Origin of the sequence: Streptomyces sp. RKAG290, assembly GCF_023701695.1 — a bacterium.
GTDB lineage: Bacteria > Actinomycetota > Actinomycetes > Streptomycetales > Streptomycetaceae > Streptomyces.
In genome coordinates, this window is sequence record NZ_JAJOZC010000001.1 from 573,676 (window position 1) to 631,346 (window position 57,671).

General features: G+C 71.7%; 27 protein-coding genes and 4 pseudogenes (2 of these 31 only partly in view). 11 read left to right on the forward strand and 20 right to left on the reverse strand.

Features of this window, described 5'->3' with window-relative positions; all coding sequences use genetic code 11:
• From LNW71_RS02480 to LNW71_RS02535, 11 genes and pseudogenes are all read right to left on the reverse strand, one after another.
• Positions 1-187: the start of an ABC transporter substrate-binding protein gene (locus LNW71_RS02480; RefSeq protein ID WP_250966709.1), read on the reverse strand. The gene continues 1,367 nt to the left of window position 1, outside the view; the window shows 187 of its 1,554 coding nt (coding positions 1-187); the start codon lies at positions 185-187; its stop codon lies beyond the left edge, outside the window.
• The gene (locus LNW71_RS02485; protein WP_250966710.1) at positions 184-1,026 is read right to left on the reverse strand and encodes an ABC transporter ATP-binding protein; all 843 of its coding nucleotides are present in this window, start codon (positions 1,024-1,026) and stop codon (positions 184-186) included. Before LNW71_RS02485 ends, LNW71_RS02480 begins: the two co-directional genes overlap by 4 nt.
• On the reverse strand, positions 1,013-1,858 hold the full coding sequence (locus LNW71_RS02490) for an ABC transporter ATP-binding protein (RefSeq protein WP_250966711.1): 846 nt from the start codon (positions 1,856-1,858) through the stop codon (positions 1,013-1,015). The genes LNW71_RS02485 and LNW71_RS02490 overlap by 14 nt, the downstream gene beginning before the upstream one ends.
• Positions 1,851-2,738, reverse strand: a complete 888-nt coding sequence (locus LNW71_RS02495; RefSeq protein ID WP_250966712.1) for an ABC transporter permease — start codon at positions 2,736-2,738, stop codon at positions 1,851-1,853. Before LNW71_RS02495 ends, LNW71_RS02490 begins: the two co-directional genes overlap by 8 nt.
• Positions 2,739-2,747: 9 nt before the next feature.
• A complete protein-coding gene (locus LNW71_RS02500; protein WP_250966713.1) occupies positions 2,748-3,848 on the reverse strand; it encodes an ABC transporter permease in 1,101 nt (366 codons plus the stop codon).
• The gene (locus LNW71_RS02505) at positions 3,848-4,846 is read right to left on the reverse strand and encodes an aldo/keto reductase (protein WP_250966714.1); all 999 of its coding nucleotides are present in this window, start codon (positions 4,844-4,846) and stop codon (positions 3,848-3,850) included. Before LNW71_RS02505 ends, LNW71_RS02500 begins: the two co-directional genes overlap by 1 nt.
• 93 nt (positions 4,847-4,939) lie before the next feature.
• Positions 4,940-8,152: pseudogene (locus tag LNW71_RS02510) on the reverse strand (type I polyketide synthase); the annotation flags it as partial.
• A 326-nt stretch (positions 8,153-8,478) separates the two neighbouring features.
• Positions 8,479-18,749 (reverse strand): annotated as a pseudogene (locus tag LNW71_RS02515) (type I polyketide synthase); the annotation flags it as partial.
• A gap of 133 nt (positions 18,750-18,882) precedes the next feature.
• Positions 18,883-19,917: a 3-oxoacyl-ACP synthase III family protein gene (locus LNW71_RS02525; protein WP_250966716.1), complete on the reverse strand. Its 1,035-nt coding sequence runs from the start codon at positions 19,915-19,917 to the stop codon at positions 18,883-18,885.
• Between the two features lie 3 nt (positions 19,918-19,920).
• The gene (locus tag LNW71_RS02530; RefSeq protein WP_250966717.1) at positions 19,921-20,463 is read right to left on the reverse strand and encodes a hypothetical protein; all 543 of its coding nucleotides are present in this window, start codon (positions 20,461-20,463) and stop codon (positions 19,921-19,923) included.
• A gap of 87 nt (positions 20,464-20,550) precedes the next feature.
• Positions 20,551-20,868, reverse strand: coding sequence for a helix-turn-helix domain-containing protein (locus LNW71_RS02535; protein ID WP_250966718.1), 318 nt, complete (start codon positions 20,866-20,868; stop codon positions 20,551-20,553).
• A 100-nt stretch (positions 20,869-20,968) separates the two neighbouring features.
• Between LNW71_RS02535 and LNW71_RS02540 the strand changes: the two genes are divergently transcribed.
• Positions 20,969-21,295, forward strand: a complete 327-nt coding sequence (locus LNW71_RS02540) for a putative quinol monooxygenase (protein ID WP_250966719.1) — start codon at positions 20,969-20,971, stop codon at positions 21,293-21,295.
• 10 nt (positions 21,296-21,305) lie between these two features.
• Here the strand turns inward: LNW71_RS02540 and LNW71_RS36765 are convergent.
• The 3 genes and pseudogenes from LNW71_RS36765 to LNW71_RS02605 form a co-directional block, all read right to left on the reverse strand.
• A pseudogene (locus LNW71_RS36765) lies at positions 21,306-40,275 on the reverse strand (SDR family NAD(P)-dependent oxidoreductase).
• 116 nt (positions 40,276-40,391) lie between these two features.
• Positions 40,392-40,724, reverse strand: a complete 333-nt coding sequence (locus LNW71_RS02600; RefSeq protein WP_250966723.1) for a helix-turn-helix transcriptional regulator — start codon at positions 40,722-40,724, stop codon at positions 40,392-40,394.
• A gap of 14 nt (positions 40,725-40,738) precedes the next feature.
• A complete protein-coding gene (locus tag LNW71_RS02605; RefSeq protein WP_250966724.1) occupies positions 40,739-42,136 on the reverse strand; it encodes an AAA family ATPase in 1,398 nt (465 codons plus the stop codon).
• 318 nt (positions 42,137-42,454) lie between these two features.
• Between LNW71_RS02605 and LNW71_RS02610 the strand changes: the two genes are divergently transcribed.
• Entirely contained in the window at positions 42,455-43,291 is an 837-nt protein-coding gene (locus LNW71_RS02610) for a 2-oxo acid dehydrogenase subunit E2 (protein ID WP_250966725.1), read from the forward strand.
• A complete protein-coding gene (locus tag LNW71_RS02615) occupies positions 43,288-44,364 on the forward strand; it encodes an alpha/beta hydrolase (RefSeq protein WP_250966726.1) in 1,077 nt (358 codons plus the stop codon). The genes LNW71_RS02610 and LNW71_RS02615 overlap by 4 nt, the downstream gene beginning before the upstream one ends.
• A 143-nt stretch (positions 44,365-44,507) precedes the next feature.
• Here the strand turns inward: LNW71_RS02615 and LNW71_RS36770 are convergent, their stop codons facing one another.
• Entirely contained in the window at positions 44,508-44,825 is a 318-nt protein-coding gene (locus LNW71_RS36770; RefSeq protein ID WP_374119325.1) for a DUF6059 family protein, read from the reverse strand.
• 177 nt (positions 44,826-45,002) lie between these two features.
• Here LNW71_RS36770 and LNW71_RS02620 point away from each other — a divergent pair, with 177 nt between their 5' ends.
• The 5 genes from LNW71_RS02620 to LNW71_RS02640 all read left to right on the forward strand — a co-directional run bounded on the left by LNW71_RS02620 (position 45,003) and on the right by LNW71_RS02640 (position 49,499).
• Positions 45,003-45,776 carry an AfsR/SARP family transcriptional regulator gene (locus tag LNW71_RS02620; RefSeq protein WP_250966727.1) on the forward strand — a complete coding sequence of 258 codons (774 nt, stop codon included), beginning with the start codon at positions 45,003-45,005 and terminating at the stop codon, positions 45,774-45,776.
• A gap of 52 nt (positions 45,777-45,828) precedes the next feature.
• On the forward strand, positions 45,829-46,632 hold the full coding sequence (locus tag LNW71_RS02625) for an alpha/beta fold hydrolase (protein ID WP_250966728.1): 804 nt from the start codon (positions 45,829-45,831) through the stop codon (positions 46,630-46,632).
• A 114-nt stretch (positions 46,633-46,746) separates the two neighbouring features.
• Positions 46,747-48,705 (forward strand): HAD-IIIC family phosphatase, encoded by a 1,959-nt coding sequence (locus LNW71_RS02630; protein ID WP_250966729.1) that lies wholly within the window; start codon positions 46,747-46,749, stop codon positions 48,703-48,705.
• A complete protein-coding gene (locus tag LNW71_RS02635) occupies positions 48,702-48,965 on the forward strand; it encodes a phosphopantetheine-binding protein (RefSeq protein WP_250966730.1) in 264 nt (87 codons plus the stop codon). The genes LNW71_RS02630 and LNW71_RS02635 overlap by 4 nt, the downstream gene beginning before the upstream one ends.
• Positions 48,966-49,013: 48 nt before the next feature.
• Positions 49,014-49,499 carry a flavin reductase family protein gene (locus LNW71_RS02640; protein WP_250966731.1) on the forward strand — a complete coding sequence of 162 codons (486 nt, stop codon included), beginning with the start codon at positions 49,014-49,016 and terminating at the stop codon, positions 49,497-49,499.
• A gap of 5 nt (positions 49,500-49,504) precedes the next feature.
• Here LNW71_RS02640 and LNW71_RS02645 read toward each other — a convergent pair whose 3' ends face one another.
• Positions 49,505-50,497 (reverse strand): LacI family DNA-binding transcriptional regulator, encoded by a 993-nt coding sequence (locus LNW71_RS02645; RefSeq protein WP_250966732.1) that lies wholly within the window; start codon positions 50,495-50,497, stop codon positions 49,505-49,507.
• 326 nt (positions 50,498-50,823) lie between these two features.
• On the opposite strand from LNW71_RS02645, the pseudogene LNW71_RS02650 reads away from it, so the two are divergent.
• The 3 genes and pseudogenes from LNW71_RS02650 to LNW71_RS02665 form a co-directional block, all read left to right on the forward strand.
• Positions 50,824-51,051, forward strand: a pseudogene (locus LNW71_RS02650) (discoidin domain-containing protein); the annotation flags it as partial.
• 396 nt (positions 51,052-51,447) lie between these two features.
• On the forward strand, positions 51,448-52,818 hold the full coding sequence (locus tag LNW71_RS02660; protein WP_250966733.1) for a DUF1996 domain-containing protein: 1,371 nt from the start codon (positions 51,448-51,450) through the stop codon (positions 52,816-52,818).
• A 26-nt stretch (positions 52,819-52,844) separates the two neighbouring features.
• Positions 52,845-53,489, forward strand: coding sequence for a DUF305 domain-containing protein (locus tag LNW71_RS02665; RefSeq protein ID WP_250966734.1), 645 nt, complete (start codon positions 52,845-52,847; stop codon positions 53,487-53,489).
• A gap of 122 nt (positions 53,490-53,611) precedes the next feature.
• On the opposite strand, the gene hydA is transcribed toward LNW71_RS02665, so the two are convergent.
• The 4 genes from hydA to LNW71_RS02685 form a co-directional block, all read right to left on the reverse strand.
• Positions 53,612-55,012: a dihydropyrimidinase gene (hydA, locus tag LNW71_RS02670; RefSeq protein WP_250966735.1), complete on the reverse strand. Its 1,401-nt coding sequence runs from the start codon at positions 55,010-55,012 to the stop codon at positions 53,612-53,614.
• A gap of 139 nt (positions 55,013-55,151) precedes the next feature.
• Positions 55,152-56,435 (reverse strand): aspartate aminotransferase family protein, encoded by a 1,284-nt coding sequence (locus tag LNW71_RS02675; RefSeq protein ID WP_250966736.1) that lies wholly within the window; start codon positions 56,433-56,435, stop codon positions 55,152-55,154.
• Positions 56,432-57,274, reverse strand: coding sequence for a nitrilase-related carbon-nitrogen hydrolase (locus LNW71_RS02680; RefSeq protein WP_250966737.1), 843 nt, complete (start codon positions 57,272-57,274; stop codon positions 56,432-56,434). Before LNW71_RS02680 ends, LNW71_RS02675 begins: the two co-directional genes overlap by 4 nt.
• A gap of 242 nt (positions 57,275-57,516) precedes the next feature.
• Positions 57,517-57,671: the end of a hypothetical protein gene (locus tag LNW71_RS02685; RefSeq protein WP_250966738.1), read on the reverse strand. Its footprint extends 1,150 nt past the window's final position; 155 of the gene's 1,305 nt are visible here — the last part of the coding sequence; the start codon falls outside the window, past its right edge; it ends in the stop codon at positions 57,517-57,519.

The following is a 57,671-nucleotide window of genomic DNA, read 5'->3' on the forward strand; positions in this document are numbered from 1 at the left end:
AGGTGACCGGGTCCCAGGTCGAGGGGTTGGGCATGGACCAGTTGAGCGTGGCGTTCGGCGCGTCCCCGGCCGAGGTCGTGCCGCTGCCGCTGCACGCGGTGAGCAACCCGGCCATGGCCAGTACCGCGGCCGCCGTCCTCCGGCGCCCACGGGCCGGCCAGGCCGGGGATGTGCTGTGTACGTTCACTTGTTTCCTCTCGCGATACGGACTCGAAGCGTGCGGGGGGCGGCGTCGAGAAGGAGCTGGGTATAGGGGTGTTGGGGGTCGGTGAGGAGACGGTCCGTGGGACCTTCCTCGACGAACCGGCCCTCGTGCAGCACGGCGATGCGGTCGGCGATGCCGGCCATGCTCGGCAGGTCGTGCGAGATCACGACGATGGCGAGGCCGAGCTCGTCGCGGAGCCGGCCGAGCAGTCGCAGCACCTGTCCGCGCCCGGCCGCGTCGAGTGCGCTGACGGGTTCGTCGCACAGCAGCAGCCGGGGGTTGCCCACGAGGGCGCGGGCGATGGCGACGCGCTGGCGCTGACCGCCCGAGAGCTGCCCGGGGCGGCGGTCGGCGAGCCCGGGGTCGAGGCCGACGAGCACGAGCGCCTCGGCAGCGCGGGCCCGGCGGGCGGCGGCGTCGCCCTCCCGGTTGACGGCGGGCCCCTCGGCGACGCTCTCCCCGGCGGTCAGGTCCGGGTCGAGCGAGCGCAACGGGTCCTGGAAGACCAGTCGGACCGCGCCGCTGCGGCGCAGCGCCCGGCGGGCCCGGCCGCGCAGCCGGGTGATGTCGCGGCCGTCGAGGCTGATGGTCCCGGCGGCCGGGCTCACCAGCCCGACGACGGCCCGTGCCAGGGTCGTCTTGCCCGAGCCGCTCTCGCCGATCACGCCGGTGATGCTGCCCGCGCCGACGGTGAGGTCGGCCCCGTTCAGGACGGGGTGCGGGTCACCCTGCGGGTCGCGGTGGCTCACGCGCAGGCGGTCGATGCGGAGAACGGGCTGCGCCGCACCGGCGCCCTCGGGCCGGGTGTCAGGGGCGGGCATACCGCTCCTCCTCCTCGAGAAGCCCCGCGGCGGTGAGCAGCGTGCGGCTGTAGGGATGGGTGGGGCGCGTGACGAGTTCGGCGGCCGGCGCCGCCTCGACGATCTCGCCGTGCCGGAAGACCGCGATGTCGTCGCAGAGTTCGGCGACGACCTCCAGGTCGTGCGAGACGAAGAGCAGGGCGAGGCCGAGCCGTTCGCGCAGTTCGCCGAGGAGACCGAGCACGTCGCGCTGGGTGCGGACGTCGAGAGCGGTGGTCGGCTCGTCGGCGACGAGCAGATCGGGGCCGCAGCTCACCGCGAGGGCGAGCATGACGCGTTGCTGCATCCCGCCGGAGAGCCGGCCGGGGATCTGCCGTGCCACCCGGGCGGGTTCGCGCAGGCCGACCTCGGACAGCAGTTCCAGTGCGCGGGTGCGGGCGGCACGTCTGCTGTGCCCGCCCCTGACCCGCAGCACCTCGGCGAGCTGGGTCCCGACCGTGCGCGACGGGGTGAGGAAGGAGCCGGGGTCCTGGAAGACGGCCCCGATCCGTACGGCCCGCAGGGGCAGCCACCCGGCGTGGTCGAGCCCGGTCACCTCCTGTCCGTCGAAGCGGATGGAGCCGGCCGAGACCCGGCAGCCGTCCGGCAGTACGCCGAGCACGGCCCGGCAGGTGAGGGTCTTCCCGCTGCCGGACTCCCCCACCAGACCGAGTGTGCGGCCCCGTCGCAGGGTGAAGTCGACGCCGTGCACGACCTCGGTGACGCCGCCGGCCCCGGGCACGGTGAGACGGAGTCCGGACACTTCGAGCAGGGCGCCGGCCGGCGCGGTGGGTGCGGGGGTGCGGTCAGCCACGGTCGGCCGCCTCCAGAAGTCCGGGCACGGGTTCCTGCTGTCCGGCTCCCCGGCGGAGCGTGTCGGCGAGGGCGTTGCACGACCACACGGTCAGCACGATCAGCAGTCCGGGCCACAGCGGCCCCCAGGAGTCCTGCCACAGCTGTTTGACGTTGTCGGCGAGCATCCCTCCCCAGGTGGGGTCGGGCGGCTGGACACCGAGCCCGAGGAACCCGAGGCTCGACGTGGCGAGCACCGCGTAGCCCGCGCTCAGTGCGGTGGTCACGCCGAGCGTGGGCAGCGTCTTGCGCCAGATGTGCCGGCGGATCAGCCAGGTCCGGGAGGCGCCCAGCAGTTCGGCGGCCTCGACGTACTGGGCGTGGGCGAAACCCAGCGCCTCGGCGCGCACGACGCGGAAGAGCCGTGGCGCGAACAGTGCGCCGATGGCGAGCGCCGTGGTGGCGGGTCCGTTCCCGAAGATGCCCGCGACGGCGATGGCGATGATCACGCCGGGCAGGGTCAGCAGTGCGTCGACCGTCCGAAGGGCGACGAAGGAGCCGCGCCGGCCGAGCAGTACCGACGCGATCCCGGGAACGGCTCCGCCCACGACCTCGATCGCGACCATGGCGAGAGCGCTGAGGATGGTGGCCCTGGTGCCGACGAGCAGCCGGCTGAAGATGTCCCGGCCCAGTTCGTCCGTGCCGAAGAAGTGGTCGGCGCCGGGTCCGGTCATGATCGCGCCGGGGTCCTGGGCGAGCGGGTCGTAGGGGGCGAGCAGCCCGCCGAAGGCCGTCAGGACCGCTATGACGAGCAGGATCGCGGCGGCGGTCCGCACTGCGGGCGTGGGCAGAGCCGTACGCAGTTTCGAGGTCATCGTGGGCGGCTCATCTCTTCCGGTCATCTCGTACGTTCATCTCTTGCGGGTCTCCGGTCGCAGCCACCCGAGGAGCGCGTCGACCAGCAGGTTGGCCAGGAGCACCACCCCGACGGTGACCAGCAGCACGCCCTGGACCACGGCGGTGTCGTGCGAGGCCGCTCCGCCGAGCGCGTACTGGCCGAGGCCGGGCAGTCCGAACACGGCCTCCACGACGACCGCGCCGCCCAGCAGCTCCGGCACTTCGAGGCCGATCAGGGACAGGGCGGGGCCGACGGCGGTCCGCAGCACGTGGGCGAAGAGGATGCGCCGCCCGGTCAGTCCCCGCAGGGTCGCGCCGACGACGAACTTCTCGGCGAGCGCGGCGGCCAGGGAGGTGCGCAGCTGGCGTGCGAGCGCGGCCGCCACCACCAGGCTCAGCGAGATGCCCGGCAGCAGGACGTGGCTCAGCCAGTTGCCCAGGCCGGTGGCCGTCGTCGCGTACCCGGTGGCAGGCAGCCATTTGAGGTGGACTGCGAACAGCAGGGCGAGCCAGATCCCGAGCAGGAAGACCGGCACGGTCACGGCGATCGAACTGAGGAGGGTCACGACCCGGTCGACGGCTCCGCCCGGCCGGGTACCGGCGGCGATCCCCGCCGGGAACCCGATCAGTACGGCTGCCACCAGCGCGACCAGCGCGACCGACAGGTCCACGGGAAGCCGCTGGGCGATGCTGTCGGCCACCGGGATGTCGGTGAGGTAGGAGCTGCCCAGGTCCCCGGTCAGGGCGTGGCCGAGCCAGGAGAGGTACTGCTCGGCGAACGGCCGGTCCAGGCCCCACAGTTCGTGCAGCCTGGCCACGTCCGCGGCCGTGGCGTTCTCGCCGAGCCTGGCCGCGGCCGGGTCGACGGGCGACAGGTGGCCGAGCGCGAAGATGATCAGCGAGCTGAGCAGGGCCACGGGCACCACCACGAAGAACAGCAGGCCGCACACCCGGCGTACCGCGCGCCAGGACCGCCGCCGGCCCGGCCGGGCGGCCCCCAGCGGGGGCGGCGGCGCGGCCGGGGGAGGTTCGCCGTGCGGCAGGCTCCCGGGGCGCTCGGGTGCGGCCGGTGCCGGCTTCGCGGTGGGGGCAGGAGCCGTGGTCGGGGTGTCCATCACCGGTCGGTGAACTGCAGGCTGAACTCCGTCAGCCTGGTGCCGGCGACCTCGTCGGCGGGGAACGCCTTCTCGATGGCGGCCAGTTCGTCGGCGTCGAGTTCGAGGACGGCGGCCGCGAGGTTCTCCTCCAGGTGGCCGGTGCGACGTGTGCCGGGGATCGGCACGACGTCGGGGCCGCGGTGCTGGACCCAGGCGAGGGCGAGCTGGCCGACGGTGACGGAGCGGGCCTCGGCGAGCGGGACGAGCCGGTCGACGAGGGCGAGGTTGTGGGGCAGGTTGCGGGCGTCGAGCCTGGGCTGGGCGGCGTGCCGGAAGTCGCTGGGAGCGAAGGCGGACACGTCCCGGTAGCGGCCGGTCAGGAAGCCGCGGCCGAGCGGGGCGTTGGGCACGATGCCGATGCCGAGCTCACGGGCGGTGGGCGCGATCTCCGCCTCGATGCCGCGGGACCAGAGCGACCACTCGGTCTGCAGGGCCGTGATCGGGTGGACGGCGTGCGCCCGCCGGATCGTGCCGGCGGCCGCCTCGGAGAGTCCGATGTGCCGCACCTTGCCGGCCGCGACCAGCTCGCCGAGCGCGCCGACGGTCTCCTCGATCGGAACGGCAGGGTCCACCCGTGCCTGGAAGTACAGGTCGATGTGGTCGAGGCCGAGCCGCTGCAGGGAGGCGTCGGCGGCCTCCTTCACGTACGCCGCGTCGCCGCGCACGGCCTGCCCGATGCCGTTGCCGGAGCGTACGACGCCGAACTTGGTCGCGATGACGGCCTGTTCGCGGCGGTGTCCGGCGACGGCCTTGCCGATCAGTTCCTCGCTCGCGCCGTGACCGTACACATCGGCCGTGTCGATGAGCGTGACTCCCAGTTCGAGCGCCCGGTGGATGGTGGCGATCGATTCGGCGTCGTCGGTGGGCCCGTAGAACTCGCTGATACCCAGTCCGCCGAGTCCCTGGGCGGCGACTTCCAGGGTGCCGAGCCGGCGTGTGGGCAGGCCGTCGCTCATGGGAGGTCCCTTCATGCTGTACGTCGGGGTGGTGAGGCCCGACGCGGAACAGCCGGCGTCCGGGCACTGCGTGGCCCAGCATGTCGGGACGGGCTAAACCGCCTCTGAAGCTGTCAACTCCCGCTCCGTCAGCGTGCGGTGCAGGTGGGCGGCGAGCGCGGCCGGGGTGGGGTGGTCGAAGACGACGACGGGCGGGAGTTCCAGGAGGGTGTCCTCGCAGAGGCGGTTGCGGAGGTCGAGCAGGGCGAACGACGTCAGTCCGATGTCCTGGAACTGGTCGTCGTCGGTGAGCGCGTCGGGTCCGGTGTGCCCGAGTACGTCGGCGGCGTGGCTGCGGATCCGGTCCCGCAGGAGCCGTTCGTGCTCCCCTTCGGCGGCAGCGGCGAGCTGCACGGCGAATCCGGTTTCGTACGAGTCCTGTTGACGGCTGTCGCCCGGTTCCGGCCCCGGGCTCCCGGGCACGCCGGCTTCCTCGGTGCCGGGGATGTGCCCGGACCGGGAGCCGGAGGCGGCGCCTGCCGCGGGCGTGGTGAGCCAGTGGCGTTCGTGCTGGAACGGATAGGTGGGCAGGTCCGTGGGGGCCGTCCCGGGCGTACCGGCCGGCCGCTTGACGGCGTGGCCGTGCAGTTCGAGGGTGGCCAGGGCCAGCACGAGGGCCTCGGTCCTGCTCAGGCCGGCGCGCTGGGTGGGCAGCTGTACCGCCTCGGGGTGCGCCTGGGCGATCAGCGCGGTGAGGGTGGTGTCCGGCCCGATCTCCAGGTAGGTGGTGGTGCCGAGCTCCGCGAGGGCCCGTATGCCGTCGTGGAACCGGACGGCGCCGCGGGCGTGGTCGGCCCAGTGGTCCGGTGCGGTGAACTCGTCGGGCCGCGCGCGGGCCCCGGTGAGGTTGGAGACGAGGGGGATCTCCGGGGCCCGCACGTCGAGGCGGGCGCCGGCTGCCCGCAGCGCGCCGGCCACGGGGTCCATGTGCGGGGAGTGGAAGGCGTGACTCACCCGCAGCCTGCGGGTGCGGTGGCCGAGCGTGGCGCAGCGCTCCTCGACCGACCGGACGGCCTCGGTGTCACCCGAGACGACGGTGGAGCGCGGCCCGTTGACGGCGGCGACGGACAGCCGGTCCCGATGGGCGCGCAGCAGTGGCAGTACGTGCCGTTCCGAGGCCTGGACGGCGAGCATGGCGCCCTGTCCCGAGGGGAGTTGCTCCATCAGCACGGCGCGGGTCGCGACGAGGGAGGCGGCGTCCGGCAGGGTCAGGGCGCCCGCGGCATGGGCGGCGGCGAGTTCGCCGATGGAGTGGCCGATGACCGCGTCGGGGCGCAGCCCGTGGGCGGCCAGGAACCGGAGCAGGGCGACCTGGAAGGCGAACAGTGCCGGCTGGGTGTATCCGGTGCGGTCCAGGAGAGCCGCTTCGGGCGTGGCTTCGGGTGCGAACATGACCTCTTTGAGGGGCCGTTCGAGGTGGCCGGCCAGGTGCGGTGCGAGCTGCTCGACGACGTCGTCGAGCGCCTCGGCGAAGACGGGGTACGCCTCGTACAGTTCCCGTCCCATGCCGGGGCGTTGCGATCCCTGGCCCGAGAAGGCGAAGGCGAGGGGGCCGGCCGGGCGCGGGGTCCCGAGCACCAGTCCGGGCCAGGTCCTCCCCCCGGCGAGTGCGGCCAGTCCGTCGCGCAGCGCGTCCGTCCCGGTCGCGACGACTGCGGCCCGGCGTTCGAAGCGGGTGCGGCCGTGGACCAGCCAGTGGGCGATGTCCTCGGGGCGGGCGGCGGGCGTGGCGTCGAGGTGGGCGAGCAGCGCCCGGGCGTGGTCGCGCAGGGCGGGGTCGGTGCGGGCCGTGATGATCCAGGGGTGCGGGACGGGTGGCTGGGGGTGCGGCTCCGGCTGCGGCGGCCGGCCGGCGCCGGGCTCCGGGGCCCCGGCGGGCGCCGGTGCTTCCTCGATGATGACGTGGGCGTTGGTGCCGCTGATGCCGAAGGACGAGACGGCGGCCCGGCGCGGCCTGCCCGGGCTGCGGGGCCAGTCGGCGGGTTCGGTGAGCAGCCGGACGTCTCCGGAGTCCCAGTCGATGTGGGGCGAGGGCCGGTCGGCGTGGAGTGTGGCGGGCAGCGTCTCGTGCCGGAGCGCCTCCACGGTCTTGATGATGCCGGCGACCCCGGCGGCGGCCTGGGTGTGTCCGATGTTCGACTTCAGCGAGCCGATGAGGAGCGGTCGCCCCTCGGGGCGGCCCTGGCCGTACGTGGCGAGCAGGGCGTGCGCCTCGATGGGGTCGCCGAGCGTGGTGCCGGTGCCGTGCGCCTCGACGGCGTCGACCTCGTCGGGGGTGAGGCGGGCGTGGTCGAGGGCGCGCCGGATGACGCGTTCCTGCGCGGTGCCGTTGGGCGCGGTGAGGCCGTTGCTCGCGCCGTCCTGGTTGACGGCGCTGCCGCGTACCAGGGCGAGGACGGGGTGCCCGTTGCGCCGGGCGTCGGAGAGGCGTTCCACCAGGAGCATCCCGGCGCCCTCGGCGAGACCGGTGCCGTCGGCCGACTCGGCGAACGCCTTGCAGCGTCCGTCGGGCGCGAGGCCGCGCTGCCGGCTGAACTCGACGAAGACCCGGGTGCCCGCCAGCACGCAGACCCCGCCGACCAGGGCGAGTTCGCACTCCCCCGCACGCAGCGCCTGACCTGCGAGGTGCAGGGCGACGAGCGACGAGGAGCAGGCGGTGTCCACCGTGACGGCCGGCCCTTCCAGCCCCAGCGTGTAGGCGATCCGGCCGGAGGCCACGCTCGCGGCGTTGCCGGTCATGAAGTAGCCGTCGAGTTCGCCGGGGACCTCGTGGGGGCGGGGGGCGTAGTCCTGCGCGACCAGACCCACGAAGACCCCGGTGTCGGAGGAACGCAGCGACACCGGGTCGATGCCGGCCCGCTCGATGGCTTCCCAGCCGGTCTCCAGGAGCAGCCGCTGCTGCGGGTCCATCGTGAGAGCTTCGCGCGGCCCGATCCCGAAGAAGCCGGGATCGAAGTCGCCGGGCGCGTCGAGGAAGCCGCCGTGCCTGGTGTAGGTGGTGCCGGGCGTGGCCGGGTTCTCGTCGTAGAGACTCACCAGGTCCCAGCCGCGGTCGTCGGGGAACGCCGAGATCGCGTCCCGGCGCTCGGTGACCAGTCGCCAGAGACCGGCCGGTGAGTCCACGCCGCCGGGGAGCCGGCAGGCGCTGCCCACGATGGCGAGGGGTTCGTGGTCGCGGTCCTCGGCCTCCTGCAGCCGCTGGCGAGTGCGGCGCAGGTCTGTGGTGGCCCGCTTGAGGTAGTCGCGGAGCCGGTCCTCGTTGGTGGTTGACATGACTGGCGCTCCCGTGGGGCTGCTGGAGTGGGTCAGCGGGGTTCCGGCGTTTCCATCTCGCTGTCGAGCGCGGCGAAGAGTTCCTCGTCGCTGGCGTGGCTGAGGTCGTCGCCGTCCTCCGGTGCACTGCCGTACCCGGTGTCGGCGAGGACGTCGGGGGTGTGCGCGGTGGCGCCTTCCTCGTCGAGCCGGCGCAGCGCGGCGCGCAGCCTGCTGCGGACGACGGCATGCGTCTGCGTCCCCTGTGCCAGGCCGGGAACGAGGGCCTCGAACCGTGCCAGTTCGGCGAGCACGGGCTCCGGGGTGTCCTGTTCGGGGACCAGCCGGGCGGTGAGGTGCCGGGCGAGTGCTCCGGGGCTGGGGTGGTCGAAGACCGTGGTCGCGGTGAGCCGCAGGCCGGTGGCCGTCGCGAGCCGGTTGCGCAGTTCCAGGGCGGTGAGTGAGTCGAAGCCGATCTCCTTGAACGCCCGGTCCTGCGTACCGCCTCCTCCGCTGCCCTTGTCCGCGGCGGCCGCGTGGCCGAGCACCGCGGCCACGTGGGAGTGCACGAGCGCGAGCACCGCGTCCGTGCGCTCGGCGGCCGCCAGTCCGGCGAGCCGCTCGCGCAGCTCCCCGGTCCCGGCCGCCGGCGCCTGGGCTGCGGCGCGCCGCCCCGGGGCGCGTACCAGTGACCGGAGTACGGCCGGCACCGCGTCGGGCACCGTGCCGGGCGGGAGGTGGAAGCGGGCGGCGGCGACCGCCGGACGGGGCTCCGTGAGGGCGGCGTCCAGCAGGGCGAGCCCTTGTCCGGCCTCCATGGGGATGACGCCACCGCGGGACATGCGGGCCCGGTCGGTGCTGTCCAGGTGCCCGGTGAGGCCGCTGTCGCCCGCCCAGAGTCCCCAGGCGATGGAGGTTGCCGGCAGCCCGGCGGCGGCCCGCTGGACCGCGAGCGCGTCCAGGTAGGCGTTGGCGGCCGCGTAGTTGGCCTGTCCGGCGCCTCCCACGAGGCCGGACAGGGACGAGAAGAACACCAGGTCCGCCAGGTCGGCGTCGCGGGTCAGCTCGTGCAGATGGCGGGCGGCGCCGGCCTTCGGGGCCAGTACGGTGTCGAGCCGCTCGCCGTCCAGCGAGCCCAGGACCCCGTCGTCCAGGGTGCCTGCCGCGTGCAGCACCAGGGTCAGCGGGTGTGCGGCGGGGACGCGGGCGAGTACGGCGGCCAGTGCGTCGCGGTCGGACGCGTCGCAGGCCTCGAAGGTGACGTCGGCGCCCAGTGCGGCGAGCTGGTCCGCCAGTTCGCCGGCCCCGGGTGCGTCGGGTCCGCGGCGTCCGGTGAGGACCAGGTGACGTATGCCGTACCTGGTCACGAGGTGGCGCGCGGCGAGAGCGCCGAGTGTTCCGGTGCCGCCGGTGATCAGTGCGGTGCCTGCGGGGTCCGGGGCGTGCGGCAGCGTCAGGACGAGTTTGCCGGTGTGGCGTGCCTGGGCGAGATGGCGCAGCGCGGCGGACGCCTGGGCCACGGGACGCGCGGCGACCGGCAGCGGTGGCAGCACCCCCAGCGCCAGGAGCGGCAGCAGCTCGGCGAGGATCTCAGCGATCCGGTCGGGACCCGCGTCGAGGAGCTCGAACGCACGGTAGGAGACACCCCCGTGGTCCGCCGCCACCTGGTCCGGCTCCCGTATCTCGGCCTTGCCCATCTCGACGAACCGGCCGCCGGGCCTGAGCAGGCGCAGCGAGGCGTCGATGAACTCGCCGGTGAAGGAGTTCAGTACGACGTCGAGCCCGTCGCCGCGCCCGTCGTCCCTCGCCGCACGGCGGAAGGATTCCTCGAACTCCAGCGTGCGGGAGGACGCAATGCGGCCCTCGTCCAGCCCCAGCTCCCGCAGCACACCCCACTTCCCGGTGCTCGCGGTGCCGTACACCTCGGCGCCGAGGTGCCGGGCGAGGTGCACGGCGGCCTGCCCCACACCTCCCGCGGCGGAGTGCACGAGCAGCCGCTCCCCGGGCCGCAGCCCCGCCAGGTCCACCAGCGCGTACCAGGCGGTGAGGTACGCGGCGGGGACGGCCGCCGCCTGTGCGAACGTCCAGCCCTGCGGGATGCGCGTGACCAGTCGCCGGTCCGTGACCGCCACCGGCCCGATGCCGCCCGCGAACAGTCCGGTGACGCGGTGGCCCACGGCGAGGCCGGTCACCTCGGGCCCCACCTCGGTGACCACCCCTGCGGCCTCCGTGCCGAGGGGTGCGCTGCCGGGGTAGCTGCCGAGTGCGATCAGGACGTCCCGGAAGTTGAGCCCGGCGGCACGTACGGCGATCCGGATCTCGCCCGGTTCCAGCGCACGCGCCGCCTCGGGGGCCGGGGCGAGGGCGAGCGCGTCGAGGGTGCTGCCGACCGGCGTGAGCCGCCACGGGGTGGCGTCGTCCGCGGGCGGTGCCAGGTCGCCGGTGGGCCGGCTCGTGGCCAGTGCGGTGAGGCACGGGAGGTACGGGACGCCTGCGCGCACCGCGAGTTGTGGCTCGGCGAGGCCGAGGAGCGGCACGAGCGACGCGTGGTCGGCGTCGTGTGCCGTGAGGTCCTGGTCGGTGTCGATGAGGACGATGCGCCCCGGGTTCTCGGTCTGGGCACTGCGGACCAGTCCCCACACCGCGGTGGTCGCCGGGTCGGCGGGCGGGTCGTCCGGCCCGGTGCTCACGCCGTGCCGGCTGAGCACGACGAGGGTGCTGTCCTGTGTGCGGCCGTCCGCCAGCCAGAGCTGGAGTGCGGCCAGTACCTGCTGGGTCACCGGCCCCGGTAGCGCGTCGGGCCCGGTGTGGACGGGCAGGACCGTGACCGGCGCCGGCGTGCCGTCCGCCGGCGCCGCATCCGGACGTGCCGCGTCGAGTGCGGTCCAGCCGCTGGTGTCCGCCGCCGGATCGCTCTCCGGGACGGGCCTCGGGACCCATTCGACGGCGTACAGCCCGTCGGTGTGCTCCGCTTCCGCACGGCCCGCGGCCAGTCCCCCGGCCGGGATCTCCCGCAGGGTCAGCTCGTCGACGACGGCGACGGGCCCGCCCGCCGGATCGGCGGCCGCGACCGCGACGCCTCCTCCGGGCAGCCGGCGCAGCCGCACCCGCAGTGCTGTCGCACCGGCGGCGTGGAGTCCGATCCCGGTCCAGGAGAAGGGCAGTTCGGTCCGTCCCTCGCCACCGGGGGCGTCGAGCAGTCCGGCGGCGAGCGGGTGGACTGCCGCGTCGAGCAGCGCGGGGTGGATGCTGTGTCGCGGGACATCGCTGTGCAGCGCGCCCTCGTCGGGCAGGAGGACGTCCGCGAACACGTCGTCGCCGGCGCGCCAGGCGGCCCGTACGCCACGGAACGTGGGCCCGTACTCGTAGCCCCGGGCGGCGAGCTCCTCGTACAGTCCGTCGACGGGTACCGCTTCGGCGCCGGCCGGGGGCCAGACGGTGGGGAAGTCCGGCGGGAGCGTCGCGGCTCCGTCGGGTTCGCCGGTGAGGGTGACGGAGACGTGCCGTGTCCACTGGCCGGCCGCCCCTCCCGCCCTGCGGGCGTGCACGGCCAGCCGCGCACGCCCCGTCCCGGGCTCGGGTCGGACGGTCGCCTGGAGGTCGAACGGTTTCCCGTCCAGGATCAGGGGTGTCTCCAGCGTGAGTTCCTCGATGTACGGCGATCCGGTGCGCTCCCCCGCGAAGAGCGCCAGGTCGATGAACGCGGTGGCGGGGACGAGCACGGTGCCGCTGACGGAGTGGTCGGCGAGCCAGCCCGGGCCGCTCTCCGCCGTGAGCCGGCCGGTGAACAGCGTGGTGCCGTCGACGAGCGTGGTGCTCGCGCCGAGCAGGGGGTGTCCGGTGGCGTCGAGCCCGAGACCGCCCGGGTCGCCCGGATCGGATGCGGCGTCGAGCCAGTAGTGGCGGTGGTCGAAGGGGTAGGTGGGCAGTCCCTCGGGCCTGGCCTCAGGGGCCGGCACCTGCCAGTCGACTCGGTATCCCTGTACGTAGAGGGTCGACAGCGCGGTCTGCAACGGCTGGTGATCGAACCGGTCACGCCGCAGCGTCCCCGTCACCACCACCTCAGCCGCCCCGCGGGCTTCCAGCGTGTCCTGGATCCCGGCGGTCAGCACCGGATGCGGACTCGACTCGACGAACGCCCGGAACCCATCCGCATACAACACCTCCACCGCGTCCTGGAAACGCACCCGCCGCCGCAGATTCTCGAACCAGTACTCCGCCGTCAACTCACGCGTATCCGCCAGCAACCCACCCGTCAGCGTCGAATAGACGGGTACAGAGGACTCCAACGGAGTGATGTGACCCAGGAGTTCATTGAGTTCGTCACGCAGCGAGTCCACGTGGGGCGAGTGCGACGCGTAGTCGACAGGCACCCGACGTACCCGCACATCACTGCTCCGGTACTCCTCCACCAACTCATCAAGCGCCCCGGCATCCCCCGACACCACCGTCGACGCCGGACCATTGACCGCAGCAACACCCAACCGCCCCGCCCAAGGCGCAATCAACTCCTCCACCCGCTCGACAGGAAGCGCAACCGACGCCATCCCACCCGTCCCCGCAAGCGACACCAACGCACGACTACGCAACGCCACCACCGCCGCCGCATCCTCCAACGACAACGCACCCGCCACAAACGCCGCAGCAATCTCCCCCTGCGAATGCCCCACCACCGCATCCGGCACCACACCGAACGACCGCCACACCTGCGCCAACGACACCATCACCGAAAACAACACAGGCTGCACCACATCAACCCGCTCCAACGCCTCCGCATCCTCCAACACCTCAACCAACGACCACCCCACATACGGCCGCAACGCCTCCCCACACGCCAAGAACGCCTCCCGGAACACCACAGAATCAGCCAACAACGACCGACCCATCCCCACCCACTGAGACCCCTGACCAGGAAAAACAAACACCACCCGACCAGGCTCCCCCGCAACACCCGCCACCACCGACGCACTCGGCACACCCGACGCCAACGCACCCAGACCCTCAACCACCTCACCCCGACCCACACCCCACACCACACCCCGCCGCGACAACACCGCAGTGCGGTTCAGCAGCCAGGCGCTGGTGTCGGCCGTGGAGGTGCCGTCGGTGCCGAGGTAGGCGGCGAGGCGTTCCGCCTGCGCCCCAAGGGACGCCTCGGAGCGAGCCGAGAGCACCACGGGGGTGCCGATCCCGGTCGACGGAACCGGGCCGGCCGAGGTCTTCCCTACGGGCTCGGGCAGGCCGGCGGGGGTCGAGGGCGCGGCCGCCTCGATGATGACGTGCGCGTTGGTACCGCTCATACCGAACGCGGAGACTCCTGCCCTGCGAGGCCGGTCAGCCACCTCGGGCCAGTCGCGGCTCTCGGTGAGCAGCTCGACCGCGCCGTACTCCCAGTCCACCTGGGAGGTCGGCTCCTCGACGTGCAGAGTCGCCGGCAGCACACCGTGCCGCAACGCCTGAACCACCTTGATGATCCCCGCGACACCCGCCGCGGCCTGCGCATGGCCGATGTTGGACTTCACCGAGCCAAGCCACAACGGCTTCTCCCGCTCGCGCCCCTGGCCATAGGTGGCCAGCAGTGCCTGGGCCTCGATCGGGTCACCCAGCCGGGTCCCCGTCCCGTGCGCCTCCACCACATCCACATCCGCGGTCCCCAGCCCCGCATCCGCCAACGCCCCACGGATCACCCGCTCCTGCGACGGACCGTTCGGCGCGGTCAGGCCGTTGCTCGCGCCGTCCTGGTTGACGGCCGACCCACGGACGACGGCGAGCACCTGGTGCCCGTTGCGGCGGGCGTCCGAAAGCCGCTCCACGACGAGCAGCCCGACCCCTTCGGAGAAGCCCGTGCCGTCGGCGTCGGAGGAGAATGCGCGGCAGCGGCCGTCCGGGGAGAGCCCACGCTGTCTGCTGAACTCGATCAGCATGTCGGGGGTGGCCATCACGGTCGCACCGCCCACGAGCGCCAGCGAGCTCTCACCCTTGCGCAGCGACTGCGCGGCGAGGTGCAGCGCGACGAGCGAGGAGGAGCAGGCCGTGTCGACGGTCAGGGCCGGCCCGGTGAAACCGTACGTGTAGGAGAGCCGCCCGGAGGCGACACTGCCCGCGCTGCCGGTACCGAGGTAACCCTCCACGTCCTCGGACGGGCTGCCCAGCCGCGAACGGCCTCCGTATTCGGTGTAGATGAGTCCGGTGAACACACCGGTGTCCGAGCCGCGCACGGATTCCGGATCGATGCCCGCCGATTCGAGGGCCTCCCACGACGTCTCCAGGAGCAGACGTTGCTGGGGGTCCATCGCGGCGGCCTCACGGGGACTGATGCCGAAGAACTCCGCGTCGAACTGGGCCGCGTCGTAGAGGAATCCGCCGTGTCGGGTGGAGGTGGTGCCGGGCGCGGCGAGGTCGGGGTCGTACAGCGCGTCGACGTTCCACCCCCGGTCCTCGGGGAACCCCGATATGACGTCGCGCCCTTCGGAGACCAGTTGCCAGAGGTCGTCGGGTGAGGTCACCCCGCCCGGATAGCGGCAGGCCATTCCGACGATGGCGATCGGGTCGTCGTCAGCTGCGGCGGCGCGGGCCTGCGGGATGCGGGGCGTGGTCGACGCGGCGGCGTCACCGCCGAGCAGCTCGTCGTGGAGGTGAGCCGCGAGTTCGCCGGGGTTGGGGCGGTTGAAGACGAGGGTCGCCGGCAGCCGCAGACCGGTGGCTCTGGCCAGCCGGTTGCGGAGTTCGACCGCGAGTACGGAGTCGAAGCCGAGGTCCTTGAAGGCGCGGTCGGCGGCGGGGGCCTCGGTGGCCTCGTAGCCGAGGACGGTGGCGACCTCGCCTCGCACCAGTTCCAGGAGGTGGCGGCGGCGCTCGGTCTCCGGCAGGCGTGCCAGGCGGTCGCCGAGACTGCCGGGACTGTCGTCCTGGCCGGCGATCCTGCGGGCAGGACGAGGGGTGCGGGCGGGAGCCGGGACGGCGTTACCGGCGTCCGGGACGGCGGGCTCCGGTGCGGCGGGGCGGCGCAGTGTCACCGCGTCGACCCCGATGACCGTCTCGCCCGCCGGGTCGGTCGCGACCAGGGCGAGCGTGTCGTCCCCGGTCGGGGTGATCCTGACCCTGAGCGTGCGCGCGGCGGTGGCGCGCAGCGTGACGCCCGCCCATACGAACGGCGTCCGCACCCCGTCGGTGTCCACGTCGGCCGGGCTGTCCGGGGCGAGGGGCGGCAGTGTTCCCAGGGCCCAGGGCTGGAGGGCCGCGTCGAGCAGTGCGGGATGAAGACCGAAGTGGTCCGCGTCCTCGGCCGCCTCCTCGGGAAGTCCCACTTCGGCGTAGAAGACGTCGCCGTCCTGCCAGGCGGCCCGTACCCCTCGGAGCGACGGACCGTATCCGACCCCGACGGCGTCGAAGCGGTCGTACAGGTCGTGTACGGCCAGGGGTTCGGCGCCCTGCGGCGGCCAGGCCGAGGGCGGTCCGAACGGCTGCTCGGGTACGGCGTCGGCGGCGGCCTCCTCGCGTACGACGACACCGTCGGCGTACCGCTCCCAGCCTCCCGCCGTGTCCTCGGCGGCCTGACGCGCATAGACGGCGAAGGCCCGGCGGCCGTTGGCATCGGGTGGCCCGACGGCTGTCTGCAGGGAGATGTCGGCGTGTTCGTCATCGGGGATCAGGAGCGGACGGCTCAGGATGAGCTCCTCCACCCGGTCGAGGCCTGCCGCGTCGGCGGCGTGGAGTGCGAGCTCCACGAACGTGGTCGCGGGCACCAGTGAGACCTCGCCGAGGCTGTGCTGTCCGGCCCAGGGCTGCGAGGCGCGCGAGAGCCGGCCGCTGAGGACGAGGCCGCCGTCGTCGGCGCGTTCCACGGCGATGTCCGCCAGCGGGTGGTTCCCGGAGGCGTGGGCGGTGAGGGGGGTGGGGGCTTCGAGCCAGTAGTGGTGGTGGTCGAAGGGGTAGGTGGGCAGTCCCTCGGGCCTGGCCTCGGGGGCCGGTACCTGCCAGTCGACTCGGTATCCCTGTACGTAGAGGGTCGACAGCGCGGTCTGCAACGGCTGGTGATCGAACCGGTCACGCCGCAGCGTCCCCGTCACCACCACCTCAGCCGCCCCGCGGGCTTCCAGCGTGTCCTGGATCCCGGCGGTCAGCACCGGATGCGGACTCGACTCGACGAACGCCCGGAACCCATCCGCATACAACACCTCCACCGCGTCCTGGAAACGCACCCGCCGCCGCAGATTCTCGAACCAGTACTCCGCCGTCAACTCACGCGTATCCGCCAGCAACCCACCCGTCAGCGTCGAATAGACGGGTACAGAGGACTCCAACGGAGTGATGTGACCCAGGAGTTCATTGAGTTCGTCACGCAGCGAGTCCACGTGGGGCGAGTGCGACGCGTAGTCGACAGGCACCCGACGTACCCGCACATCACTGCTCCGGTACTCCTCCACCAACTCATCAAGCGCCCCGGCATCCCCCGACACCACCGTCGACGCCGGACCATTGACCGCAGCAACACCCAACCGCCCCGCCCAAGGCGCAATCAACTCCTCCACCCGCTCGACAGGAAGCGCAACCGACGCCATCCCACCCGTCCCCGCAAGCGACACCAACGCACGACTACGCAACGCCACCACCGCCGCCGCATCCTCCAACGACAACGCACCCGCCACAAACGCCGCAGCAATCTCCCCCTGCGAATGCCCCACCACCGCATCCGGCACCACACCGAACGACCGCCACACCTGCGCCAACGACACCATCACCGAAAACAACACAGGCTGCACCACATCAACCCGCTCCAACGCCTCCGCATCCTCCAACACCTCAACCAACGACCACCCCACATACGGCCGCAACGCCTCCCCACACGCCAAGAACGCCTCCCGGAACACCACAGAATCAGCCAACAACGACCGACCCATCCCCACCCACTGAGACCCCTGACCAGGAAAAACAAACACCACCCGACCAGGCTCCCCGCAACACCCGCCACCACCGACGCACTCGGCACACCCGACGCCAACGCACCCAGACCCTCAACCACCTCACCCCGACCCACACCCCACACCACACCCCGCCGCGACAACACCGCACGGTGCGAGGCGAGCCAGCCCGTGACGTCGGCGAGGGGCGCCTCGCGCGTCTGCAGGTAGCTGCCGAGCCGTTCGGCCTGTGCTGCGAGGGAGTCCTCGGAGCGAGCCGAGAGCAGCACGGGGGTGCCTATCCCGGTCGACGGAACCGGGTCGGCCGGGGCCTCGGAGACGGGCTCGGGCAGGTCGGCGGGGGATTCTTCCACGATGACGTGGGCGTTGGTTCCGCTGATGCCGAAGGAGGAAACCGCCGCCCGGCGGACACGTCCTTCCCGCGGCCAGTCGCGGTTCTCGGTGAGCAGCTCGACCGCGCCGTACTCCCAGTCCACCTGGGGTGTCGGCTCGTCGACGTGCAGGGTCGCCGGCAGCACACCGTGCCGCAGCGCCTGGACCACCTTGATGATCCCGGCGACGCCTGCGGCGGCCTGCGTGTGGCCGATGTTGGACTTCACCGAGCCAAGCCACAACGGCCGCTGCTGCTCCCGGCCCTGACCGTACGTCGACAGCAGTGCCTGGGCCTCGATCGGGTCACCCAGCCGGGTCCCCGTCCCGTGCGCCTCCACCACATCGACATCCGCGGTCCCCAGCCCCGCATCCGCCAACGCCCCGCGGATCACCCGCTCCTGCGACGGACCGTTCGGCGCGGTGAGCTGGCTGCTGGTGCCGTCCTGGTTGACGGCCGAGCCGCGCACGACGGCGAGCACCTGGTGCCCGTTGCGGCGGGCGTCCGAAAGCCGCTCCACGACGAGGAGTGCCGCGCCCTCGCTCCAGCCGGTGCCGTCCGCATCGGACGAGAAGGCCTTGCACCGCCCGTCCGGGGCCAGGCCCCGCTGGCGGCTGAACTCCACGAAGGTGTTGGGGGTGGCCATCACGGTCGCACCGCCGGCGAGCGCGAGGCTGCATTCGCCCTTGCGCAGCGACTGGGCGGCGAGATGCAGCGCGACGAGTGACGAGGAGCAGGCCGTGTCCAGGGTGACGGCCGGCCCGGTGAGGCCGTAAGTGTAGGAGAGCCGCCCGGATGCCACGCTGGGCGCGCTGCCGATCCCCAGATGGCCCTCGTGGGCGGGGGGTGTGGGGTGCGGGTGCTGGAGGCGGCTGGCGTAGTCGTTGTACATGATCCCGGTGAACACGGCGGTGTCCGAGCCGCGTACGGATTCCGGATCGATCCCCGCCGATTCGAACGCCTCCCAGGCGATCTCCAGCAGGAGCCGCTGCTGCGGGTCGATGGAGATCGCCTCGCGTGGGCTGATGCCGAAGAACTCGGGGTCGAAGTCACCCGCCTGGTGCAGGAATCCGCCCTGGCGCGAGGTGGCGGTGCCGGTGTGCTCGGGGTCGGGGTCGTACAGTGCGTCGAGGTTCCAGCCGCGGCCGTCGGGAAAGTCCGAAATGGCGTCGCGTCCTTCGGAGACCAGTTGCCACAGATCGTCGGGTGAGGTCACACCGCCCGGATAGCGGCAGGCCATTCCGACGATGGCGATCGGTTCCGAATTCCGCGCCTCTGCCTCTTCGAGGCGGCTGCGGGTCTGCTGGAGGTTCTCCGTGACACGCTTGAGGTAGTCTCGGAGCTTTGCCTCGTTCGCTGCCATACGCCCTTCTCACCCACAGCCGACAGCCCGTTCTCCGGCTGCCGGGAAGCTTTCCCGCAGGCGGGATTCCCGCCTGCGGGCATTTCTGTCGTCAGAGTTTTTCCAGCGCAAAGCCTGATTTGATCCACTTACTGGATTCCACCGCGATGCCCACCAGGCGGTCGCCGGGAACCAGCCGGTTCAGCACTTGGTCGAGCTGGAAGAAGACCAGCGCGTTGCCGTTGTTCCCGGTCTCGCCCACGCAGTTGATCTCGCGGGCCCCGGTCACTCCCAGCCGACGGGTGATCTTGTCCGTCATGCGTACGGACAGCTGGGGCGGCAGGAGGTAGTCCAGGTCGTCCTGTTTCCAGTCGAGGCCGTCGAGGATCTCCCGCAGGATCTCCTCGGCCAGCACGGGTACGGACTCCTCGATGGCCTTGTAGTCCTCGTGCGCGGCGATGTCCGGGCCCGGTGGTCTGGCCGGACCGAACCATTCCAGGACCTGGCCGGGCGGCCGCCCCTTCCCCACGAGCTGAACGAAGGCGGAGCGGAAGGCGGTGTCCCCGGCCTCCGGGTCCGCGCTCAGTACGGCCGCACCGGCGCCGTCCCCGAAGAGCACGAAGTTCACGAGCTCGGCGGGCGGCACCTTCCTGAGGTCGGCGTCGAGCACGTAGTGCTTGACGATGACGTCCCCGCCGATGACGAGCGCGGTGCGGTGCCGGCCGGTGGACAGCAGTTGCCGGGCGAGGTCGAGTGCCTGCACCGCGCCCGAGCAACCGGACTGCAGCTGATAGGTGGTGATCCCGTCGATGCCGAGTTCGTCGGCGATGACATTGACGGTGGCCGGCATCAGGGCGTCGGGGGTGGCGGTGCCGAGCACGACCAGGTCGATGTCGCGCGGGTCGGTCCCGGATGCCGCCAGCGCCTTGCGGGCCGCCTCGACACCGAGGGCGGCGAGCGTGGCCCGCTGCTCCCCGGTGTCGAGGTCGACGGCCAGGTGGCGCTGACGGGTGCCGATGAAGGCGTCTATCCACTGCTGCCACAGCGCGTCCATGCGGAAGTGTCTGCCGAGAGCCACATTGTCGATCGGTGGTCCCGGCAGGGCCGTGCCGACGGACAGGAGTCGTATCTCAGCGGGGTTCGTCACAGGTCACCTCCGGTAGAGAACGATCTGGGACAGGTACGACTTGTGCGTCTCGACCGGCTTGAACTGCCGGAAGCCGACAGCTCCGCGGAACGGGCCGGCGATGCCCACGGCGGGGATCGTCGCCTGCTCCCCCTCGGTGAGCTTCACGTCGTCGACCAGGCCGCCCGTACGGATCACGGTGCCGTCGTTGAGGCGTATCTCCTCGGAGAAGTACGCGATGTGGTGACCGTCCTCGGGACGCTTGTAGAGCATCCGCCCCACGCCCTTCGTGGTACCGACGACGTTTCCGTCCGCGTCACGGAGTTCGTACTCGACGCGGGCGAAATCGTCCGGCGTGGGGTTCTTCCCCTCGAAATCCTCGTTGTTGGATTCGTACTTCAGCAGCGTTTCGTTGAGATCGGCCAGCCAGAGCACATTCGCCGGATCACCGACGGCGGGGTGTTCCTCTTCCGGAGCGAAAGGCGGGGCGGTCAGTTCGACGATCTGCTGAGCCTTGAATTCGCCGTCGTTGCCCGCGGGCGCTGCTACCGAATCAGTGGATGTCATGCGGTTACGGTATGGGCGCGCTCTAAAGCCTTCCTTGGTCCTTCCTTTCAGGTCACCAAGGACTTCGAGCCGGCGGGTGTCCTCGGTTCACTCCTGTGGCTGGGCCGCCACGATGCCCAGCAGCCCGGGAAACCGCTGCTCGATGTCGGCTCGGCGCAGACTGGCCATCCGGCTGTTGCCCCGGTCGACCTGGCGGATCAGCCCGGCCTCGCGCAGTGCACGGAAGTGGTGCGTGACGGTCGCCTTGGAGACCGGCAGGTCGAAGGAGCTGCAGGTCCGCGCCGCACCGTCGGGTTCGGCTGCCAGCTCACGCACCACGCGACGGCGCAGCGGATCCGCCAGCGCGGAGAGCACCGAGCCGAGCTCGATCTCCTCGACGTCCGGGTGGCCTTCACTGTCGGGCATGCGGAACACCTCCTTCAGGTATGGATTGCATCGTACCTAAAGGTTCGATAGCGTCCGGGAGGTACGAGATCCACCGTACCTATCGGGGAGAGAACCCTGCATGACTCAGCCTTTCGCACTCGTCGGCACCGCGCGGCCCAAGCCCGAACGGGCCGAGGAGCTGAAGCGGCTTCTGCTCTCGTTCGTCGAGCCGACCCGACTGGAGTCCGGCTGCCTGGAGTACCACTTCCACGAAGATCGCGACGAGCCCGGTGTCTTCGTCTTCTACGAGGCCTGGCGTTCCCGCGCCGACCTTGACGCCCACCTCGCCCTCCCCCACATGCACGACTTCTGGGAACACCGCATGGACTACCTGGAGACCGACCTCGACATTCGCTTCCTCACCATGCACAGCCCCTACCGGCCGGCCGACCGACCGGACCGGTAGCCCTCAGCCCTCAGCCCTCCAGATCGTCGATCAGCTTGAAGAGTTCGTCGTCGGTCGCCGAGTCCAGCCGGCCCTGCGGGGCGGTCTCGCTCTCGTCGGGGGCGAGTGCCGCCGTCGGCTCCTCCGGTGCCGTGGCCTGTGCGAGGTAGTCGGCGAGCGCGGTGACGGTCGGGTGGTCGAAGACGAGCGTGGTGGGCAGCCGGAGTCCGGTCGCCGTGCCCAGCCGGTTGCGCAGTTCCACGGCGCCGAGCGAGTCCATTCCCAGCTGGAGCAGCCCGCGGTCGACCGGCACGGAACGTGGTGACGCATGGCCCAGTACGTGGGCGACGTCCTGGCGCACGAGGGCGAGCAGTGCCTCGTGGCGTTCCTTGTCCGGGAGGTGGGCGAAGGAAGGCGCCGGCTCGGCTTCGGCGGGCGGGCCCGCCTGCCGGGCGATCGAGCGCAGGAGCGCATGCGGTGGATTGTGCGGGTCGTGCAGGGTGGTGGTGTCGATGCCGGTCGGTACGAGAACCGGCTCCCCACTCACCAACGCCGCATCGAACAACTCCAACGCCCGCTCATCACTCAACGGCGCAATACCCAAACGCGCAATCCGCGCCCGGTCCACCACCGACAAACCACCCCCCATCCCCTCCGCACCCGACCACAACCCCCACGCCAACGACAACCCAGCCAAACCCTCCGACCTACGCCGCACCACCAACGCATCCAAAAACGCATTCGCCGCCGCATAATTCGCCTGACCCGCCGTACCCAACGTCCCCGCCACCGACGAGAACAACACAAACGCATCCAACTCCACACCCAAACCCCGCGACACCTCATGCAAATACCAAGCCGCATCCACCTTCGGACGCAACACCCCAGCCAACCGCTCACCCGACAACGACTCCACCGTCCCGTCATCCAACACACCCGCCGCATGCACCACCGCACGCACCGGATACGCCGACAACAACCCCAACACCTCCTCCCGCACCGACAAATCCGCAGCCACCACCACCACCCGAGCACCCAACCCCGTCAACTCACCCACCAAATCAACAACCCCAGGCGCCTCCACCCCACGACGACTCACCAACAACAAATCCCGCACCCCAACCACACCCACCAAATGCCGCGCAACCACCCCACCCAACGCACCCGAAGCACCCGACAACAACACCAACCCACCACCCAAACCAGCAGGAACAGCAGAGGCAGCAGAGGCAGCAGGAACAGCCGGAACAACAGGCGCATCCAGGGAAGCCGGAACAGTAGGAACAGCCGGGGCATCCAGGGCAGCCGGAACAACAGGAACACCCGACAGGTCTGACTCACCCCCACCCGCCACCACCAACCGAGGCACGAACAACCGCCCACCCCGCACCACCACCTCAGGCTCACCCACAGGCAACACCTCAGGCACCACACCATCCGACTCCACCAACACCAACCGACCCGGATGCTCCGCCTGCGCCGAACGCACCAACCCACGCACCCCAGCACCCACCACACCAGGACCCGTCACCACCACCAACACACCCACACCAGAACCCACATGAGCCTGAACCACCGACAACGCACCAGCAGTCACCCCATGCACCGCACCCACCACATCCACATCACCATCCGAACCACGCAAATCCACCACCCCACCCGACACCACACCCAGCACAGCCGAACCCTCCACCGCCACGTGCTCGACCCGCCACAGGCCGTCGTCGAGGGTCGGGTCCGGGGCGAACTGAGCCGGCGGGGCGGCACGCAGGGTCAGCGCCTGCGCGGTGAGCACGGGTTGTCCGTCGCTGTCCGTGAGGGTGAGCGCGACCGTGGCTGTGCTGCCGGAGCCGCTCGGGTCGGCCGGGGTGAGGCGCACACGCAGTCCTTCGGTGAGGGGGCAGGTCGGTGCAGCCGAACGCCTTCCCAGACGAACGGCAGCATGAGCTCCTTGTCCGCGTGCAGGGCGAGTGGGTGCAGGGCGGCGTCGACGAGCGCCGGGTGGATCAGGTGGCCGCCGCTCGCGACCGGTTCGAGCGTGGCGCGCAGTGTGCCGTCCGCGGACCGGTGCACCGACCGCAAGGAGCGGAAGAGCCCCTCGTATCGCAGTCCGACCGCCGCGAGGCGCTCGTACACCTCAGCTGTCTCGACCGGTTCGGCCCGGCCGGTGTCGGGCTCCGCCGGGGTCTCCGGCGCCGTGTCCAACGCGAGCCGGCCCGTCGCGTGCAGGACCCAGGGGCTGTCCTTGTCACCGTCCTCCCTGTCGCTGTCCGCCGGGCGCGCGTAGATCTTCAGCGGTCGGCGGCCGTCCGCCTCTTCGGGGCCGACGACGGCCTGGAGGTCGGTCGGCGTCTCGGTGGAGAGGAGGAGCGGGGCTGCGAGGGTCAGTTCGGACACGACCGGCCGGCCCGTCTGCCGTCCTGCGCGCAGGGCGATTTCCAGCAGGCCGGTGCCCGGCAGGACCGGTGCGCCCAGGACCGTGTGTCCGGTGAGCCAGGAGTGGTCGGCGGCGGAGACCTGTCCGCTGAGTACGGTGCCCGCACCACCGGCGAGGTCGAGCGCCGCGCCCAGGAAGGGGTGACCGCCGCTGCCGGTGCCCGGTCGCGGCTTCGGGGCGTCGAGCCAGTAGCGCTGCCGCTGGAAGGGGTAGGTGGGCAGCTCCGCGGGCGGGCCGGAGTCCGGCGCCCCCGCCGTCTCGAACCAGCTCCTCCGGTCGGCCGGCGCGCCGGCCGAGTAGAGCTCCGTCGCCGCCGTCAGCACACCGGCCGCCTCCGGGCGGCCGCGCCGCAGGGCGGCGGCGCGTACGGATGCGGCACCGTCGGGGAGGATGTCGTGCACGAGCGCGGTGAGGACCGCGTCGGGCCCGATCTCCAGATAGCGGGTGACCCCCGCGGCGTCCAGGGCGCGCACCCCGTCGGCGAACCGCACGGCATGCCGCACGTGCCGGATCCAGTAGTCGGGCGAGGCGAGTTCGCCCGGCTCGGTGAGGGCCCCCGTGGTGTCGGAGACGATCTGGATCGTCGGCTCGTCGATGTGGAGTCCGGCCACGGTCTCCCGGAACGCGTCGAGCATCGGTTCCATGAGCGGCGAGTGGAAGGCGTGACTGACCCGCAGTCGCCGTGAGCGCACCCCTGCGTCGCTGAGCCGGGCGGCCACGGCGAGCACCGCGTCCTCGTCGCCCGAGAGCACAGTCGCTCGGGGCCCGTTGACGGCGGCGATGCCCACCTGTCCCGCCTCGTCTCCGAGGTGGTCCAGCACCTGCTGCTCCGGTGCCTGGAACGCGAGCATGATGCCGCCGGCGGGCAGTTCGTCCATCAGCCGGGCGCGGGTGGCCACCAGAGCGGCGGCATCGTCCAGCGGGAGAGCGCCGGCCGCGTGGGCGGCGGCGATGGCGCCGACGGAGTGGCCGAGCACCACGTCGGGGCGCAGCCCCCACTGCTCGTGGAGCCGGAAGAGGGCCGTCTCGAATGCGAAGAGGGCGGGTTGGGTCCAGATGGTGCGGGACAGCAGCTCCGCCTCGGGGGTGCCCTGCTCCGCGAACACGACGTCGCGCAGCGGCCGGGCGAGCTGGAGATGGCCGTCGAGCGCGGCGGCAGCCTCGTCGAAGGCGCGGGCGAAGGCCGGGAACGCGCGGTGCAGCTCGCGTCCGGTGCCCGGGCGCTGGCTGCCCTGCCCGGTGAACAGGAAGGCCGTGCGGCCTGGGGCTGCGACGGCGGACGGCGAGGTGCCTTCGGCCAGGGCCAGCAGCCCGTCGATGAGTTCCGCCCGGTCCGCGGCGACCACCGCGGCCCGGTGGTCGAAGACCGTGCGGGAGGTGGAGAGGGCATGGCCGAGCTGGTACGGGGTGAGGGCGGGCCGCGCCTCGGCGAGGGCACCCAGTTGACGCGCCTGGGCCTGCAGCGCCTCGGGGCTGCGGGCCGACAGGAGCACGGGGACGGGGCGCGGTGCCGCGGCGTTCTCGTCCGCGGTGGCACTCCGGTCCGCAGCCGCCCCCGTGTCCGGGGCCGTCACCTCGTCGTCGGCCGGAGCGCCGGCCTCCGCCTGCGTTTCGTGCTCGATGATGACGTGGGCGTTGGTGCCGCTGATACCGAAGGAAGAGACGGCGGCCCGGCGCGGCGCGCCGTCCCGGCCGGTCCATTCGCGGGCCTCGGCAAGCAGGGAGATGTTCCCCGCCTCCCAGTCCACCTGCCGCGTCGGCTCGTCCGCGTACAGGGAGCGAGGCAGTACGCCATGGTGCATGGCCTGCACCATTTTGATGATGCCGCCGACTCCGGCGGCCGCCTGGCTGTGCCCGATGTTCGACTTCAGCGAACCCAGCCACAACGGCTCACCGGAGCGGTCCTGCCCGTACGTCGCCAGCAGGGCCTGCGCCTCGATCGGATCACCCAGCCGCGTCCCCGTCCCATGCGCCTCCACCGCATCGACCTCATCCGCCCGCAACCCGGCAACCGAAAGCGCCTGCCGGATCACCCGCTCCTGCGACGGACCGTTCGGCGCCGTCAGACCATTACTCGCACCGTCCTGATTCACGGCGCTGCCCCGCACCACCGCCAACACCCGGTGCCCCAGCCGACGCGCATCCGAAAGCCGCTCCACCAGCAACAACCCCACGCCCTCGGCCCACCCCGTACCGTCCGCGGAATCGGAGAAGGGCTTGCAGCGGCCGTCGGGGGCCAGTCCTCGCTGCCGGCTGAACTCGACGAAGGTGGCCGGGCTCGCCATCACGGTGGCGCCACCCGCCAGGGCGAGCGTGCACTCGCCGCTGCGCAGAGCCTGCGCCGCCAGGTGCAGAGCCACGAGCGAGGACGAGCACGCGGTGTCCACCGTCACCGCCGGACCTTCCAGACCGAGCGTGTACGCCATCCGGCCCGAGGCGACACTCCCCGCGCTGCCGCTGACGAGATACCCCTCGTATCCGGCCGGTGCCTGCGGCGCCTGGTGGAGCCGGGCGCCGTAGTCGTTGTACATCACTCCGGCGAAGACGCCGGTGCGGGAACCTCGCAGGGTGGCCGGGTCGATCCCGGCGCGTTCCACCGCTTCCCAGGCGGTCTCCAGCAGGAGCCGCTGCTGCGGGTCCGTGGTCAGCGCTTCGCGCGGGCTCATGTCGAAGAACGACGGGTCGAAGTCCGCCGCATCGGGCAGGAATCCGCCGTGCCGGGCGTACGAGGTGCCCTGCCGGTCGGGGTCCGGGTCGTAGAGCGACTCCAGGTCCCAGCCCCGGTCCGTAGGGAACGGGCCGATCGCGTCCGTACCGGACTCCACCAGCCGCCACAACTCCTCCGGCGACGACACACCACCCGGATACCGGCACGCCATACCCACAATGGCGATCGGCTCGTCAGTGGTGGCGCGGTTCCCTTCGGTTCGGTCACCGCCCGGGTCCGATTCGGCGGGACGCTCCGGTGCGGAGCCGAGCAGGTCGTCGTGCAGCCGGTCGGCGAGCGCGGTGACGGTCGGGTGGTCGAAGACGAGCGTGGCAGGCAGCCGGAGCCCGGTCGCCGTGCCCAGCCGGTTGCGCAGCTCGACGGCGCTGAGCGAGTCGAGCCCGAGGTCCACGAAAGGCCGGCTGTCGGCGACGGCGCTTCCGTCGGCATGGCCCAGGACATGGGCGACCGCTTCGCGGACGAGGGTGAGGAGGGCGCCGCGGCGCTGGTCAGCGGAGAGTGGCGCGAGCGATTCCGCGAGCCCGCCCCCCGTGCGTGGCGCCTCCTGACCGTCCGATCCGCCGGCCACCTGCCTGCCCGCCACCTGCCGGGGCGGCCTGGGGGCCAGCCGGCGCAGCAGGGCGGGGAGTTCGACGGAATGGTCGTGCAGGGTGGTGGTGTCGATGCCGGTCGGTACGAGAACCGGCTCCCCACTCACCAACGCCGCATCGAACAACTCCAACGCCCGCTCATCACTCAACGGCGCAATACCCAAACGCGCAATCCGCGCCCGGTCCACCACCGACAAACCACCCCCCATCCCCTCCGCACCCGACCACAACCCCCACGCCAACGACAACCCAGCCAAACCCTCCGACCTACGCCGCACCACCAACGCATCCAAAAACGCATTCGCCGCCGCATAATTCGCCTGACCCGCCGTACCCAACGTCCCCGCCACCGACGAGAACAACACAAACGCATCCAACTCCACACCCAAACCCCGCGACACCTCATGCAAATACCAAGCCGCATCCACCTTCGGACGCAACACCCCAGCCAACCGCTCACCCGACAACGACTCCACCGTCCCGTCATCCAACACACCCGCCGCATGCACCACCGCACGCACCGGATACGCCGACAACAACCCCAACACCTCCTCCCGCACCGACAAATCCGCAGCCACCACCACCACCCGAGCACCCAACCCCGTCAACTCACCCACCAAATCAACAACCCCAGGCGCCTCCACCCCACGACGACTCACCAACAACAAATCCCGCACCCCAACCACACCCACCAAATGCCGCGCAACCACCCCACCCAACGCACCCGAAGCACCCGACAACAACACCAACCCACCACCCAAACCAGCAGGAACAGCAGAGGCAGAGGCATCCGGGGATGCCGGAACAGCAGAGGCATCCGGGGATGCCGGAACAGCAGAGGCAGCCGACGGAACCGGCTCACCCCCACCCGCCACCACCAACCGAGGCACGAACAACCGCCCACCCCGCACCACCACCTCAGGCTCACCCACAGGCAACACCTCAGGCACCACACCATCCGACTCCACCAACACCAACCGACCCGGATGCTCCGCCTGCGCCGAACGCACCAACCCACGCACCCCAGCACCCACCACACCAGGACCCGTCACCACCACCAACACACCCACACCAGAACCCACATGAGCCTGAACCACCGACAACGCACCAGCAGTCACCCCATGCACCGCACCCACCACATCCACATCACCATCCGAACCACGCAAATCCACCACCCCACCCGACACCACATCCAGCACAGCCGAACCCTCCACCGGGAAGAGGTCGACGCGGTAGAGCGGTGTGGTCCTGGCAGGTGCGGCGAGTTGTGCGGAGGTGGCGCGGCGGACCGTCACTTCCTCCGCCGTCAGCAGAGGCGCACCTTGACTGTCCGTCAGACTGAGTGCGTACGTACTCTCGCCGGCGCCCGGGTCAGTCGCACCCTCGCGCTGGTGGCGCCGGAGGCGTGAAGCCGGACACCTCGCCAGGAGTACGGCACGACGAGGGAATCCCCGTCGTCGGCGGCGGCGGCCAGCGCGAGCGGGTGCAGCGCCGCGTCCAGCAGGGCGGGGTGCAGCGCGAATGCCTCCTGATCGGTCCGGTCGCCGTCCAGGGAGATTTCCGCGTGGAGCGTCTTCCCGTCCTGGTGGACGGTACGCAGGCCCTGGAACGCGGGGCCGTAGTGGTAGCCGCGGGCGTCGAGTCGCGCGTACGCCTCCTGGCCGCGGGTCACCACGGCGTCGGCGGTCGGTTCGGTGTACGGAGCCGCGAGAGCCGGCTCATGGGAAGCCACGAGGGTGCCGTCGGCGTGACGGGTCCAGGGGAGCCCAGTGCGGCGTCCTGGGGGCGGGAGTGGACGGACAGGGAACGCCTGCCCTCCGCGTCCGGTCCGCCGATCTGCACCTGTAGCGCCACGCCTCCGGAGGCCGGGAGCGACAGCGGCGAGCCGATGAGCAGTTCCTCCACGGTGTCCGCGCCGAGCCGGGCACCTGCCAGCAGCGCCAGTTCGACGAGCGCGGCGGCGGGGAGGAGGAGGTGGCCGAGGATGTCGTGGTCGGCCAGCCAGGGTGGGTGGCCAGCGAAAGGCTGCTGGTGAACAACAGGCCCTTCTCGTCAGGGAGTTCCACGGCAGCGCCGAGCAGCGGGTGACCCGTGGTTTCGAGACCCAGCGCCTTGGCATCGGCTGCGGGCCGGGGCACGTCCAGCCAGTGGCGTCGGCGTTGGAAGGCGTACGTCGGCAGGTCGAGGTCCGGCCGCCCCGCACCGTCGCCGAGCAGCGGCGACCAGTCGACCTTCTCTCCCGCCACCTGCACCCGCGCCAGCGCCTCGACCAGCGCACCCGCCTCACCCCGGCCACGCCGCAACACCGGCACGGCAACCGCCTGCGGCACCACCTCACGCACCATCGCACTCAGCACACCCTCAGGACCCAACTCCACGAACCGCGACACACCACGCCCACGGAACTCCTCCACCACATCAAGGAACCGCACCGCCTCACGCACATGCCGCACCCAGTACTCCGGCGAACGCAACCGCTCCACCGAAACACGCCCACCACCATCGAACGCCACCAGCTCAACCCGCGGCTCACGAAACTCCACACCCGCCGCAACCAACGAGAACTCCGCCAGCACACCATCCATATGCGGCGAATGAAACGCATGACTCACCCGCAACCGCCGCACCCGACGCCCACGGTCACGCCACTGGTCGGCAAGCGCCTCGGCCGCGTCCGCGTCGCCGGAGACCACGACGGACCTGGGCCCGTTGACAGCGGCCACGGTGAGCCGCCCCGTCCACTGCCGCAGCTCTTCGAGGACCTCGTCCTCGGTGGCCTCGACGGCGACCATCGCACCACCCGCACGAGCCGCCTGCATCAACCGCCCACGCGCCGCAACCAACCGCGCCGCATCCGACAGACTCAGCACACCCGCCACATGAGCAGCCGCCAACTCACCCACCGAATGCCCCGCCACCGCCACCGGCACCACACCAAAACTCTCCACCAACCGGAACAACGCCACCTCAACCGCGAACAACCCCGGCTGAGCCCACCCCGTCCCGTCCAACAACCCACCCACCGCATCCCCCTCGGACGCGAACACCACCTCACCCAACGACCGCCCCAACAACGGCTCCAACTCCGCCGCCACCGCATCGAACGCAGCCGCGAACACCGGGAACGACGCATACAACTCACGCCCCATCCCCACCCGCTGACTCCCCTGACCCGTGAACAGGAACACCGAGCCCTGGTCGTCCGCGGGCGCCTCGCCGGTGGTCAGGGCGGACGCGTCCTCGCCGCGGGCCAGCGCGGCAAGTCCGCCCAGCAGCCCCTCCCTGTCCGTCGCCGTGATCACTGCACGCTGCGCAAGCGTCGCCCGGCTCGTCGTCAGGCCCTGGCCGAGCCGGCGTGCGGGCAGGCCGGGCCGCCGGCTCAGGTACGTCAGCAGGCGCGCCGCCTGTCCGCGCAGCCCCTCGGTGCTGTGGGCGGAGAGCGGCCACACGACGGGCAGCTCATCTGGTGCCGTGCCGACGGGGCCGTCCGTCTCCTCGGTCGCCTCCGCGGGTGCCTGCTCCAGGATGACGTGCGCGTTCGTCCCGCTGATCCCGAACGAGGACACACCCGCCCGGCGCGGCCGCCCCGTCTCCGGCCACTCCACCGCATCCGACAGCAACGACACCGCACCCGACGACCAGTCGACGAGCGGTGACGGCTCTTCGGCGTGCAGGGTGCGGGGCAGCGAGCCGTGGTGCATTGCCTGGATCATCTTGATGATGCCGCCGACTCCGGCGGCCGCCTGGCTGTGCCCGATGTTGGACTTCAGCGAACCCAGCCACAACGGCTCACCCGCACGGTCCTGCCCGTACGTCGCCAGCAGGGCCTGCGCCTCGATCGGATCACCCAGCCGCGTCCCCGTCCCGTGCGCCTCCACCGCATCGACCTCATCCGCCCGCAACCCGGCAACCGAAAGCGCCTGCCGGATCACCCGTTCCTGCGACGGACCGTTCGGCGCCGTCAGACCATTACTCGCACCGTCCTGGTTCACCGCACTGCCCCGCACCACGGCCAGCACCCGATGCCCCAGCCGACGGGCATCGGAAAGCCGCTCCACCAGCAGCAGACCGACCCCCTCACTCCACCCCGTACCGTCCGCGCCCGAGCCGAACGCACGGCACCGGCCGTCGGCCGACAGGCCGCGCTGCCGGCTGAACTCGACGAAGGTGTTGGGCCGCGCCATGACCGTGGCGCCACCCGCCAGGGCGAGCGTGCACTCGCCGCTGCGCAGAGCCTGCGCCGCCAGGTGCAGGGCCACCAGGGACGACGAGCACGCCGTGTCCACGGTCACCGCCGGGCCTTCGAGACCGAACGTGTACGCGATGCGTCCGGACACGACACTGCTGGTGCTGCCGGTGAGCAGGTATCCCTCGTAGCCGTCGGGGCCTGCGGGAACCGTGCGCCGTAGTCGTCGTACATCGCTCCGGCGAACACGCCCGTACGGGATCCGCGCAGGGTGGCCGGGTCCACCCCGGCGCGCTCGAACGCCTCCCACGCCGTCTCCAGCAGCAGCCGCTGCTGCGGATCCATCGCCGCGGCCTCCCGCGGACTCAGCCCGAAGAACTCCGCGTCGAAATCCGCCGCCTCGTACAGGAAGCCGCCCTCACGGGCGTACGAGGTGCCGTGGTGGTCGGGGTCCGGGTCGTACAGCGACTCCAGGTCCCAGCCCCGGTCCGCCGGGAACGGACCGATCGCGTCCGTACCGGACTCCACAAGCCGCCACAACTCCTCCGGCGACGACACACCACCCGGATACCGGCACGCCATACCCACGATGGCGATCGGCTCGTCGGCGGCCTGGATGCGGTCCGCGGTGCCGGACAGGACCGGGGCGGTCTCCTCGGCCCGGGTCGCCGGGCCGTCCAGCCGGGTCAGCAGCAGTGCGGCGAGTGCGCCCGGTGTGGGGTGGTCGAAGGCCACGGTGGCCGGGAGCCGGAGGCCGGTGGCCGTGGCCAGCCGGTTCCGGAGCTCCACTCCCGTCAGGGAGTCGAAGCCCAGGTCCTTGAAGGAGCGTTCGGCCGCGACGGTGTCGGACTTGGCGTATCCGAGGACCGCGCCGACGGTCGTCCGTACGAGTTCCAGAGCGGCGCGCTCCCGCTCCGTACCGCGGAGCGCGGCGACACGCGTCGCCCAGGAGGAGTCCGTGGCGGCGCCGGTCTGCGCCGGGGTCCCGGCGGAGCGGGGGCGCGGCGACCGCACCAGTTCCCGCAGCACCGGCAGGACGTCCCCGGATGCCGCCTGCGCGGCGAGCGCCTGCGGGTCGAGCCGGGTGGCGACGAGCAGCGCGTCCGGACCGGACAGGGCCTCGTCGAAGAGTTCGAGGGCACGTGCGGTGTCGAGCGGGGCGAGGCCGCTGCGGGCCCACCGGGCCCGTGACGCGGCGTCGAGGGTGCCTGCCATTCCCGAGTCGTCGGCCCAGAGTCCCCAGGCCAGCGAGGTGCCGGGCAGCCCGAGGGAGTGCCGGTGCTGGGCGAGTGCGTCGAGGGAGGCGTTGGCGGCGGCGTAGTTCGCCTGGCCGGGGTTGCCCACGATGCCCGAGACGGATCCGAAAACGACGAAGGCGTCCAGGTCGAGGCCCAGCTCCATGGTCAGCTCGTGAAGGTGGCGGGCCGCGTCCGCCTTGGGCCGGAGTACGGCGTCGAGCCGCTCGGGGGTCAGGTCGGTGACCAGACCGTCGTCGAGGATTCCGGCGAGATGGATCACGGCGCTCACGGGCCGCTCCGCGCCCGCGAGGACGGCGGCGAGCGCCTGGCGGTCCGCCACGTCGCAGGCGGCGAAGCGGGCGGTGGCGCCGAGGCCGGCCAGTTCGTCCGCGAGCTCCGCAGCCCCCGCCGCGTCCGCGCCCCGACGGCTGACGAGCAACAGGTCCGCCACGCCGTGCCGGCCTGCGAGGTGGCGGGCGACGAGCCGTCCGAGGGTGCCGGTGGCTCCGGTGAGGAGCACGGTTCCGGCGCCGCCGAGAAGACGGGCGGGCCGCGTGGCGGAGCCGGGCCGCTCGCGGTCGGGCCGCTCGACCCGGGGAGCCAGCAGGACACCGCTGCGTACTGCCAGTTGGGGTTCTCCGGACGCCAGGGCCGTGGCGTACGGGGGTTCGGCGGCGCCTTCCGCGGGGTCGAGGTCGAGGAGGACGAAGCGGCCGGGGTTCTCCGCCTGGGCCGTGCGGACCAGTCCCCAGACCGGCGCGGCGTCGAGGCCGGGGACCGGGTCGCCCGCGTCGACCGCGTGCGCGCCGCGGCTGGCGAGGACGAGCCGGGCCTCGCTGAAGCGTTCGTCGGCCAGCCAGGACTGGACGAGGGCCAGTGTCCGTGCCGCCAGCTCGCGGCCGGCTTCGGGACCGGCCGGCCGGTCCGCGGGCGTCAGCTCGACGACCAGCGCGTCGGGGACGGGCCCGGCTACGAGGCCGGCGGCGTGGTCCGCGGCATCGGCGTACGCCCACGTCGGCCCGGCCGCCGTGGGTCCGGCCGGTACCGGGTGCCAGCCGATCCGGTGCAGCGCGCCGGGACGTGCCCCTGCGGCCGCGGCCGCGATCCGGTCACCGTCCACCTGGCGCAGGCTCACCGCGTCCAGGGTGAGGACGGGCTCGCCGGAGGGGTCGAAGGCGTGCAGGGTCCATCCGTCGTCGCCCTTCGTCCACCGGATGCGGAGCGCGGTGGCTCCGGTGGCGTGGAGGCGCGCGCCCGCGAAGTCGAACGGCAGGGCGATCTGTCCCGTCTCGGCCTCGTCGGCCAGCCTGTGTACGAGAGGGTGCAGCGCGGCATCGAGCAGGGCGGGGTGGATCCCGAAGTGTGCTGCCTCCTCGTGGAGTTCGGCGGGCAGTACGAGTTCGGCGTGGAGGGTGGCGCCGTCCTCGTGCAGGCTCCGCACTCCGTGGAAGGCCGGTCCGTAGTGGTAGCCGTGTGCGGCCAGCCGTTCGTAGAGCGCGTCCACCGTCTTTTCGGTCGCCTGCGGGGACGGCGGGCCGGGCGGCGTGGCGAGGGCGGGGGCGGCGGTGTCATTGCCGGCCGCGAGGGTGCCGGTCGCGTGGCGGGTCCACGCCGCATCGGGTGCGGACTCCGGGGCGGTGTGCACGGAGAACGTACGGTGCCCCCGGTCGTCCGCCGCGCCGACGGTGACCTGGATGCGCAGTGCGTCGGCTTCCGGCAGGACGAGGGGGTTCTCCAGTGTCAGCCCGGCCACTTCGCCGCCGCCGGTCCGGTCCGCGGCGGCCACGGCGAGCTCCAGGAAGGCGGTGCCGGGCAGAAGGGGGTGGCCGAGGATGTCGTGGTCGGCCAGCCAGGGGTGGGTGGCCAGCGACAGCCGGCCGGTGAGCACCAGGCCTCCCTCGTCGGCGAGTTCGACCGCGGCGCCGAGCAGCGGGTGGTCGGCCCTGACCAGTCCGAGGCGGGTCGCCGAGGCTGTCGCGTCGGGAGTGGGCGTCCAGTGGCGTCGGCGCTGGAAGGCGTACGTCGGCAGGTCGAGGTCCGACCGACCCGCACCGTCGCCGAGCAGCGGCGACCAGTCGACCTTCTCTCCCGCCACCTGCACCCGCGCCAGCGCCTCGACCAGCGCACCCACCTCACCCCGGCCCCGCCGCAGCACCGGCACGGCAACCGCCTGCGGCACCACCTCACGCACCATCGCACTCAGCACACCCTCAGGACCCAACTCCACGAACCGCGACACACCACGCCCACGGAACTCCTCCACCACATCAAGGAACCGCACCGCCTCACGCACATGCCGCACCCAGTACTCCGGCGAACGCAACCGCTCCACCGAAACACGCCCACCACCATCGAACGCCACCAGCTCAACCCGCGGCTCACGAAACTCCACACCCGCCGCAACCAACGAGAACTCCGCCAGCACACCATCCATATGCGGCGAATGAAACGCATGACTCACCCGCAACCGCCGCACCCGACGCCCACGCCCGGCCAGCTCCGCCGACACGGCCAGCACGGCTTCCTCATCACCCGACACGACCACCGCCCGCGGCCCGTTGACCGCGGCGATGTCCACACCTTCGGTGAGGAGGGGGCTCACCTCGTCCTCGGTGGCCTCAACGGCGACCATCGCACCACCCGCACGAGCCGCCTGCATCAACCGCCCACGCGCCGCCACCAACCGCGCCGCATCCGACAGACTCAGCACACCCGCCACATGAGCAGCCGCCAACTCACCCACCGAATGCCCCGCCACCGCCACAGGCACCACACCAAAACTCTCCACCAACCGGAACAACGCCACCTCAACCGCGAACAACCCCGGCTGAGCCCACCCCGTCCCGTCCAACAACCCACCCAACGCATCCCCCTCGGACGCGAACACCACCTCACCCAACGACCGCCCCAACAACGGCTCCAACTCCGCCGCCACCGCATCAAACGCAGCCGCGAACACCGGGAACGACGCATACAACTCACGCCCCATCCCCACCCGCTGACTCCCCTGACCCGTGAACAGGAACACCGGGCCTCCGGGTTGCGTCCTGCCCACGGTCAGGCCGGGGGCGTCCTCGCCCCGGGCCAGGGCCCGCAGCCCGTCGAGGAGTTCCTGCCGGTGCGAGCCGGACACGACAGCGCGTTCCGGCAGGGCGGTGCGGGAGGCCGAGAGTGCGCGTCCGGTGTCCAGGAGCGACTGCTCGGGCCGCTCCTCGACGTATTGGAGGAGCCGGGACGCCTGTCCGCGCAGCCCTTCCGCTCCGCGTGCCGACAGCGGCCACACCACGGGTGTGCCGTCGAGTGGAGCCACGGCGTCGGGCAGTTCCCCCGTCGCCTCCGCGGGTGCCTGCTCCAGGATGACGTGCGCGTTCGTCCCGCTGATCCCGAACGAGGACACACCCGCCCGGCGCGGCCGCCCCGTCTCCGGCCACTCCACAGCATCCGACAGCAACGACACCGCACCCGACGACCAGTCGACGCGGGGGTGGGCTCGTCGATGTGGAGGGACTTCGCGAGGACACCCTCGCGCAGGGAATGCACCATTTTGATGATGCCGCCGACTCCGGCAGCTGCCTGGCTGTGACCGATGTTCGACTTCAGCGAACCCAGCCACAACGGCTCACCCGCACGGTCCTGCCCGTACGTCGCCAACAGGGCCTGCGCCTCGATCGGATCACCAAGCCGCGTCCCCGTCCCGTGCGCCTCCACCGCATCGACCTCGTCCGCCCGCAACCCGGCAACCGACAGCGCCTGCCGGATCACCCGCTCCTGCGACGGACCGTTCGGCGCCGTCAGACCATTACTCGCACCGTCCTGGTTCACCGCACTGCCCCGCACCACGGCCAGCACCCGATGCCCCAGCCGACGGGCATCGGAAAGCCGCTCCACCAGCAGCAGACCGACCCCCTCACTCCACCCCGTACCGTCCGCGGAATCGGAGAAGGGCTTGCAGCGGCCGTCAGCGGACAGGCCGCGCTGCCGGCTGAACTCCAGGAACATCCCCGGGGTGGACATCACTGCCACGCCGCCGGCCAGCGCGAGTGTGCACTCCCCTGGCGCAGGGCCTGGACGGCCAGGTGCAGGGCCACCAGGGACGACGAGCACGCCGTGTCGACGGTCACCGCCGGGCCTTCGAGACCGAACGTGTACGCGATGCGTCCCGAGAGGATGCTGCTGGTGCTGCCGGTCAGGCGGTGGCCGTCGCCACCGCCGGACGACTCGTGCAGCCGGGGTCCGTAATCGAGGGCGGTACCGCCGACGAATACCCCGGTGCGAGTGCCGCGCAGGGCGCCGGTGTCCACCCCGGCGCGCTCGAACGCCTCCCACGCCGTCTCCAGCAGCAGCCGCTGCTGCGGATCCATCGCCGCGGCCTCCCGCGGACTCAGCCCGAAGAACTCCGCGTCGAAATCCGCCGCCTCGTACAGGAAGCCGCCCTCACGGGCGAACGGCGTGGGGTCATCGCCGCGTTTGGCGGGGAGGTCCCAGCCGCGGTCTGCCGGGAACGGACCGATCGCGTCCGTACCGGACTCCACCAGCCGCCACAACTCCTCCGGCGACGACACACCACCCGGATACCGGCACGCCATACCCACAATGGCGATCGGCTCGTCGGTGGCTGCGGCAGGCACCGGCGTCGCAACGGCCTCACGGGGCGTCGTTCCGCCGAGCCGCAAGCGCAGTTGGGTGACGACCGCTTCGGGGTGGGGTGGTCGTACACGAGGGTCTGGGGAAGGTCCAGTCCGGTGGCCGCCGCGAGCCGGTCACGCAGTTCGACCCCGGACAGCGAGTCGAAGCCGAGGTCCTTGAAAGGGCGGGTCTGGTCGACGGCGTCCGGCGTCACATGTCCCAGTACCAGGGCCACTTGGGTGCGTACCAGCTCGGCGGGGTCCGCGGCGAGCGGGGTGGCGGCGCGCTCGTCCGTGGGCTGCGGGGCGCTGCCGGCCGAATCGGCGGCAGGGGCGTCCTGGAGCTGCCCGGCCGCTGCCGGCTGCTCCGGGAGCCAGTGGCGTTCGCGCTGGAAGGGGTAGCCGGGCAGGTCGACGCGGTGTGCGTCGAGTCCGTGGAGCGGACCGGTCCAGTCGGTGTCGAGCCGGGCGAGTGCTCCGAGCACGGTGGCTGCTTCGGGACGCCCGCGGCGCATCGCGGGTGCCACGAGGAACGTGTCCGGCTGCGTGTCGGTCCCGGTGAGCGTCTCGCGTACCGAGGAGGTGAGGACGGCGTCCGGGCCCAGTTCCAGGTAGCGGCGGATCCCGGCGGCGGACAGGGAGCGGATGCCGTCCCCGAACCGGACGGCCTCGCGGACGTGCCGCACCCAGTAGTCGGGGGTGGTGAGTTCGCCGTCCGAGGCGAGGCGCCCGGTCACGTTGCTGATGACGGGCAGGAGGGCTGGGTGGTAGGCGATGTCCTGCGCGGTTTCGCGGAATGCGCCGAGCATCGCGTCCATGTGGGACGAGTGGAAGGCGTGGCTGACCCGGAGCGGGCGGGTGCGGCGGCCGTCCTGCTCCAGCCGGGCTGCTACGGCCCGTACCGCGTCGCCGTCGCCGGAGATGACCACTGACCGGGGGCCGTTGACCGCGGCGATGTCCACTCCGGGACCTACTTGTTCCAGCAGCGGCCGCAGCTCCTCCTCCGTGGCCTGGAGTGCGGCCATGGCGCCGTCGGCCGCGGGCAGGGCCTGCATGAGCCGGCCGCGTGCGGCGACCAGACGTGCGGCGTCGGGCAGCGTGAGGACTCCCGCCGCGTGTGCGGCGGTGAGTTCGCCTATGGAGTGCCCGGCGACGGCGTCGGGGCGCAGCCCCCAGGAGCGGACCAGCCGGTAGAGCGCCGTCTCGACGGCGAACAGTGCGGGCTGGGTCCAGGCCGTGGTGTCGAGGAGCGCTGCCTCGTCGCTGCCGTCCGTGGCGAAGGCGATGTCGCGCAACGGCCGGGGCAGCCATCGGTCCAGGGCCTCGGCGGACTCGTCGAAGGCGTCCGCGAACGCCGGGTAGGTGTCGTACAGTTCGCGGCCCGCCGAGGGCCGCTGGCTGCCCTGGCCGGAGAAGAGGACCGCCGTACGGGTGTCCTCGGGCGGCTCGGCCGCCTGCCAGGTGGGGCGTTCGCCGCGGGCGAGCGCGGCCAGTTCGGTGAGCAGTCCGTCCCGGTTGTCGGCGGTGAGGAGGGCGCGGTGGCGGAATGCCGTGCGGGTGGTGGCGAGCGTGTGGGCGAGGTCCGCCGGACGGATGGCGGGCCGCTCCACGAGGCGGCTGCGGAGCCGGGCGGCCTGGTCGCGCAGGGCGTTCTCGTTACGGGCGGTCACGAGGACGGGCACGCCGCGGGCGGCCTGCGGGGCGCGCTCCGGACCGGTTGCCGCGGATGCCTGCGGTGGGTTGCCGGCCGCGTCCTGGCTCCCGTCGGCGTCCTGCGGTGCGCCCTCTGCGGAGGTCGCCGTGGATGCCGGCGGCGGGGTGACGGCCGTGTCCTGGGCCTCGTCGGCCTGTGGCGGCGTGGCGACCGCGTCCTGGCTTCCGTCGGCCGTCTCCGGGGCTGCCGCGACCACCACGTGGCAGTTGGTTCCGCCCATGCCGAAGGAGCTCACCCCCGCCAGCAGGCGGTCGTCCGGGCCGCCCGGCCACGGGCCGTGCCCGGTGCGTACGCGCAGGCCGAGCGCGTCCAGCGGAATGCTCTCCGGAGCGCTGCGGTGCCCGGGGGTGCCGGGCAGTTCGCGGTGGTGCAGGCCGAGGAGCACCTTGACCAGGCCGGTGACGCCCGCGGCTGCCTCCAGGTGGCCCACGGCCGCCTTGGCCGAGCCGACCTCCAGCGCGGGGCCGCCGTCGCGGCGGCTCGCGCCGAAGACCGCCCCGAGGGCGGCGGCCTCGACGGGGTCGCCGACCTTGGTGCCGGTGCCGTGCAGCTCCACGTAGGAGATGTCCGCCGGGTCGGTGCCGGCGCGCCGGTGGGCGGCGCGCAACACCGCCTCCTGGCCGGCCCGGCCGGGCACGGTGAGTCCTTCGGTGGCGCCGTCGTTGCCGACGGCACTGCCGAGGACGACCCCGTAGACCGGGTCACCGTCCGCGAGGGCGGCGGCGAGCGGTTTGAGGACGACGACGGCGCCGCCCTCGCCCCGTCCGTAGCCGTTGGCCCGCTCGTCGAACGTGAAGGAGCGGCCGTCCGCGGAGAGGCCGCCGAACCGGGCGGCCGCGAGGGTGCTGTCGGGTGCGGCGATCAGGCTGACGCCACCGGCGAGCGCGATGTCGGACTCGCCCGTGCGCAGGCTCTCGCAGGCGAGGTGGACGGCGACGAGTGAGGACGACTGTCCGGTGTCCACGGTGAGGCTCGGTCCGCGCAGGCCCAGGACGTAGGAGAGCCGGTTGGCGATGATGCCGCGGCTCAGGCCGGTGAGCGTGTGGCGTCCGACGGCCTGGGCGCCCAGCCGGTGGGCGAGGGCCGCGTAGTCGTCGCCCATGGCGCCGAAGAAGACGCCCGTACGGCTGTCCCGGAGGGTGCCGGGCACGACCCGGGCGTTCTCCAGCGCCTCCCAGCCGAGCTCCAGGGCGAGGCGCTGCTGCGGGTCCATCGCGGCGGCCTCGCGCGGGGCGATGCCGAAGAACTCCGCGTCGAAGGTGTCCACGCGGTCCAGGAACGCACCCTGCCGGGGCACATCGGCCGTGCCGGCGTCCGGCCAGCGTCCGGCCGGCGCCGGGCCGAAGGCGTCTCGGCCCTCGCTGAGCAGACTCCAGAACGCCTCCGGACCGTCCGCCTGAGGGAGGCGGCAGGCGATCCCGATGACGGCGACGGCCTGGCGGTCGGCGGCTGATGTGCGCTCGGTGCGATGCGGGACGGTCATCTCGGCTGGGTGCTCCCTCGTCGTGGGTGCGGGACGTGGTGACACGCCCGCGTGGGGCCTCACGGCCCCACCCCATCGTCGGAAGCAGTGCTAAACCGGCCCTGAAAGGCGGCTGTTCACCCGGCCTGGCCGCCGGGCCGGCCGAGCCCCGTCTCCGCCACGAGGCGAGCGAGGGCGGCCCGTGAACCGACGCCCAGCTTGCGGTAGATGCGGCTCAGGTGGACGTCCACGGTGCGCGGGCTGAGCGTGAGTTCCGCGGCGATCTCGCGGGTCCGTTTTCCGGTGGCGGCGATCTCCGCGACCTGCCGCTCGCGTTCGGTGAGCGCGGCGGCGGGAGGTTCGGCCGGGCCGCGGACAGCGGGCGGGGCGGCCACGGCCCGGTTGCGCGGTGGCGATCCGGGAACCAGCCGGTGCACGAGCTCCGTGGCCTGGTCGCGCTGCCCGCGCACCCCGGTACGGGCGGTCAGGTCCTCCGTGAGGAGCAGGAGTTCGGCCGCGCGTCTGGCCCGGTCGGCGGGCTCGCTCCGGTACGGGGCCGAGGCTTCGTCCCTCGCTTCCACCGTGAGCAGCCGAATGCTCGTGTCGAGCCGGTCGGCAGCGGTGCCCAGGTCGCCCGCGCGGAGCGACTCGCGTGCCGCCGCCAGCAGGATGTCCAGGTCGCCGCTGGCGCTGCCCGGCACGGAGCGCTCGATGTGCAGGGCGAGCACGCCCGCGGGTGCGCCGCGGGCGACGAGCACGGCCAGGGCGCGCCGGTGTGCGCCGAGACGCCCGCAGGCGTCGGATTCCTCGTACACGACGCGCCGCAGCAGGGGGTGGCGGAAGTGGAATCCCCGTTGGGGGCGTCCCGGATCAGGTCGGGGCGGCGCAGCTGTTCGAGCACCCGGCAGACCGTCCGCTCCGGCAGTCCGGACGCGATGCTGACACCGCCCAGGTCGAAGGTGGTGCCGAGCATCACGGCCGCCAGGGCTACGGCGCGTTCCTCGGCGTCCAGCGATGCCAGCTCCCCGCGTATCCGTGCGGTGAACGCGACGGGCAGCGCCGATCCCTCCGTGAGCCAGCCGTCACCGCTGAAGCGGCCGACGTGCTCCGAACGCCAGCGGTCCAGGGTCAGCAGGTAGAGCGGCACGCCGTCGGACATGTGGTGCAGGATGCGCAGGGCGTCCGAGCCGGCCGGGTGCCCGGTGAGGCGGGCCGCCTGGGCGAGGTTCAGCGGGCCGAGCTCCACGCTCACGCTCGTACCGTAGTCGGCGCCTTCGGCGAGCAACGCCCGCAGGCCGGCCGGGGACTGGGCGGGGCGGTGTGCGATGACCAGGGCGATGGGCTGCTCGGTCGGCCAGCGCACGAGGTACTCCAGCAGCTCCAACGAGCCCTGGTCCGCGGCGTGTACGTCGTCGAGGACGATGACGAGGCCGCCTCTCGCGCCTGCCCAGTCGCTCAGCATTCCGGACATGGCGGAGAAGGTCTGGCAGCGTCCGTCCTCCAGCGAACTGGCGCCGCCGGTGGCGGGGAAGGGCCCGGTGGCGAGGTTGCGCATCAGCTGGGCGACGGGCTCGCGGTTCTCCTCGGCGGTGCGGTCGGCAAGCCGGCTGCGCAGCGCCTCGACGAACATCTGGCACCGGACGCCCGGTTCGCCGTCCACGCCGCCGCTGCTCCGTAGCACGGCCCAGCCGCGCTCCGCGGCGAGTTCGCAGAACGCGCCGAGGAGCCGGGTCTTGCCGGAACCCGGTTCACCGATCAGCTCCACGACGCTGCGCCGGCTCTCGACCGCTCCGAGCGCGGCCTCCAGGAACCTCTCCTCCTCCGGACGAAGCAGAGCGGCGATCGCGTCGGTGAGTGAGCCGCCGGTGGCGCGGGCCGCCACGGCAGGGTCCGCCGGGACGCTGAGGACTGTGCAGGGATCCGGTGCTGACGGTGACGCTATGACGACCACGGTCCGGACGTCCCTTCCGCTCGGCGGCTCACACACTTCCCTTCGCGTTGCGTCGTGACTGTAGTCCCGCATTTCGGTCATCCCCGAGTCTGAAATGAACACTTAATTTGCCATCGTGCGCGCAATGACACGTCAGAGGTAGGGGTGTGCCGGTGTTTCAGGTGCGCTTTAGCCGAGCGGTAGGGGCGGCAAGCACGCTGGCGTCCGCGGCCCAGGAGGACCGGCTGAGGAGAACCAGAGGGGTGTGCCATGGTCGGCGGAATCCGGATAGACGAGCCGGCGCGGGAGCGCCGCCACACCCTGTTCTTCCTTGAGGAGATCAAGGACTTCGCTCCCGTCTTCCTCGATACGGAGATCGACACCACGCGTGTCCAGGAGCACCGGGACGCCGCTCGCCGCGCCGGAGTGCGGTATTCCGTCGTCTCGTACGTCCTCGTCGCCGCGGCCCAGGTGCTCGCCACGCACCCCGAGGCCAACGCGGCCTTCCAGGGCGGGCGGCGGCCACGTGTCGCACGGTTCGAGGAGATCGCCGGGAAGGTGACGCTGGACAAGGAGATCGACGGCACCCGGCTGGTGCTCGCCACGGTGGTGCCCGAGCCGCACACCGGTGGCCTGGACGCGGTGCAGCGGATCCTCGACCGGATCAGGGACACCGATCCCGCGGACCTGCCGGAGCTGGCCCGGCTGCGGGAGCTGCACACGCTGCCGTGGCGGCGTGGGCGCGCCCTGTTCCGCAAGGCCGCCCGGGCACTGGAGCTGCGGCCGCGGATCACCGGCACGTTCGCCGTGACCTCGCTCGGCCACCGGGCGGTCGACGGATTCCACTCCGTCGGCGGCACCACGCTCACCCTCGGCGTGGGGCGAGTCACCGACCGGCCCGTGGTGCGCGACGGTTCGCTCGCCGTGGCGCCCGTGCTCCGACTGAGCCTGTCCTTCGACCACCGGGTGATCGACGGTGCCGAAGCGGCGGATGTGCTCACCGAAATCCGGCAGGTCCTCCAGGACTGGCCGGCCCACACCGAAGGAGAGGAGGACGGGGCGGCTCCCGGCCGTCCCGCGGCCGAGGCCGTCCCGGCACCCGAATGAACGACCTCGACGAGCTGAAGCAGTACGCCGTGGCGCAGGCCCACTCCCAGGGGGTGGCCAAGGACCGGTTGCGGCAGCTGCTGGACTCCATCCACTCCGACGAGGACGGCACGCCGGGTTCCTGGGCGCACGAGTGGAGCCAGGCCGCAGAGCAACTCGCCTCTGAGGGCAAGCTGTTGGAGGCTGTTCGCTTCCACACCCTGGCCCGGTTCCCGTTCCCCGACGGCGTCGCCCGCCGGCATGCCCAGGAGCGGGCCGCCGAGCTGTTCGCCCAGTGGGCGAGCGGCTTCCCGGCACTAGCCCGCCTGGACATTCCCACCCCGGAGGGCAACGTACGGGCCTGGTCCACCGGCCTGGACGCCCCGGAGCCCAAGCCTCTCCTGCTGCTCAGCGGCGGCATCATCAGCACCAAGGAACAGTGGGCGCCCGTGCTGCTGGAACTGGACACGTTCGGGCTGGCCGGCGTCGTCGTGGAGATGCCGGGCGTCAACGAGAACCCGCTGCGCTACGGTCCGGGCAGCCACGCACTGTTCTCGCACGTGCTCGACGCCGTCGAGGGCCGCGCCGACACCTCACGCACGTATGCCCTGGCGCTGAGCTTCAGTGGCCACCTCGCGCTGCGGGCCGCACTGACCGATCGGCGCATCCGGGGCGTGGTGGGTGCCGGGCTGCCGGTGCACGACTTCTTCACGGACGCCGACTGGCAGTCCCGGGTGCCGCGCGTGACCGTGGACACGCTCGCCCATCTCAGCCACACCGAGCCCGGCAAGGTCTTCGACGCACTGCGGGGCTGGGAGCTGACCGAGGCCGAACTGGGCTCCCTGGACATCCCCGTGGCCCATGTCACCAGCCTGCGGGACGAGATCATCCCGCCCGCGGACAGCGAACTGCTGCGCCGCACCGTCGCCTCGCTCACCGTCCGCGAACACGACGACGTGCACGGTTCCCCGGGCCACTTCCCGGAGACCCGGCTGTTCACGCTGCTGTCCGTGCTGCGGATGCGGGGCGGGGCGGATGCCACGGTGCGGGCACTGGAGGAGCAGCTCGCGGCCGCGGAACGGGCCGCGGCCTGAGGTCTTTCGTCCGGATCGGGCCGGCTCGCACACCTGGGCGCGCGAGCCCGGCCTGCCCCGGGCAGGAGGACCCGGCGGCCGTAAGGCTGTATGACTGTCCGGCCGCCTGACCGTATGGCTGCCTGTCTGGCTGCCCGGCTTCCTCAGCTGTCCTTCCAGTCGGCGCTAGGCATCAACTCACCTATTCCCTGCCATAGTTCGCGCTCCGACGCGGTCGGGAGAAGGTCGGGCCGCAGCCGCTCGGGATGCCCTGGGGGCGGGCCGCACCTCTCTCCCCGGGCAGCCGTTCCGTCCCGGTGTACGTGGTCCTCCCCGTCGCGGCCGGGCGCGTCGGGCAGCACTCCCGGCGCCACGCCGATGTAGGCGCCATAGGCCCAGGCAGCCGCGGCGAGCGCGCTCACGTCCGGTATCAACCGGGCGAACCACGCCCCTCCCCGCCGCCACCAGGTCTTCCGTCCCATCGACGTGCCCCTTTCCCACTCCACTCCCGATACCCGCGACCGCGGCTCGTCATCGTGCGGGCCCGGACTGAAGCAGGGCTGAAGTCTCAATAGGTGGTCTACGTAGTTTCTCTGATGTGCGGACGGCACCGTCTCGGCAAACCTGTGCCTGTCGAACAGACGAACAGGGGGCACAGCATGAGGTACGAGATTCTGGGGACACTGCGCATACGCGCGGCGAGAACCGACGTGGCGGTGAACGCCCGCAACATGGAGGTGGCGCTCGCGGCGCTGCTCATCCGCGCGGGTGAAGTCGTCTCCACCGCTCAGCTCGCCAACGAGATCTGGGGAGAACGCCCTCCCCGCCGGTACCTGGCCGCGATCCACGTCTACATCTCCCAGCTCCGCAAGCTGCTGACCGCCGGCGGTCCCGGGCCGAGCCCGATCGTCACCCGCTCACCCGGCTATCTGATCGGGCTCGGTGACGAGGGCCGGCTCGACGTCGACGAGTTCCAGCGGCTCATCCGGCGGGGCCGGGTGCTGGCCCGGGAGGACCGGCACCAGGAGGCGCTGGACATCTTCGAGACGGCGCTCGGCCTGTGGCGTGGTCCGGCGCTCGGGGATCTGCGCGCCGGACCGATCGTGGACACCTTCGTCACGTGGGCCGAGGAGGCCCGCCTGGAGTGCGCGGAGCTGCGCATCGACTCCGCCCTGTCGCTGGGGCGCCACCGCGAGCTGATCGGCCCGCTCCACACGCTCGTCGGCAGCCATCCGCTGCACGAGGCGTTCCACCGCCAGCTGATGATGGCGCTCTACCGGTCCGAGCGCCAGGCGGAGGCACTGCACGTCTACCGCTCCGCGCGACGCACCATCAACGAGGAACTGGGCATCGAGCCCTGCCGCTCGCTCCGCGACCTGCACCGGGCCATCCTCCAGGCCGACCGGCGGCTGGACGTCCCGAGCGCCGCGTGAGCGACACGGATTCCCGCTCCCGTTCCCGCACCGACGACTCCGAGGACTGACCATGCCTTCCCGTACGAACACGGCACGGCCCGCGCTCACCTCCGGCGACTGGATACGCGGCTACCGGCCGCGCCCGGACGCCGCGCTGCGGCTCGTCTGCTTTCCGCACGCGGGCGGATCCGCCACGGCCTACCACCCCTGGGCGTCCGCCTTCGGCCCCGACATCGACGTGCTGGCGGTGCAGTACCCGGGCCGTCAGGACCGGCACGCGGAACCCCTGGTCCACGATCTCCAGGAGCTCGCCGATCTCGCCCTGCCCGCTGTGCGTGACGCCGTCGAGGGCCGCCCGTTCGCCCTCTTCGGCCACAGCATGGGGGCGGCGCTCGCCTTCGAGGTCACCCGGCGCCTGGAGGCACGGGGCGACGGCCCCTCGCTGCTGGCCGTCTCGGGCCGCCGCGCCCCGTCCCTGCCCGCCACGTCCGGCGGCCCGGTGCACCACCTCGACGACGACGCCGTCGTGGCGCACCTCCAGGACCTCAGCGGCACCGACCCGAGGCTGCTGGAGGACCCGGACGTACGGGAGATGATCCTGCCGGTGGTCAGGGCGGACCTCCGCGCGGTGGAGACACACCGGAGTGCGCCCGGCACCACGGTCGACGCGCCGGTGCTGTCGCTCACCGGCGCCGACGACCCGTGGACCAGCGTGGCCGAGGCGCGCGGCTGGTCGGCGCACACCACCGGGGACTTCTCGCTGCGGGTGTTCCCCGGCGGCCACTTCTATCTGGCCGAGCACCAGGCCGAGGTGGTGGCCCACCTGAGCGAGGAGCTGGGCTCGCGGCTGAGCCCGCGGTCAGCACGCCTTTAGCTCCACGCAACAGACTGCCCCCACGCCCGCCGGCCGGCCGCACCCGCCCGGCCGGCGCATCGACCCGGCCGCCGACCAGGGCCGTCGGGCCGCGAGCACAGGAAGTGAGGAGACGTGTCCCCATCGGCCCCCGGCCCCGTCGACGAGCTCGCCGGACTGCACCACGGCGGCGAACTCGCCGCCGCATACCCGCGCGTGCACCGGCTGCTGGCCCACGCGGACGACGCCGCGCTGAACCGCGCGGGACAGCTGCTGGCCCGGCTCGACCCGGACGAGGTTCTGCGCCGTCATCCCACCACCCCGGCGCTCACCGTCGCGGTCACCGGGCACGGCACGCTCAATCCGCTCGTGCCCGCGCTCACCGCTCAACTGGCCAGGCACGGGCTGCTGATGCGGCCGCACCTGACCGACTTCGACGGTTACGTGTTCGCGCTGTCCGACCCGACGAGCCCCCTCTACGCCGCCGATCCCGACCTGGTGCTCTGCGTGCTGGACCCGGCCGTCGTCTTCGACGAACTGCCGCTGCCGTGGGGACCGGACGACGTGGAGCGGGTCTTCGCGGAGAAGCTCGCCCTACTGCGGGGGCTCGTCGCCCGGTTCGCCGCCACGGCGCGCGGCACACTCGTCCTCAACACCCTGCCGCTGCTGCGCAAATACCAGGCCCAGCTGGTCGATCACCGGTCGCGCAACCGGCTGGCGGCGGTGTGGCGCGAGGCCAACGCGGCGCTTCTGCGGCTGCCCGAGTCCCACCCCTGCCTCGTGGTGCTGGATCTCGACCCGCTGCTGGCCGAGGGCATCGCTGCCCAGGAACCCCGCTTCGCGGCCTACACCGGTGCCCAGCTCTCGTCCGACCTGCTCGCCGCGTACGCCAGGGAGGCCGGACATCTCGCCCGTCATCTCGCCGGCCGTACCCGCAAGGTGCTGGTCCTGGACCTCGACAACACCGTGTGGGGAGGAATCCTCGGCGAGGACGGACCCGATGGCATCGAGGTGGCCGGCGGTCGCCGGGGGGCGGCGTTCCGCGAGTTCCAGCGGACCGTCAAACAGCTCGCGTCGCAAGGGGTCCTGCTGGCCGCCGTCAGCAAGAACGACCCGGAGCCGGTCACGAAGGTGCTGCGTGAGCATCCCGAACAGACACTGCGCGAGGACGACTTCGTCCGGGTGACAGCGAACTGGCAGCCCAAGCACGACAACCTCACCGCGCTGGCCGCCGAACTCGGCCTGGGCACCGACAGTTTCGTCTTCGCCGACGACAGCGACTTCGAGCGGGGGCTGGTCCGCCACCAGCTGCCCGAAGTGGCCCTCGTCGACCTCGACGACGAGCCCGCGCTGCACACCGTCCGGCTGCTCCAGGACGGCTGGTTCGACATCACCGAAGCGACGACCGAGGACCGGGTCCGCGCGACCCGGTACCGGGAGGAGCTGGCCCGAAGCGACTTCCTTCAGGAGTTCACCTCCCTGGACGACTACCTCGACGAACTCGACGTCAAGGTGCAGGTCCAGCGTGCCGGTGCGGCCGACGTGAACCGGGTATCCCAACTGACGCTGCGCACCAATCAGTTCAATCTCACCACGCAGCGGCTGCAGACCGCCCAGGTCACGGCGCTGATCGAGGAACCGGGGGCGGAGGTGCTGACGGTCCGTGCCGCCGACAGGTTCGGCGACAACGGGCTGGTCGGCGCGGTGTTCCTGCGCCGCGAAGACAGCGGCACCGCGGGTCCCGGCGGCGGGGAGGTCCTGGCCATCGACAACTTCGTGCTCAGCTGCCGGGTCTTCTCCCGCGGCATAGAACAGGCCGTGCTGTCCACCGTCCTTCGGTACGCGGAGTCCGAGGACCTCCCGACAGTACGGGCCGCATACCTCCCCACCGCCAAGAACCATCACGTCCGCGACTTCTTCCCGCGCAACGGCTTCACGGCCACCGGCCCGGCCGGCGACGGCGGAGCCGCGTTCCGCTACTCCTTCGCCGACGACGGCAGCGCGCCGCAGGCGCCCCCGCACATCGGCCTCAGCACCGACCTGGTGCCGCCGTCGCCCGCACCGGGCGCGACATCCGTGAGAGGAAAGCTGTGACCACCATCGACGACCTGCTCGACCTGCTGCGCGACGAACTGGGCCTGCCGATCGGCCCGGGGGACGCGGCCCTGCGGCTCGAACAGATTCCGGGCTGGGACTCGGTCCATCTGCTCTGGCTGGTGACCACCCTGGAGCAGCGGACCGGGAACCGCCTCTCCCTGCCGGACTTCCTCGACGCCCCCACCCTGGGCGAGATCCACCGCCTCGCCACGACCGGCGCCCGACCGGCCGGGGCAGTCACGGAGACCGAACGTTAGAACCGTTTTAGCCACGGACGCCAGGCTGGTCCCGTGACGTCAACTCGTTTGGTCAAAACCGATACGGACGCCTTCCGCCGCACACTGGGCCGCTTCACCACCGGGGTGGTCGCGGTCACGGGGCTCACCGAGCTGAACGAGCCGACCGGCCTCGCCGTCAACTCGTTCACCTCGGTCTCCCTCCAGCCACCCCTGGTCTCGTTCTGCGCGGCCCGGACCAGTGTCACGTGGCCGCGGCTACGCGGAACGGGTCGGATCTGCATCAACATCCTGAGCGAGCACCAGCAGGACGTCTCACGACACCTCTCGGCCCGCGGGGGCGACAAGTTCCGCCACCTCTCCTGGTCCCCGTCCCCCTCCGCCCTGCCGGTGCTCGACGGTGCGCTCGCCTGGCTGGAGTGCTCGCTCACCGCGGAGCACGCAGCGGGCGACCACGACATCGTCGTGGCCCACGTCGACCATCTGGCATCCGACCTGACGACCGCCGGACCCCTGGTCTACTACCGCGGCAGCTACAGCGAACTCCGCACGTAAGGAGATCAGGTCGACTCGCGCACGACGAGTTCATTCGGCATGATCACCGGCCCGGTGGGGCCGCCGTCGACCAGGCCCAGGAGCAGGTGGACGGCGGCGGTCGCCTGGTCGGCCATCGGGCTGCGCACCGAGGAGAGCGCGGGACTGGTGTAGGACGCGGCTTCTATGTCGTCGAAACCGACGACCGCCACGTCTTCGGGGACACGCCGGCCCGCATGATGGAGGGTGCGCAGGGCTCCGATCGCCATCAGGTCGTTGGCTGCGAACACCGCATCGAGGTCGGGATCGTCCTCCAGGAGCTGCCGCATGGCCTCGGCGCCGGAGGCTCTGGTGAAGTCGCCCAGTGCCACGATGGAGCGGCGGCCGGTGTCACGCAGCGTCTGACGGTAGCCATCGAGACGCTCACGCGCTTCGTACAGTTCGAGCGGGCCGGTGATGGTGGCGATCCGGCGCCGGCCGCGCTCCAGGAGATGACGCACGGCCAGCGCCGCTCCGCCGGCGTTGTCCAGCGCCACGTACGGGACGTCCTGTGCGGAGGTGCGGTTGAAGGACACAACAGGCAGGCCCTGCCGGGCCAGTGCGGCCGGCAGCGGATCCGTCCCGTGCAAGGCGACCAGGAGCACGCCGTCCACGTGCCCGCCGGCGATGTACTGCACGACTCTGGTCCGGCTCCGGTCCGATTCCGCGAGCATGAGCACGAGTCGTTTACCCGCCGTCTCGAGCTCTCTGCTGACGGCGCGGACCACGGCGGAGAAGAGGGGGTCGTCGGAGACGACTCCTTGAGGCGGGTCGGATACCACCACGGCGAGGGTGTCTGTGCGGCGGGTGACGAGATTGCGTGCCGCGCCGTTGGGCACGTAGCCCAGTTCGTTCACGGCGCGCATGACGACGTCTCGGATCTGCGGGGCGACCGTCGTCTCGCCGTTGATGACCCGGGAGACGCTCGATTTGGACACGCCCGCTCGGGCGGCGACCACGTCGAGAGTGGGGCGTTTCATACCTGTCCGTCCCCTGTGCCGCCGCCCGGGTTCGTGCGCGGGGCGGGTTTTCTCATCGGGGCGACCTCCGGCTCAGCGTCATGGCGATGCGAGCAGCGTATCCGCAGGCCGGAGCGACATGAGCATGACCGGAGCCCCGTCTCCTTCAGCGCCACCCCCGTGGCTTTCGGTGCGCCGCTTAGGTCATGAGAGACCGCTCCCTGCATAAGTCGCAGGTGTTACATCGCTGTTTTTCCAAGGTGAAGGAGCCCTTGACAGCCTTCGTCGGCCCCTCCATCCTCCCTTTCAGGGAGCGCTCCCTGACTCCCCCACTTGAGGAGTCGCCCATGCAAGCGCCCCTGCGTCGCGTCAGCTTATTTGTGGCCCTCGCGGCCGCACTGCTCGCTTTCCTCGCTCTCCCTGCCCCTTCCGCGCAGGCGGCGGAGGTGCTGCTCTCTCAGGGAAAGCCCGCCACCTCCTCGAGTACCGAGGGAGACTTCAGCGCTCGTAGCGCCGTCGACGGCGATCCGGGGACGCGCTGGTCCAGCGCCTTCGCCCACCCGCAATGGATTCAGCGGCACGGCGTTCAGGATCGAGGTATCGAGCGACGCGGAGCGGTGTACGGGGCTTCCCGGTTGAGGACGACCCGGCTGATCCCGGCACTTGCCTCGAGGCCGATCGGTCCCGGCGGGAACCTGGCGGTCGGAGGGGACTGGCCGGGCCCGACGGACGCGGGCACCCCCTTCCCCGCCAAGCGGCTCGCCGACTACGTCCGGGTCTACCAGTAGCCTCCCGCCCCTCCGGCCGACCGGCATTCGCAAAGCTCCCTGGCCGCTCCGCCCGCCCTTCGGGGCGGGCGGGGACACCGGACTCACGCCGCCGGTACGCGCAACCGTCCGGCTCCTGCTCTCCCCTCGCTGTGCTCCGGCAAGAAGCCGGCCCTTCACCCCCTACGCTCGTGAGGAAGTCACATGCGCAGATATCCCGTCCCTCTGTACACACTGCTGGTGAACGCTCTGGTGGTCGTGCTGGCCGCTGCTCTGGGCCTGACCGTCTCGGCCCAGCAGGCGCAGGCCGCGTCGGTCACCGTCCAGGCCGAGTCCAACAGCGCCCAGTCGGGTGTCACGTTGGAGGGGACCGCGGACACCGGAGGCGGGCAGAACGCCGCGTTCCTCTCCGACGGCGACTGGATGCGGTTCGACAACGTCGACCTCGACGGGGCCGGCCGGCTGACGGTGTCGGCCCGGATCGCTTCCGCCGCCGGCACAGGCACGGTGGAGTTACGCACGGCCGACCTGACCGGACCGCTGCTCGCCGTCATACCGGTCTCCCAGACCGGCGGTTGGCAGAACTGGGCGACCCGGACCACCGAAGTCACCACCCACCCCACCGGTTCACAAACGGTGTTCGCCGTGCTGCGCAGCACGACACCCAACGACTTCGTCAACATCAACTGGTTCTCCTTCGTCGGCGCGGGGGATGCCGCAGCAGCTGGATGGGTTCCCATCGACCAGGCCAAGTGGAACGCTCAGCTGGCGGAGTTCCGTGCGATGACGCCGGCCGCGGTGCCCGCCGGTGTGGTCCGGGTTCCGGAGTTCAACGCAACCTGCACCTACAGTCACTCCAAGCCGGACGACCCCATCGTCCTGCCGGGCCTCCCCGGCGCGTCCCACATGCACAGCTTCTTCGGCAACAAGAGCACCGACGCGTTCTCCACGACCCAGTCACTGCTGGCCAGCACGCCGACCAGTTGCACCCCTGCCAACGACCTCTCGGCGTACTGGATCCCCACCCTCTACGAGCACAACACGGCCGTAGAACCCGAGGGCATGATCGTCTACTACGGTTCCCGGCTCCCCGACCCGTCAGTGACCGTGCCCTTCCCGCAGGGGTTCCGCATGATCGCTGGTAGCGCCAAGACGCAGACGCCCACTCCGGCGGGATCGCCCGGCCAGTTCTGGTGCGCCGGCGAGGGCGGCGAGATCGGCCGCAGCGCCGACGGCAACTGGCCGCTCTGCGCCCCGAAGGCCCACCTCACCCACCAGCTCGTCTTCCCCGACTGCTGGGACGGCAAGAATCTCGACAGTCCCGACCACAAGTCCCACGTGGCGTTCACCTACGACGGCAAATGCAGCGGCGCCTACCCCGTCGCCATCCCCAACCTCTCTTTCGTCACCAGTTACCCGACCAGCGGCAGCGCGGAAGGCTTCCAGCTGGCCTCGGGCATGGCATCGTCCATCCACGGTGATTTCTTCAACGCCTGGGACAACGCCGCGCTCGGACACCGCGTGAAGGACTGCATCAACCAGAAGGCCAAGTGCAGCTCCGCCGGCACGTTCTGACCCTGTGGTCGGTATGCGCCGTGGCCATGGCGCTGCTGGCTGTCGGCTGCTCCGCGCAGCCGACAGCCGGCTCGTCACCGCGACCGGCCTTCAACGCCACCGACACCGCTTGGATCCTGTTGATGATCCCCATGGCCGAGCGTGCGCAGCTCCTGACCGATCTGGCTCCTTCCCGCACGGCGGACCCGGGCCTGGCCGAGCTGGCGGCGAAGACCGGATCGGCACTGCGCGGAGACCTGCGCCGACTGCGCGCGGTGCTGCGTCTCTCAGGCGTCCCCGATACCCACCCCCACGAGGGGCACAACATGCCGGGCATGGTAAGCCTCGGCACCCTGGAGAAGGCGGCAGCCACGAACGGCCAGGCGTTCGACCGGATCCTCACCGACGCGCTGCGCGCCGGCTTCACGCAGTCCCGGTTGCTCTGCGCCGGCGAGCAGACCCAGGGCCAGGCCGACGAGGCGACGGACCTGGCCGCAGCCATCGCGAGGAGCACGGCCGAGCAGACCTCCCGGCTGGACCAGTTGCGAGCAGCACAGCCTGCACCGTCGGGCGACGAGACCACAGTGGCGCCCGGTCCGGGCCCGAGCGCGGCCAGGACCTCTGTCGCCTCGCGAACCCGCGGGGTGCAGAGGGCCGGGCCGCCCGCTCCGAAGATCCAGAATCGTGGCTGACGTGGTCCGGGTGGGCCCGGTGTGGATTCGCCTTGTATGCGGCCATCCGCGTGCGGCAGTCCGCGTTCGATGCCGGCAACGTGCCCCCCTGCGCTGATCCGGCCTGGGCCGGACGGAGGACCCTAGTTCGTGTACTGGCAGAGCCCCCGCGGCAGGTAGGCCCCGTGCCCCGCGTGGCCCACGTACGCACGGTTCTCGATCACCGGGACACCGCGGGACAGCACGGTCTCCACCCGACCCGTCACGTGCTTGCCCTCGTAGGCCGAGTAGTCGACGTTCATGTGATGCGTCTCGGCGGAGATGACCTGCTCGGCGTGCGGGTCGTAGATGACGATGTCGGCGTCGGCGCCCGGTGCGATCGTGCCCTTCTTCGGATACAGGCCGAACATCCGGGCCGGCGCGGCGCAGGCGATCTCGATCCAGCGTCGGCGGCTGATGTGTCCGTCGACGACGGCCTGGTGCAGCAGGTCCATCCGGTTCTCGACGCCCGGCATGCCGTTCGGGATCTTCGAGAAGTCGCCCCGGCCCATCTCCTTCTGGCCCTTGAAGCAGAACGGGCAGTGGTCCGTGGAGACGACCTGCAGGTCGTTCGTCCGCAGCCCGCGCCACAACGCCGCCTGGTGCTCCTTCGGGCGCAGCGGGGTGGAGCAGACGTACTTGGCGCCCTCGAACTCGGGCTCCGCCAGGTTGTCGGTCGACAGGAAGAGGTACTGCGGACAGGTCTCGCCGAATACGGGATGGCCCTCGTCCCGGGCTCGCGCGAGTTCGGCGACGGCCTCCTGCGCCGATACGTGCACCACGTAGAGCGGGGCCCCCGCGACCTGGCTCAGCTTGATCACCCGGTGCGTCGCCTCGGCTTCGAGCAGCGCCTTTCGTACTTCACCGTGGTAGCGCGGGTCCCGCTCACCGCGCTCCAGCGCCTGTTCCACGAGCACGTCGATGGCGAGCCCGTTCTCGGCGTGCGTCATCACCAGGCCGCCGTTCGAGGCGGCCCGCTGCATGGCGCGGAGGATCTGGCCGTCGTCGGAGAGGAACACCCCGGGGTACGCCGTGAAGAGCTTGAACGAGGTGACGCCCGCCGAGACGAGCCGGTCCATCTCCTTGAGCGAGGACGCGTTCACATCGGACATGATCATGTGGAACGCGTAGTCGATCGCGCACTTTCCGTCCGACTTCTCGTGCCAGGCGTCGAGGCCTTCGGCGAGCGAGCCGCCCTTGGACTGGATGGCGAAGTCGATGATGGTCGTGGTGCCACCCCAGGCCGCGGCCCGGGTGCCGGTCTCGAAGGTGTCGGAGGCGAACGTGCCGCCGAACGGCATCTCCATGTGGGTGTGCCCGTCGACGCCGCCCGGGATGACGTACTTACCGGTGGCGTCGATGGTCCGTTCGGCGGTCCAGCTCGCCGCGGCGTCGGTGCCGTGCGCGGCAAGCGCGGCGACACGGCCGTCCTCGACGAGTACGTCGGCGTGGATCTCGTCGGACGCGGTGACGACGAGGCCGCCGTGGATGACGGTGCGGCTCATGTACCCCTCCTCACTGTGGCGGAATGGGTCGACGCACGTGGGCAGGGTGCGTGACGAAGAACGTAGAAGTGGGTGACGCGGTGTGGCAACGCGCCGCGCCGGGGCGCGCCGCACGGTGGCGCAGCGCCCCGGCACGTGCTCACCCCAGCGTGCGCAGTGCGTCGGCGAGGATCGCCGCGCCCTCCTCCGCCTCCGGGATGGAGAGCGAGAGGGGCGGGGCGAGGCGCAGCACACTGGTGTTGTGGCCGCCGCCCTTGCCGATGAGCAGGCCGCCCTCGCGGGCCGCTTCCAGCACGGCTGCGGCCGCCGCGGGATCGGCCTCGTCCGTGCCCGGCTTCACCAGTTCGATGCCGATCATCAGGCCACGGCCGCGTACCTCCCGGACGTGCTCCGAGGCGGCGCCGATCGCGCGCAGCCGCTCGATGAGCAGGCCGCCGACCCGGCGGGCGTTGCCCTGGAGATCGTGTTCGAGGAGGTAGGAGAGGTTCGCGAGGCCGGCGGCCATGGTGACCGGGGAACCGCCGAACGTCGAAATGGAGTTGGCGTCCAGGCAGTTCATGACCTCGGCACGGGCGATGACGCCCCCGATCGACATGCCGTTGCCGATGCCCTTGGCGAAGGTGACGATGTCGGGCGGACCGCTCTGCCCGTGCGCCTGCCAGCCCCAGAAGTGCTCGCCGGAGCGCCCCCAGCCGGTCTGCACCTCGTCGGAGATCCACAGGATGCCGTGCCGGTTCAGGACTTCGCGGAACGCCGCGTACAGGCCGTCGGGCGGTGAGGTGAACCCGCCCACGCCCTGGATGGGTTCGGCGATCAGGGCTGCGGCATCCCTGGTGTGGCCGAGCAGGTCCTCCAGGTCCGCGACGCAGGCCGCGATGAACTCCCCGTCGCTCAGGTGCGCGTACGGTCCGCGGCTGCGGACGCCCCCGTGCACGTACAGCGTCTGGAGCGGCGACAGGCTGGTCGGTGACCAGGCGTTGTTTCCGGTGATGGAGACCGCGGAGAAGGACCGGCCGTGGTAGCTGTTGCGCATCGCGAGGATCTGGTTGGACCTGCGGTACGTGGTGGCGAGCAGCAGCGCTGTGTCGTTGGCCTCGGTGCCGGAGGTGGTGAAGAAGACCCGGGCCTCCGGGATGCCGGAGAGCGTGGCGACGCGCTCGGCGAGCTCGACCATCGGCCGGTTCAGGTAGAGCGTGGAGGAGTGGATGATCCGCGCGGCCTGCTCGCTGACCGCCTTGGTGACCTCGGGCAGCGCGTGGGCGGTCATGGTCGTGAGGATGCCGCCGAAGAAGTCGAGGTAGCGGTTGCCCTCCGCGTCCCAGACGTGGCGGCCCTCACCGTGGGTGATCTCCAGCGGGTTCCGGTAGTAGAGCGCCAGCCAGTCGGGGCTGACGGCGACATGGCGACGGTGCAGGCTGCTCACGGCTCGACCAGCCCCTCGTAGGCGTCGGGGCGGCGGTCCCGGTAGAACGCCCACTGCTGGCGGACCTCGTCGATGAGCCCGAAGTCCAGGTCGCGTACCAGGAGTTCCTCGGCCTTGTCGCTGGCCGGCTCACCGACGAACTGCCCGCGCGGGTCGACGAAGTAGCTGGTGCCGTAGAAGTCGTTGTCGCCGTACTCCTCCTGGCCGACGCGGTTGATCGCGGCGATGAAGTACTCGTTGGCGACGGCGGACGCGGGCTGTTCCAGCTGCCAGAGGTAGCCGGAGAGACCGCGCGAGGTGGCTGACGGGTTGTAGACCAACTGGGCTCCGTTGAGTCCGAGTTGACGCCAGCCCTCGGGGAAGTGCCGGTCGTAGCAGATGTAGACGCCGACCTTGCCGACCGCCGTGTCGAAGACCGGCCAGCCGACGTTTCCGGGCTTGAAGTAGTACTTCTCCCAGAACCCCTTGACCTGCGGGATGTGGTGCTTGCGGTACTTGCCGAGGTAGGACCCGTCGGCGTCGATCACGGCGGCGGTGTTGTAGTAGAAGCCGGACTGCTCGACCTCGAAGACCGGGACGACGATCACCATGCCGGTCTCGCGGGCCAGCTCCCGCATCCGCTGCACGGTCGGCCCGTCGGGCACGGGCTCGGCCCAGCGGTAGTGCTCGGGCTCCTGCACCTGGCAGAAGTAGGGGGCGTTGAACACCTCCTGGAAGCCGATGATCTTCGCCCCCTGCCGGGCGGCCTCGCGGGCATGCTCCTCGTGCTTGGCGATCATGGATTCCGTGTCGCCGGTCCAGGTCGCCTGGACGAGTGCGGCGCGTACGACTTGGGACATGAGCTGCTCCTTCGACGCGGCGTCAGAGAGCCTCTTCGCTTTTCTACGCCCGTAGACACGTGCGTAGAGGAGAACGTAAGCCCCGTCACACAGCGGGGCAAGACCATCGCCGTGAACCAGCGGAGTCGATCATGTTTCACACCCGTGCGGTCCATTCCCGGAAGCGAGGTGGACAAACACGGTCTGCACCCGGGTGCATCAGGATCTTTCGCTTGGATCAGGCCTGATCCAGACAAGAGGCCCTAAGCGATCCCCGCCACCCTGAGCGCGTGCACCACGTCCCGCTCCCGCGCCCCGGACACCCCACGGGCCGCCGCCAGCAATTGCGGTACGAGGTGGTGCGGATCGCTCTCGGCGATCTTGGCCGCGTCCTGCGGTGTCCGCACCCGGACGAAGG

Excerpts from the sequence above, each read along its gene's own strand:
- LNW71_RS02660 (WP_250966733.1), top strand. The coding sequence starts at position 51,448 with ATGCGCAGATATCCCGTCCCTCTGTACACACTGCTGGTGAACGCTCTG.
- LNW71_RS02610 (WP_250966725.1), top strand. The coding sequence starts at position 42,455 with ATGGTCGGCGGAATCCGGATAGACGAGCCGGCGCGGGAGCGCCGCCAC.
- LNW71_RS02500 (WP_250966713.1), bottom strand. The coding sequence starts at position 3,848 with ATGGACACCCCGACCACGGCTCCTGCCCCCACCGCGAAGCCGGCACCG.
- LNW71_RS02625 (WP_250966728.1), top strand. The coding sequence starts at position 45,829 with ATGCCTTCCCGTACGAACACGGCACGGCCCGCGCTCACCTCCGGCGAC.
- LNW71_RS02665 (WP_250966734.1), top strand. The coding sequence starts at position 52,845 with ATGGCGCTGCTGGCTGTCGGCTGCTCCGCGCAGCCGACAGCCGGCTCG.
- LNW71_RS02535 (WP_250966718.1), bottom strand. The coding sequence starts at position 20,868 with ATGCCCGACAGTGAAGGCCACCCGGACGTCGAGGAGATCGAGCTCGGC.
- LNW71_RS02615 (WP_250966726.1), top strand. The coding sequence starts at position 43,288 with ATGAACGACCTCGACGAGCTGAAGCAGTACGCCGTGGCGCAGGCCCAC.
- LNW71_RS02645 (WP_250966732.1), bottom strand. The coding sequence starts at position 50,497 with ATGAAACGCCCCACTCTCGACGTGGTCGCCGCCCGAGCGGGCGTGTCC.
- LNW71_RS02485 (WP_250966710.1), bottom strand. The coding sequence starts at position 1,026 with ATGCCCGCCCCTGACACCCGGCCCGAGGGCGCCGGTGCGGCGCAGCCC.
- LNW71_RS02540 (WP_250966719.1), top strand. The coding sequence starts at position 20,969 with ATGACTCAGCCTTTCGCACTCGTCGGCACCGCGCGGCCCAAGCCCGAA.
- LNW71_RS36770 (WP_374119325.1), bottom strand. The coding sequence starts at position 44,825 with ATGGGACGGAAGACCTGGTGGCGGCGGGGAGGGGCGTGGTTCGCCCGG.
- LNW71_RS02680 (WP_250966737.1), bottom strand. The coding sequence starts at position 57,274 with ATGTCCCAAGTCGTACGCGCCGCACTCGTCCAGGCGACCTGGACCGGC.
- LNW71_RS02620 (WP_250966727.1), top strand. The coding sequence starts at position 45,003 with ATGAGGTACGAGATTCTGGGGACACTGCGCATACGCGCGGCGAGAACC.
- LNW71_RS02530 (WP_250966717.1), bottom strand. The coding sequence starts at position 20,463 with ATGACATCCACTGATTCGGTAGCAGCGCCCGCGGGCAACGACGGCGAA.
- LNW71_RS02505 (WP_250966714.1), bottom strand. The coding sequence starts at position 4,846 with ATGAGCGACGGCCTGCCCACACGCCGGCTCGGCACCCTGGAAGTCGCC.
- hydA (WP_250966735.1), bottom strand. The coding sequence starts at position 55,012 with ATGAGCCGCACCGTCATCCACGGCGGCCTCGTCGTCACCGCGTCCGAC.
- LNW71_RS02495 (WP_250966712.1), bottom strand. The coding sequence starts at position 2,738 with ATGACCGGAAGAGATGAGCCGCCCACGATGACCTCGAAACTGCGTACG.